This window comes from Ruegeria sp. YTSB088 (assembly GCF_059609825.1).
The window spans coordinates 109,619-166,724 of the sequence record NZ_JBXWMM010000006.1; the positions used below are offsets into that span (position 1 = coordinate 109,619).

General features: G+C 58.3%; 55 protein-coding genes and 1 pseudogene (2 of these 56 cut by a window edge). 26 read left to right on the forward strand and 30 right to left on the reverse strand.

All coding sequences use genetic code 11. The features are described from left to right. Both AC2FFA_RS11350 and AC2FFA_RS11355 read left to right on the forward strand, forming a co-directional pair. Window positions 1–379, forward strand: the 3' portion of a protein-coding gene (locus tag AC2FFA_RS11350; protein ID WP_117869672.1) for a GcrA family cell cycle regulator. 197 nt of this gene lie to the left of the window's left edge; the window shows 379 of its 576 coding nt (coding positions 198–576); its start codon lies beyond the left edge, outside the window; its stop codon occupies window positions 377–379. Between the two features lie 272 nt (window positions 380–651). Beyond that, window positions 652–1,194 carry a hypothetical protein gene (locus tag AC2FFA_RS11355; RefSeq protein ID WP_496851750.1) on the forward strand — a complete coding sequence of 181 codons (543 nt, stop codon included), beginning with the start codon at window positions 652–654 and terminating at the stop codon, window positions 1,192–1,194. 89 nt (window positions 1,195–1,283) lie between these two features. Here AC2FFA_RS11355 and AC2FFA_RS11360 read toward each other — a convergent pair whose 3' ends face one another. Then, window positions 1,284–2,360, reverse strand: a complete 1,077-nt coding sequence (locus AC2FFA_RS11360; protein ID WP_496851751.1) for a T6SS phospholipase effector Tle1-like catalytic domain-containing protein — start codon at window positions 2,358–2,360, stop codon at window positions 1,284–1,286. Then, entirely contained in the window at window positions 2,338–4,629 is a 2,292-nt protein-coding gene (locus AC2FFA_RS11365; RefSeq protein ID WP_496851752.1) for a xanthine dehydrogenase family protein molybdopterin-binding subunit, read from the reverse strand. Before AC2FFA_RS11365 ends, AC2FFA_RS11360 begins: the two co-directional genes overlap by 23 nt. Window positions 4,630–4,742: 113 nt before the next feature. On the opposite strand from AC2FFA_RS11365, the gene AC2FFA_RS11370 reads away from it, so the two are divergent. From AC2FFA_RS11370 to AC2FFA_RS11385, 4 genes are all read left to right on the forward strand, one after another. After that, window positions 4,743–5,471, forward strand: a complete 729-nt coding sequence (locus AC2FFA_RS11370) for a dienelactone hydrolase family protein (RefSeq protein WP_496851753.1) — start codon at window positions 4,743–4,745, stop codon at window positions 5,469–5,471. Window positions 5,472–5,550: 79 nt separating this feature from the next. Continuing rightward, complete coding sequence (locus AC2FFA_RS11375; protein ID WP_496851754.1) at window positions 5,551–8,712, forward strand: valine--tRNA ligase; 3,162 nt, start codon at window positions 5,551–5,553, stop codon at window positions 8,710–8,712. Window positions 8,713–8,846: 134 nt separating this feature from the next. Further along, on the forward strand, window positions 8,847–10,010 hold the full coding sequence (locus AC2FFA_RS11380) for a benzoate/H(+) symporter BenE family transporter (RefSeq protein WP_496851755.1): 1,164 nt from the start codon (window positions 8,847–8,849) through the stop codon (window positions 10,008–10,010). A 39-nt stretch (window positions 10,011–10,049) separates the two neighbouring features. Continuing rightward, entirely contained in the window at window positions 10,050–10,382 is a 333-nt protein-coding gene (locus tag AC2FFA_RS11385) for a DnaJ family domain-containing protein (protein ID WP_299898651.1), read from the forward strand. Here the strand turns inward: AC2FFA_RS11385 and AC2FFA_RS11390 are convergent, their stop codons facing one another. Together AC2FFA_RS11390 and AC2FFA_RS11395 are read right to left on the reverse strand one after the other, a co-directional pair. Continuing rightward, window positions 10,383–11,165: a crotonase/enoyl-CoA hydratase family protein gene (locus tag AC2FFA_RS11390; protein WP_496851756.1), complete on the reverse strand. Its 783-nt coding sequence runs from the start codon at window positions 11,163–11,165 to the stop codon at window positions 10,383–10,385. 66 nt (window positions 11,166–11,231) lie between these two features. Next, entirely contained in the window at window positions 11,232–12,302 is a 1,071-nt protein-coding gene (locus AC2FFA_RS11395) for an SMP-30/gluconolactonase/LRE family protein (RefSeq protein ID WP_496851757.1), read from the reverse strand. Window positions 12,303–12,389: 87 nt separating this feature from the next. Between AC2FFA_RS11395 and AC2FFA_RS11400 the strand changes: the two genes are divergently transcribed. Continuing rightward, window positions 12,390–13,505 (forward strand): pyridoxal phosphate-dependent aminotransferase, encoded by a 1,116-nt coding sequence (locus AC2FFA_RS11400; protein WP_496851758.1) that lies wholly within the window; start codon window positions 12,390–12,392, stop codon window positions 13,503–13,505. A 125-nt stretch (window positions 13,506–13,630) separates the two neighbouring features. Here AC2FFA_RS11400 and AC2FFA_RS11405 read toward each other — a convergent pair whose 3' ends face one another. The 6 genes from AC2FFA_RS11405 to AC2FFA_RS11430 form a co-directional block, all read right to left on the reverse strand. Beyond that, on the reverse strand, window positions 13,631–14,821 hold the full coding sequence (locus AC2FFA_RS11405) for a pyridoxal-phosphate-dependent aminotransferase family protein (protein WP_496851759.1): 1,191 nt from the start codon (window positions 14,819–14,821) through the stop codon (window positions 13,631–13,633). Between the two features lie 51 nt (window positions 14,822–14,872). Beyond that, on the reverse strand, window positions 14,873–15,505 hold the full coding sequence (eda, locus tag AC2FFA_RS11410) for a bifunctional 4-hydroxy-2-oxoglutarate aldolase/2-dehydro-3-deoxy-phosphogluconate aldolase (protein ID WP_496673903.1): 633 nt from the start codon (window positions 15,503–15,505) through the stop codon (window positions 14,873–14,875). A gap of 3 nt (window positions 15,506–15,508) precedes the next feature. Continuing rightward, window positions 15,509–17,314, reverse strand: coding sequence for a phosphogluconate dehydratase (edd, locus tag AC2FFA_RS11415; RefSeq protein ID WP_496851760.1), 1,806 nt, complete (start codon window positions 17,312–17,314; stop codon window positions 15,509–15,511). Window positions 17,315–17,316: 2 nt separating this feature from the next. Beyond that, window positions 17,317–18,762: a glucose-6-phosphate dehydrogenase gene (gene zwf / locus AC2FFA_RS11420; protein ID WP_496851761.1), complete on the reverse strand. Its 1,446-nt coding sequence runs from the start codon at window positions 18,760–18,762 to the stop codon at window positions 17,317–17,319. 149 nt (window positions 18,763–18,911) lie between these two features. Beyond that, complete coding sequence (gene ptsP, locus AC2FFA_RS11425; RefSeq protein WP_496851762.1) at window positions 18,912–21,155, reverse strand: phosphoenolpyruvate--protein phosphotransferase; 2,244 nt, start codon at window positions 21,153–21,155, stop codon at window positions 18,912–18,914. A 46-nt stretch (window positions 21,156–21,201) separates the two neighbouring features. Next, window positions 21,202–22,440: an aspartate kinase gene (locus tag AC2FFA_RS11430; protein ID WP_117869686.1), complete on the reverse strand. Its 1,239-nt coding sequence runs from the start codon at window positions 22,438–22,440 to the stop codon at window positions 21,202–21,204. Window positions 22,441–22,605: 165 nt separating this feature from the next. Between AC2FFA_RS11430 and AC2FFA_RS11435 the strand changes: the two genes are divergently transcribed. Beyond that, on the forward strand, window positions 22,606–22,962 hold the full coding sequence (locus AC2FFA_RS11435) for a hypothetical protein (RefSeq protein WP_496851763.1): 357 nt from the start codon (window positions 22,606–22,608) through the stop codon (window positions 22,960–22,962). Here the strand turns inward: AC2FFA_RS11435 and AC2FFA_RS11440 are convergent. From AC2FFA_RS11440 to AC2FFA_RS11460, 5 genes are all read right to left on the reverse strand, one after another. After that, window positions 22,956–23,594, reverse strand: a complete 639-nt coding sequence (locus tag AC2FFA_RS11440) for an SDR family oxidoreductase (protein WP_117869687.1) — start codon at window positions 23,592–23,594, stop codon at window positions 22,956–22,958. The two genes, AC2FFA_RS11435 and AC2FFA_RS11440, sit on opposite strands and share 7 nt — an antisense overlap. A gap of 2 nt (window positions 23,595–23,596) precedes the next feature. Further along, window positions 23,597–24,052, reverse strand: coding sequence for a DUF1178 family protein (locus AC2FFA_RS11445; RefSeq protein WP_299639353.1), 456 nt, complete (start codon window positions 24,050–24,052; stop codon window positions 23,597–23,599). A 72-nt stretch (window positions 24,053–24,124) separates the two neighbouring features. After that, on the reverse strand, window positions 24,125–24,586 hold the full coding sequence (locus AC2FFA_RS11450; RefSeq protein WP_496851764.1) for an NUDIX hydrolase: 462 nt from the start codon (window positions 24,584–24,586) through the stop codon (window positions 24,125–24,127). Between the two features lie 133 nt (window positions 24,587–24,719). Beyond that, on the reverse strand, window positions 24,720–25,463 hold the full coding sequence (locus tag AC2FFA_RS11455) for an EcsC family protein (protein ID WP_496673880.1): 744 nt from the start codon (window positions 25,461–25,463) through the stop codon (window positions 24,720–24,722). A gap of 52 nt (window positions 25,464–25,515) precedes the next feature. After that, a complete protein-coding gene (locus AC2FFA_RS11460) occupies window positions 25,516–26,010 on the reverse strand; it encodes a GNAT family N-acetyltransferase (RefSeq protein ID WP_117869691.1) in 495 nt (164 codons plus the stop codon). A gap of 71 nt (window positions 26,011–26,081) precedes the next feature. Here AC2FFA_RS11460 and AC2FFA_RS11465 point away from each other — a divergent pair, with 71 nt between their 5' ends. Continuing rightward, a complete protein-coding gene (locus tag AC2FFA_RS11465) occupies window positions 26,082–26,687 on the forward strand; it encodes a flavin reductase family protein (protein WP_117869692.1) in 606 nt (201 codons plus the stop codon). Continuing rightward, window positions 26,687–27,325 (forward strand): CatB-related O-acetyltransferase, encoded by a 639-nt coding sequence (locus AC2FFA_RS11470; protein WP_117869693.1) that lies wholly within the window; start codon window positions 26,687–26,689, stop codon window positions 27,323–27,325. Before AC2FFA_RS11465 ends, AC2FFA_RS11470 begins: the two co-directional genes overlap by 1 nt. Before the next feature lie 30 nt (window positions 27,326–27,355). On the opposite strand, the gene AC2FFA_RS11475 is transcribed toward AC2FFA_RS11470, so the two are convergent. Continuing rightward, window positions 27,356–28,990 (reverse strand): SulP family inorganic anion transporter, encoded by a 1,635-nt coding sequence (locus AC2FFA_RS11475; protein WP_117869694.1) that lies wholly within the window; start codon window positions 28,988–28,990, stop codon window positions 27,356–27,358. A 91-nt stretch (window positions 28,991–29,081) separates the two neighbouring features. On the opposite strand from AC2FFA_RS11475, the gene AC2FFA_RS11480 reads away from it, so the two are divergent. Continuing rightward, window positions 29,082–29,690, forward strand: coding sequence for a hypothetical protein (locus tag AC2FFA_RS11480; protein WP_496851765.1), 609 nt, complete (start codon window positions 29,082–29,084; stop codon window positions 29,688–29,690). A gap of 93 nt (window positions 29,691–29,783) precedes the next feature. Then, a complete protein-coding gene (locus AC2FFA_RS11485) occupies window positions 29,784–30,656 on the forward strand; it encodes an S-methyl-5'-thioadenosine phosphorylase (RefSeq protein ID WP_496673863.1) in 873 nt (290 codons plus the stop codon). Between the two features lie 37 nt (window positions 30,657–30,693). Here AC2FFA_RS11485 and AC2FFA_RS11490 read toward each other — a convergent pair whose 3' ends face one another. Further along, window positions 30,694–31,359 carry a hypothetical protein gene (locus tag AC2FFA_RS11490; RefSeq protein WP_117869696.1) on the reverse strand — a complete coding sequence of 222 codons (666 nt, stop codon included), beginning with the start codon at window positions 31,357–31,359 and terminating at the stop codon, window positions 30,694–30,696. Between the two features lie 356 nt (window positions 31,360–31,715). Here AC2FFA_RS11490 and AC2FFA_RS11495 point away from each other — a divergent pair, with 356 nt between their 5' ends. Next, on the forward strand, window positions 31,716–32,345 hold the full coding sequence (locus AC2FFA_RS11495) for a LysE family translocator (protein WP_496717721.1): 630 nt from the start codon (window positions 31,716–31,718) through the stop codon (window positions 32,343–32,345). A 7-nt stretch (window positions 32,346–32,352) separates the two neighbouring features. Here AC2FFA_RS11495 and AC2FFA_RS11500 read toward each other — a convergent pair whose 3' ends face one another. Next, window positions 32,353–32,526, reverse strand: a complete 174-nt coding sequence (locus tag AC2FFA_RS11500; protein WP_205511808.1) for a hypothetical protein — start codon at window positions 32,524–32,526, stop codon at window positions 32,353–32,355. A 441-nt stretch (window positions 32,527–32,967) separates the two neighbouring features. On the opposite strand from AC2FFA_RS11500, the gene AC2FFA_RS11505 reads away from it, so the two are divergent. After that, window positions 32,968–33,507, forward strand: a complete 540-nt coding sequence (locus AC2FFA_RS11505; protein ID WP_152457268.1) for an adenine phosphoribosyltransferase — start codon at window positions 32,968–32,970, stop codon at window positions 33,505–33,507. Window positions 33,508–33,677: 170 nt separating this feature from the next. After that, entirely contained in the window at window positions 33,678–34,160 is a 483-nt protein-coding gene (locus AC2FFA_RS11510; protein ID WP_117869700.1) for a fasciclin domain-containing protein, read from the forward strand. Between the two features lie 36 nt (window positions 34,161–34,196). On the opposite strand, the gene AC2FFA_RS11515 is transcribed toward AC2FFA_RS11510, so the two are convergent. The 11 genes from AC2FFA_RS11515 to coxB all read right to left on the reverse strand — a co-directional run bounded on the left by AC2FFA_RS11515 (window position 34,197) and on the right by coxB (window position 44,159). Then, a complete protein-coding gene (locus AC2FFA_RS11515) occupies window positions 34,197–35,612 on the reverse strand; it encodes an FAD-binding oxidoreductase (RefSeq protein WP_496851766.1) in 1,416 nt (471 codons plus the stop codon). A gap of 38 nt (window positions 35,613–35,650) precedes the next feature. After that, on the reverse strand, window positions 35,651–36,469 hold the full coding sequence (locus AC2FFA_RS11520; RefSeq protein WP_496851767.1) for an MBL fold metallo-hydrolase: 819 nt from the start codon (window positions 36,467–36,469) through the stop codon (window positions 35,651–35,653). 107 nt (window positions 36,470–36,576) lie between these two features. Next, window positions 36,577–37,161, reverse strand: a complete 585-nt coding sequence (locus tag AC2FFA_RS11525; RefSeq protein ID WP_117869702.1) for a GNAT family N-acetyltransferase — start codon at window positions 37,159–37,161, stop codon at window positions 36,577–36,579. Continuing rightward, window positions 37,161–38,423, reverse strand: coding sequence for a M16 family metallopeptidase (locus AC2FFA_RS11530; protein ID WP_496851768.1), 1,263 nt, complete (start codon window positions 38,421–38,423; stop codon window positions 37,161–37,163). Before AC2FFA_RS11530 ends, AC2FFA_RS11525 begins: the two co-directional genes overlap by 1 nt. Continuing rightward, window positions 38,420–39,808, reverse strand: coding sequence for a threonine synthase (gene thrC / locus AC2FFA_RS11535; RefSeq protein WP_496851769.1), 1,389 nt, complete (start codon window positions 39,806–39,808; stop codon window positions 38,420–38,422). Before thrC ends, AC2FFA_RS11530 begins: the two co-directional genes overlap by 4 nt. Beyond that, entirely contained in the window at window positions 39,805–40,482 is a 678-nt protein-coding gene (locus AC2FFA_RS11540) for an SURF1 family protein (RefSeq protein WP_496851770.1), read from the reverse strand. The genes thrC and AC2FFA_RS11540 overlap by 4 nt, the downstream gene beginning before the upstream one ends. A gap of 156 nt (window positions 40,483–40,638) precedes the next feature. After that, window positions 40,639–41,454, reverse strand: coding sequence for a cytochrome c oxidase subunit 3 (locus AC2FFA_RS11545; protein ID WP_496851771.1), 816 nt, complete (start codon window positions 41,452–41,454; stop codon window positions 40,639–40,641). 22 nt (window positions 41,455–41,476) lie between these two features. Then, a complete protein-coding gene (locus AC2FFA_RS11550; protein ID WP_299898608.1) occupies window positions 41,477–42,052 on the reverse strand; it encodes a cytochrome c oxidase assembly protein in 576 nt (191 codons plus the stop codon). After that, window positions 42,052–42,213, reverse strand: a complete 162-nt coding sequence (locus tag AC2FFA_RS11555; RefSeq protein WP_162896804.1) for a cytochrome c oxidase system small membrane protein — start codon at window positions 42,211–42,213, stop codon at window positions 42,052–42,054. Before AC2FFA_RS11555 ends, AC2FFA_RS11550 begins: the two co-directional genes overlap by 1 nt. Continuing rightward, window positions 42,210–43,160, reverse strand: a complete 951-nt coding sequence (gene cyoE / locus AC2FFA_RS11560) for a heme o synthase (protein ID WP_299898605.1) — start codon at window positions 43,158–43,160, stop codon at window positions 42,210–42,212. Before cyoE ends, AC2FFA_RS11555 begins: the two co-directional genes overlap by 4 nt. 87 nt (window positions 43,161–43,247) lie before the next feature. Then, window positions 43,248–44,159, reverse strand: coding sequence for a cytochrome c oxidase subunit II (gene coxB / locus AC2FFA_RS11565; RefSeq protein WP_299898603.1), 912 nt, complete (start codon window positions 44,157–44,159; stop codon window positions 43,248–43,250). Between the two features lie 176 nt (window positions 44,160–44,335). On the opposite strand from coxB, the gene tldD reads away from it, so the two are divergent. From tldD to AC2FFA_RS11590, 5 genes and pseudogenes are all read left to right on the forward strand, one after another. After that, entirely contained in the window at window positions 44,336–45,757 is a 1,422-nt protein-coding gene (gene tldD, locus AC2FFA_RS11570; protein ID WP_496851772.1) for a metalloprotease TldD, read from the forward strand. A gap of 239 nt (window positions 45,758–45,996) precedes the next feature. Then, a pseudogene (gene dprA / locus AC2FFA_RS11575) lies at window positions 45,997–47,122 on the forward strand (DNA-processing protein DprA). Window positions 47,123–47,289: 167 nt separating this feature from the next. After that, on the forward strand, window positions 47,290–49,917 hold the full coding sequence (gene topA / locus AC2FFA_RS11580; RefSeq protein WP_496851773.1) for a type I DNA topoisomerase: 2,628 nt from the start codon (window positions 47,290–47,292) through the stop codon (window positions 49,915–49,917). Window positions 49,918–50,008: 91 nt separating this feature from the next. Further along, entirely contained in the window at window positions 50,009–50,713 is a 705-nt protein-coding gene (locus AC2FFA_RS11585; protein WP_117872820.1) for a CoA transferase subunit A, read from the forward strand. Continuing rightward, a complete protein-coding gene (locus tag AC2FFA_RS11590) occupies window positions 50,713–51,339 on the forward strand; it encodes a CoA transferase subunit B (protein WP_117869711.1) in 627 nt (208 codons plus the stop codon). The genes AC2FFA_RS11585 and AC2FFA_RS11590 overlap by 1 nt, the downstream gene beginning before the upstream one ends. 38 nt (window positions 51,340–51,377) lie before the next feature. Here AC2FFA_RS11590 and AC2FFA_RS11595 read toward each other — a convergent pair whose 3' ends face one another. Beyond that, entirely contained in the window at window positions 51,378–52,244 is an 867-nt protein-coding gene (locus AC2FFA_RS11595) for a lytic transglycosylase domain-containing protein (RefSeq protein WP_496851774.1), read from the reverse strand. Window positions 52,245–52,597: 353 nt separating this feature from the next. Here AC2FFA_RS11595 and AC2FFA_RS11600 point away from each other — a divergent pair, with 353 nt between their 5' ends. From AC2FFA_RS11600 to AC2FFA_RS11625, 6 genes are all read left to right on the forward strand, one after another. Then, entirely contained in the window at window positions 52,598–52,825 is a 228-nt protein-coding gene (locus AC2FFA_RS11600) for a Flp family type IVb pilin (protein WP_209505573.1), read from the forward strand. A gap of 306 nt (window positions 52,826–53,131) precedes the next feature. Then, on the forward strand, window positions 53,132–53,359 hold the full coding sequence (locus AC2FFA_RS11605; protein ID WP_496851775.1) for a hypothetical protein: 228 nt from the start codon (window positions 53,132–53,134) through the stop codon (window positions 53,357–53,359). Window positions 53,360–53,651: 292 nt separating this feature from the next. Continuing rightward, window positions 53,652–54,530, forward strand: a complete 879-nt coding sequence (gene cpaB / locus AC2FFA_RS11610) for a Flp pilus assembly protein CpaB (RefSeq protein WP_496851776.1) — start codon at window positions 53,652–53,654, stop codon at window positions 54,528–54,530. Between the two features lie 194 nt (window positions 54,531–54,724). After that, complete coding sequence (locus AC2FFA_RS11615; RefSeq protein WP_496851777.1) at window positions 54,725–56,131, forward strand: type II and III secretion system protein family protein; 1,407 nt, start codon at window positions 54,725–54,727, stop codon at window positions 56,129–56,131. Window positions 56,132–56,148: 17 nt separating this feature from the next. Then, on the forward strand, window positions 56,149–56,781 hold the full coding sequence (locus tag AC2FFA_RS11620; protein ID WP_496851778.1) for an OmpA family protein: 633 nt from the start codon (window positions 56,149–56,151) through the stop codon (window positions 56,779–56,781). A 199-nt stretch (window positions 56,782–56,980) separates the two neighbouring features. Continuing rightward, a protein-coding gene (locus tag AC2FFA_RS11625; protein WP_496851779.1) for a CpaE/TadZ family protein crosses the window boundary here: on the forward strand, window positions 56,981–57,106 show its beginning. Its footprint extends 1,110 nt past the window's final position; only the first 126 of its 1,236 coding nucleotides appear in the window; it begins with the start codon at window positions 56,981–56,983; its stop codon lies off the right edge, out of view.

Consider the following 57,106-nt stretch of genomic DNA (forward strand, 5'->3'; position numbering starts at 1 on the left):
CCCCAAGGCCGAGGCCAAACCCAGACCTGCGCCCAAGACCGAACCGGCGCGCCCGGCGCCTGCCCCGACCTCCGAGTCAAAACCGGTCGTTCCGGCCCGCCGTCAGATCATCCCCGCCGGTCAGCCGCTGCCACCGCAACCGTCGGCCAATGAGATCAGCCCCGAAGCGCTGGCCAAGGTCAACGAGATAGAGAAAAAGGCCAAGAAGCTGACTCTGATGGAATTAACCGAGAAAACCTGCAAGTGGCCCGTGGGCGACCCCGCGACCGAGGATTTCTGGTTCTGCGGCCTTCCGGTTGAGGCAGGCAAACCCTATTGCGAGGCACATGTGGGCGTGGCGTTCCAGCCGATGAGCTCGCGCCGCGACCGACGGCGGTGATTAGGAACGCCAGAACTCAAATCTCTATTGTGGAATGTGGAAAGGGTGCAGGCGTTTCTCCAAGCCTCTTACCGGAAGCGTCACATAGTCAAGAACAACGCAAGGCGTAGGAGCTCTTACAAGGAACGCACCCTCGCTGAAAGCTGCGAGGGTGTTTTAGCTCGGAGCGTCGGCTGTGCGGACTTAGCTGTCGTTGAACAGCTTTGAGCCAGACTTTATGATTAACGTCATAAACCCAGTGAGCAAAAGTAACCTTGAATGCAGGATGGCGATTGAAACTTCTTACTCACTTGATGGCTATCGCTACAATTCTATTCGCACAGACAAGCTTTGCACAAGGCACTCGCTTTGGTCGCCTTGTCGAGTCATACCTCTTCGTCAATCTTGAAAGAGAGGAAATCTGGTCTGCCGAGTTTAATGAAGCATTTATCAAGTACACCTGCTTAGCGTGCGCTCCTCCGGTCACAGCTTTCTTGGAAGCCATCACGCCTTACACGTCTGAACACTATGGAAGTGTGAGCGAAAGATACCTTTCCGAACGTAAGATTTTTTGTGCGGAATTGGTGGTAAGTAGAACTGGTCGATGCCTGAGCACAAGGTCAGCACGTATGCGTGGAGGTGCTTTGTCAGGATTTGTTTCTGAGCAACACGTTGCAAGTCGGCGCGAAATCGAAGTCATGTTCTTTTACCATGAAAGAGAGTTTGGCCCTGAACTAATCCGAACCAAGATATTGCTCGAAGATGGAGCAATCTCACCAATTGATGCCTTAGGAATGTTTCGAGCGCATATGGCAAAACTTACGGTGTTCTGGTGAAGGAACAGTTTGAGTCGCTTGTAAGTTTGGGCTCTAACCTGACATTGAGGTGTCGGTGATCTTGGAGCCGCTGGCACATGATCAGCCTTTCACTGCGCCGGATGCGAGGGCAAGTTCGGCATTGGCACCCATCGGGGCAACTCATCCGGTGCCACCGAAACATGCAGCCGCTCAGATTGATCCCGCCCGACCTTCCGGTGCTTGCGCAGTAGGAAAATCTTGCCCCAGCCGCGCCATGTGCCAACCGACGGGGCATGCGTATCTATGGGAAAACGATCGCGCCAGCCCTCGGGCAACGGCAATCCGTGCATCTCGGCCTTGTCCAGCATCCAGATCAGGGAAATGTTGCTGAGTGGACGCGCCTCTTCATAGGTATTCAATTGCCCTCCGATGTCACCGTGTGTGCCGCGGAACCATACCTGTTCCACATGGCCTTTGAACTCGGGCGTGCATTTCCACAGGACCGGCTCGAACACCTCGCGTGTCTCATCCAATGCCATGGCGTGATAGCCGTGGCGCGTGGCCGGGCCCAATTGGTGGTTGTGAAAGGCATGACGCTCCTCGGCCCAGCGCCAGAGCAGCGGCAGGCGCAGGCCCAGCGCCTTGACCGTATCCCAGACACCGATCATCTCGATCTCGACATCCTCGTGGCAGAAGCGGCGGCGGAAATCGCGGGCGGCGGTGCCGCTTGGATTGCACTCATAATGGCGATAGGCCTGCAGAATGTTCCGCTCGGTCGCGTCTTCGGCCTTGAGCAGGCCGATCATGTCGATCACCCCAGCCAGACTGCGTACACCGTAAGCACCCCGCGAATAGCCAATGAAAAAGATCCTGTCGCCGGGTTTGTAGCGTGACGCCAGATAGCCATAAGCACGGCGGATTTGCCGGTTAATGCCCCGGCCCATCATCACATCCAAAGAGGATTTCCAGCTTTCCCATTGTACCCCTGCCTCATAGAAGACCGAAACCTTGCTACCCATCTCGCAACACAGGCGCAGGGTCTGGCCTGCATGAGTTTCGCGGCCCGGCTCGAGCGTGGACATGGTCCCGTCAAGGATGATGACATGGCTGATTGGTTCGCGGTGCCGCGTCTCGGCGGAATGCTCGGACCGCAAAGGTCGCCCGAGCCATCCCAGAACCTTTCTACTCAGCCGCGACAGTTTCATGCGTCAGCAATTCCCATACTCTGTGAGGTGTGAAAGGCATATCCGCCTGCCGCACCCCGTGATCCCAGAGCGCATCCTGAACCGCGTTTGCCACAGCAGCCAGCGCGCCCACTGTGCCGGCCTCACCACATCCTTTCATCCCCATCGGGTTGGAGGTTGACGGAACCGGCGCCGAGGTAAACTTAATCATGGGTATGTCCGCTGCACGGGGCAAGGCGTAATCCATAAACGAAGCCGTGAGCAGTTGTCCGTGATCGTCATGCACCACACGTTCATCCAAGGCTTGACCGATGCCTTGCACCACCCCGCCATGCACCTGCCCTTCGGCCAGCATCGGATTGATAAGATTTCCAAAATCGTCAACCACGGTGTAGCGGTCCACCCACGTTTGGCCGGTGTAAGAGTCGATCACGACTTCGGCAACATGCGCGCCATTCGGGTAGCTGCGCGCATCCAGGTTGGCGCGGGCCTCATGTTGCAGCAGATCCATTCGACCATCGGCACGCGCCATCTCGGCGGCTTCGGTCAGCGTCGGCGTCAGGTTGGAGCCCGGCGCTCGGAATGTCTCGTGGTCAAAACTCACATCACTTTCCTCGACCCCCATCTTATCGGCAAGATAAGGCGTGAATGCGGCGATCATCTTGTCAATCGTGACCAGAGTGGCGGTGCTTTGCACCGTGACCGAGCGAGAACCACCAGTGCCGCCGCCATGGGCAAGCCGGTCGGTATCGCCCTGTATGACGGTGATCATGTTCATGGGGATACCCGTCTGATCCGACAGGAACTGGGCGTAAACAGTCTCATGCCCCTGCCCGTTCGATTGTGTGCCGACGTAAAGGTTCACCGTGCCATCCTCGCAAAACGCGACCTTCGCGTTTTCGGAAGGGTCTCCCAAAATGCTTTCGATATAGTAACAGAGACCCTGCCCCCGGATCAGCCCGCGTTCCGCATCCGCAACCTTGCGGCCCTCGAACCCGGTGGTCTGGTCAGCCGCGCGGGTGAGGACCATGTCGAAATCACCGACATCATAAGTTTCGCCGGTGGAGGAGGTGTAAGGGAAATCACCGGGGCGGATGAAATTTCTGCGCCGCAGCTCCCACGGGTCAACGCCCAGTTCGCGCGCGGCGCGATCCATCACGCGTTCAAGCACGTAAATCGCCTCGGGCCGACCTGCACCGCGATATGCGTCGACCTGCGTCGTGTTCGTATAGAACCCTTCGACCCGCAAATAAGTGGTCTGGACGTCGTAGACACCCATCAACACCTTGCTGAACAGGCTGGTCTGGATCGCCTGACCGAAGTGGCTGTTATAGGCGCCGAGATTCACCTTGCTGTGGACGCGGTAGGCAATGATCTTGCAATCGGCGTCGAAGGCCAGCTCGGCCAGCGAGGTCAGATCGCGGCCATGATGGTCGGACAGCATCGCCTCGGACCGGTCGGACATCCAGTGCACCGGCTGACCCAACTTCATCGCCGCCACTGAAACGCAAAAATATTCAGGGTATGGCATCACTTTCATACCGAAACCACCACCGACATCCGGGGTCGTGACGCGTATGTCGTCCGCATCCAGTTTCAGCTTTTGTGCCAGTTGGGCCTTCATCGCCCAGACGCCCTGCCCACCATAGGAAAAATGCAGACGCCCGTCAGACCAATCGGCCTGGCAGCCACGCGGTTCCAGCGAACTGATGATGACCCTGTTGTCGGCGACGTTCAGCGACACGGTATGTGCGGCGGACTGAAAGGCAGCCTGGGTCGCGGTTTCGTCGCCCAATCCCCAATCAAAAGCGCGGTTATCAGGTGCTTGCGTGTGTAAAGTCTCACCACCTGCGTCAACGTCCAGTTTGGCCGGGCGTTCTTCTGTGTCCATCCAGATTAACTCGACCGCGTCCTGCGCCTGGATCAGTGTATCCGCAACGACAACCGCCACCGGCTCGCCCACAAAGCGCACACGGTCCTTGGCCAGCATGTGCCGGTCCGGCGCAGCCGCCTTGGACCCATCGCGGTTCTGCAGGACGGCCGCATTTAGCACCGTGTCGATGCCTATAGCGGCCAGATCGTCCAGCGTCATGACCAGCCGAACGCCATCGGCAGCCCCTGCGGCCTCGATATCCAGAGACGTGATGTCACCATGCGCCACCGGACTGCGGTAGAAAGCGGCAAACAAAGCGTTCCCGGGCACCGCATCATCCATGTAACGCCCCTGCCCGGTCAGGAACCGTTGATCCTCGGTCCGTTTCACCGGCTGGCTTCTGCCGAACTTTTCCATGGGTGGTCCTCCTGCGCGATCTCAGGGGCGAGCCTAGCCCGCGACTCGGCAATGTCCAGCGGGGTTCACCGAAATTCGTTTGCGCGCAAAGGATGTTCAGCTAGCCTTGGGCCATGAGCTGGACGCATGATACCGTTTTTCCCTTCTCTGCCCCGATGACCAGCGGGCAGACGACCACACATGACGTTTATGTCGGCGGTGAAGGCCCACCGATCCTGATCCTTCAGGAGTTGCCAGGGATCGGGCCCGAAACGCTGGCGTTGTCCGCAAAGCTCAATGCATCCGGCTTTCGCGTCTACCTGCCTCATTTGTTTGGAACCTATGGCAAGGTTGAAATGGCCAAGAACATGGCCCGGTTGTTCTGCGTGCGGCGCGAGTTCAACATTTTTGCCCGTGGCAGACAGAGCCCAATTGCAGGATGGATGCGCGCCCTGACCCGTGAGATCAAGCAACGCGAAAACAGCGCCGGTGTGGGCGTCATCGGCATGTGCCTGACAGGCAGCTTTGCCCTTACTCTGATGGCCGAAGACGCAGTACTGGGTGGGGTAGCCAGCCAACCTGCACTGCCAATCCTCGGGGGCCGTCATCTGCACATGAGCGCTGACGACGTCGGCGCGGCCTCTGCGGGTATGGCCGCGAAGGGCCCCGGTCTGGCGATGCGGTATTCAGAAGACAAGCTTGCACCCAAGAAACTGATGCAGGCGCTCAAACAGGCATTCGGCGATCTGCTGGAAACGGTCGAATATCCCGGCAAGGATCATTCGCTGCTGACGCTGGATTTCCATGATCCCGCCTATCAACGCGTTGACGCCTATTTCAAAGCGCGCTTTGGCATGGCTTAGGCGCACTAGGCCTTCCCCTTACCGCGCGCATTCGCTATTGCAGTCGCTGACCCGAATTTGTTGACGCAGGACGCATCCCATGGCGATGGAAAAGACATTCAACGCGGCCGAGGCCGAGGCCCGCATTTATGAGGCCTGGGAACAGGCCGGAGCCTTCAAGGCTGGCGCGAACCGTTCGCGCGATGAAAGCTTTACCATCATGATCCCGCCGCCCAACGTGACGGGTGCGCTTCACGTTGGACACGCCTTCAACAACACGCTGCAGGACATCCTGATCCGCTGGCACCGCATGCGTGGCTTTGACACGCTGTGGCAACCGGGTCAGGACCACGCCGGCATCGCCACGCAGATGCAGGTCGAAAAGATGCTGGCCGCCACCCAACAGCCCAGCCGCACTGAACTGGGCCGTGAAAAATTCCTTGAGAAAGTCTGGGAGTGGAAAGGCGAATATGGCGGCACGATCATCGAGCAGCTTAAGCGTCTGGGGTCTTCCTGTGACTGGTCGCGCAACGCATTTACTATGGCCGGTGCGGCGGGCGATCCGCGCACGGGGCATGAGAACTCGGCCAACTTCCATGATGCGGTGATCAAGGTCTTCGTCGACATGTACGAGAAGGGCCTGATCTATCGCGGCAAGCGGCTGGTCAACTGGGATCCACATTTCGAGACCGCGATCTCGGACCTCGAGGTCGAGAATATCGAGGTCGCCGGCCATATGTGGCACTTCAAATATCCGCTGGCCGGGGGTGAGAACTATACTTACGTCGAAAAAGACGAGGACGGGAATATCGTGCTGGAAGAAGAGCGCGATTACATCTCGATCGCCACGACCCGCCCCGAGACAATGCTGGGTGATGGCGCGGTTGCGGTTCATCCGTCGGATGAACGCTATGCGCCCATCGTCGGCAAACTGTGCGAAATCCCGGTTGGCCCGAAAGAGCATCGCCGCCAGATTCCGATCATCACCGATGACTACCCCGATCCCGATTTCGGCTCGGGCGCGGTGAAGATCACCGGCGCGCATGACTTCAACGATAACATGGTGGCCAAGCGCGGCGGCATTCCGATGTACCGTCTGATGGACACCAAAGGTGCAATGCGGGCAGATGGTGCGCCATACGCCGAAGCGGCAGGCAAGGCTCAGGAATACGCGCGCGGGCGCGAATTCACCGAGAACGAAATCGACGCGATCAACCTCGTGCCTGATCACCTGCGCGGGCTCGACCGCTTCGAAGCGCGGGCCAAGGTGGTGGAAGAGATCACGGCTGATGGTCTGGCCGTGATGACCCGCGCGGATGATCCGCGTCTGGGTGCGACCGCTTTGAAGCCGGATCAGGAAGGGGCCGACACGCTGGTGCCGCTGGTCGAGAGCAAACCGATCATGCAGCCCTTCGGCGACCGGTCAAAGGTGGTGATCGAGCCGATGTTCACCGACCAGTGGTTCGTCGACGCCGAAAAGGTCGTCGGCCCCGCGCTGGATGCGGTCAAGGATGGTACGGTCAAGATCATTCCTGAATCGGGCGAGAAGACCTATTACCACTGGCTGGAAAATATCGAGCCCTGGTGCATCAGCCGCCAGCTGTGGTGGGGGCATCAGATTCCGGTTTGGTATGGGCTCGACCTGTCCGCGGAAGACTTCATTGACGACGAGAATGATGGCGACCTTGATCTGGTTGAATTGGGCCGTTTGCTGAACGAAGGCGGCATGCTGCACCGTGGCAATGTCATGGAATGTGCCGCGAGCTTTGAGGCCGTTACCGAAAAGTTCCTTGACGACAATGCGGACATTCCCAGCCCTCTGAGCCACGCGACTGTGATCGAGGTCGCCGACAAGCAGGACGCGATCCACCAATTCGCCGAAAGCCTTGCGCAGTATGCAATCGAACAGGATCCGACCAAGCTGGTTTACCCGGTCTGGCGTGACCCTGACGTCCTCGACACATGGTTCTCCTCCGGCCTCTGGCCCATCGGCACGCTGGGCTGGCCCGAGCAGACCGAGGAACTGGAACGCTACTTCCCTACGGACGTTCTGATCACTGGCTTCGACATCCTGTTCTTTTGGGTCGCCCGGATGATGATGATGCAATTGGCCGTGGTCGATCAGGTCCCGTTCCACACCGTCTATCTGCACCAGCTCGTCCGCGACGAGAAGGGCAAGAAGATGTCCAAGACCACCGGCAACGTCATCGACCCGCTGGAAATCGTGGACGAATTCGGCGCCGACGCGCTGCGCTTTACCAACGCCTCGATGGCGGCGATTGGCGGTGTGCTGAAACTGTCCCGCGAACGCATCACCGGCTATCGCAACTTCGGCACCAAGCTGTGGAACGCCGTCCGCTTTGCCGAAATGAACGAAGTCTTTACCGACGCAGTGCCGCAGTTGGATGTGGCCGACCTGAAGCCCAAGGCCGCCGTGAACCGCTGGATCATCGGCGAAACCGCCCGCGTGCGCGAAGAGGTCGACGCGGCGTTGGAAAGCTATCGCTTCAACGATGCGGCGAACGGGCTTTATGCCTTTGTCTGGGGCAAGGTCTGTGATTGGTACGTGGAACTGTCCAAACCGCTGCTGCAAGGCGACGATGCCGAAGCACAGGCTGAAACCCGCGCCACAATGCGCTGGGTTCTGGACCAGTGCATGGTCCTGCTGCACCCGATCATGCCCTTCATCACCGAAGAGCTGTGGAGCCTGACCGGCAGCCGCGCCAAGATGCTGGTGCATGCCGACTGGCCAACCTATGCCGCCGCTGATCTGGTCGATGCCGACGCGGATCGCGAGATGAACTGGGTGATCTCGGTGATCGAGAACACCCGTTCGGCCCGCGCCCAGATGCGGGTTCCGGCGGGCCTGTACGTGCCGATGCTGGTGACCGAGATCGACGCGCACGGCCAGGCCGCCTGGGACCGGAACGAGGCGCTGATCAAACGTCTGGCGCGGATCGACAGCCTGACCAAAGCGGATGAATTGCCCAAGGGCACCATCTCGATTGCCGCCCCCGGAGCCTCCTTTGGCCTGCCGCTGGCGGATATCATCGACATCGGCGCGGAAAAGGAACGGTTGGAGAAAGCCAAGGGCAAACTGGCCAAGGAACTTGGTGGCCTGCGCGGTCGTTTGAACAACCCCAAATTCGTGGCCTCGGCCCCGGAAGAGGTGGTTGCGGAAGCCAAAGCCAACCTCGCCGCCCGCGAGGAAGAAGAGGCCAAGCTGAACGAAGCCCTCGCCCGGCTGGCTGAAATCGCCTGATCTTCATCTTGTCCTTAATGTTCAAACCCCGGCCCCGTCACTGATCCGGCGGGGTTTTCTTTTGCACGATGGGACCTTGCCCGACCCTGCCCCCGCTTGTTAGCAATCTGCGACCACAATATTCCGAGGCCGTCATGACGCACACAGCCCCACCGCTCCAGACAGTCTCGACCGGGCTGGTTGTGGCAATCGTCGGCTTCTTCAGCTCTTTCCCGATTGTATTGCAAGGGTTGGCGGCGATGGGCGCATCCCCGGCGCAGGCAGCGTCCGGATTGATGATGGCGGCGATCGCCATGGGCCTGACCGCCATTGTGCTAAGCCTGTGGTATAGGCAGCCGATCAGCGTGGCCTGGTCCACACCGGGTGCTGCCTTGTTGGCGGTGTCTGCCACACCGGCTCTCGGATTCGCTGAGGCGACGGGCGCGTTCCTATGTGCAGGGGCATTGACTGTGTTGGCCGGGTTGTGGCGACCTTTGGGGCGGTTGGCCGCGGCGATACCTACGACTCTGGCGCAGGCCATGTTGGGGGGCGTGTTGCTGCCGCTTTGCATACTACCCTTTCAGGCGGCGGTCGAGCTGCCATGGCAAGCCTTGCCGGTGATCCTGACTTGGTTCATCGCCGGCCGGATCAACCGCCTGTTTGCCGTTCCGGCTGCGGTTGTAGCAGCGGCAGCCGTCGTGGTTTTGAACGCCGGGGACGCGTCGCTGACACCGACGCAATGGATCGCGGCTCCGGTCTGGACCACGCCCAGCTTCTCTGTGGCTTCGGTCATCGGAATTGCCGTGCCGCTGTTCATTGTCACGATGGCGACTCAGAACATCCCCGGAATCGCGGTGATCCGCAGCTTTGGTTATGCGCCGCAGACAGGCAAGCTGTTCTCGGCCGTAGGCATTTCCAGCATCTTGTCCTCTCCGTTCGGTGCGCCCGCAACCTGTCTTGCCGCTATCACTGCGGCGATGTGTTCCAACAAAGACAGCCATCCAGACCCCGAACAACGCTACTGGTCCGCGATAATGGGTGGGGTATTCTATTGCCTGTTCGGAGTGTTCGCCGTGGCAATCACCGGGTTCGCAATTCATGCTGATCCACTGTTGATGGGCACGCTGACCGGTGTTGCGCTGATCGGAGTGATGGCCAATGCCACTTCAGCGGCGCTGGAAATTCCAGGCGAGCGCGAAGCGGCCATCCTGACCTTTGCGATCACTGCATCCGGCATTACCGCGTTTGGACTCGGCGCGGCTGTCTGGGGTCTGTTGGCGGGTGGCATTGCCTATCTGGTTACGCAACGCGTCAGATAGCCGGTTTCAACCTCCCTGCGGATCACGTATGAAGAGGCTATGTTTGGAGCGTTGGGAAAACTGGTCGAGCGCCAGATCAAGAAAGCCCAGGCCGAGGGTCAGTTGCAGGGCCTCGAGGGCGAAGGCCAACCGCTGCCTGACCGGTCATCCGAGGCATTGAGCGACCCGGCCACCGCCGCCGGCCATCGGATCATGGCCCAGGCAGGTGTTTTGCCAGAAGAATTCGACATCAAAAAGCAGCTCGATATCGCGAGACAGGACTACGCGACCCTGACGGACCCCGCCGAGCGTAAGGCCGCCATGGCTCGCATCGCCGATCTGGAGATGCGCTACAACATGGCCCGCGACGCACGGCGGTCTTTCATGCGGTGATCATTTGAATTCAGGCTTGCGGCCCTGCATCTGCGCCATCACCACTTCCATTTGATCAGGCTTGCCGATCAATTCCACCTGTTCAGCGGATTCCGCCATCAGAACGTCTGCGCGTGCCTGAGTTTCTGCGACTTCGATCAATCGCTTGGCGGCACGGATGGCCGAAGGGCTTTGGCCGGCGATGTTCTCGGCGATGGCAAGCGCCTCAGTCAACGGGTCATCGGACAGCTGCGTGACAAGGCCCCAATCGGCCGCCTGCGGCGCGCCGATTGGGCGGGCTGTGTAAGTCAGCAGGCGCAGCACGTCCGAGCGGACCAGCCGAGGCAGCAGAACCATGCCACCCATGTCGGGGATGATGCCCCATTTCATCTCCATCACGGCCAGTTTCGCCTCGGGATGCGCGATACGGATATCCGCGCCCAACGCGATTTGCAGGCCACCGCCATAGGCCACACCCTGAATTGCGCAGATCACCGGAACCGGAACGCGACGCCAGATCAGGGCAAGTTCCTGCATTTCGTTGGCGTCTTCATGACTGCGGGTCATCAGCCATTTCGTTGGGTCCATATGGGCCATCTTGGCAAAGCTTGCCATGTCGAGCCCGGCGCAAAAGCTTTTGCCTTCGCCGGACAGGACCACGGCACGGGCATCCGATGCGGTGACCTCTTGCCCGGCGGACAGAAGCGCCTTGATCATCGCATCATCCAGCGCATTCATCTTGTCGCCTCGGGTCAGAGTGACATGGGCAACGTGGTCTTGATAGGCAACGGATACGCGTGACATGGGGGACCTCCCGAAATTCAATTGCTGCAAACATGCCCGGACAGAGTGCGGAATACCACTGCGACGTCAGGGCAATTCGCTGACAGGCATTCGTCCGAACCACGGGGAATCGAGGGTCATGACATAGAACTGATCACCTACGATCTTGCCTCCGGTCGTGATGCCCAAGCGGCCTTGCGGGTCCTGTAGCGTGCGCAGGATCGTACCGTCGCCATCAAACTGCACCATCATGCCGCGATGGATTGGCGCGGGGCGTACTGCCGGACCCAACCGCCAGATCACCTTGCGCAGGAACGGGTACGCCATCAGTGCCTCGGACGGGACCCGCGGGCTGGCGAAGGCCATCCAATAGGTGCCGTCACCCTGAGCCTCGAGGTTGTCAGGATAGCCGGGCAGATTTTCCAACAGGATCTCTTGTTGCCCTGCTTTTTGTCCGGTCAGCCACAGTTTGTGCACGCGCGCGCGACCTGTTTCCGCGATCAGCAGAAAATCCTCATCAGGTGAAAGCGCGACACCGTTGGTATAGACAAAACCCTCGGCGATCTTCTGGGTGCGGCCATCGGCTGTGCGACGCGCGACGTAACCTGTATCGGACTGTTCCCAGATGGTGAGGACAGAGGTCAGTTTGGTCCCGCCCATGGTTTCCGGATCGAAGCGGTCAGATGAATTCGAGAAGTAAATCGTGCCATCCTGCGCCACATCCAACTGGTTCGCGTAGATCACTGGCGCACCGTTGATGTCACCCACCACCCTGTCCAACGTGCCCGGGCCAGTCCAACGCATTACGCCGCGAAAGCTGTCGGCGATGTAAAGCGCGCCATCCGGTCCGGCCTTAAGGCCCAGGGGACGCCCGCCAAGTTGGTCAACTGCAACCGGTTCCGCCGCGTCGATGCGATAGAGGGTGCCTGCCAGACTGGTCGTGTAGACTGATCCATCGGGCATCACGGCGATGTCTTCAGGGCCAATCTCTTCCCACGGCAGGCGGATCAGTTGCGCTGCGTCCAGTACTGTATTTTCGACGAAATCCCCAGTGAATCCGGCATCTTCCGGCATCTCGACGGCAACAGGTTCAACCGGGACGGGCCAGAATAGTAGATAGGCGAGGCCCAGGAGAATAACGGCAACGAAAATGCGCATCTGCGCTCCTTTTTCAAATATCTTATCCTGCGCGCCAAAACATGGTGCGTGCTTGCTCATTGATCGGGCTTGGGGTTATCTGCGGACATGACCGAACCTCGATACACCCCGCTAGCACAAACCCTGCCCGCCACCGTGCCCTTTGTGGGCCCCGAAACGCAAGAGCGTCAACGTGGCGCGTCATTTGTTGCGCGATTGGGAGCCAACGAGAGCATTTTCGGACCGTCCCCCCGCGCGATCGAGGCCATGGCACAAGCGGCGTCAGAGATCTGGATGTATGGCGACCCCGAAAACCATGACCTGCGCCATGCTTTGGCAGACCATCACGGCATATCGTCGGAAAATATTGTTGTCGGCGAAGGGATTGATGGGCTTTTGGGCTATCTGGTGCGGCTGATTGTCGGCCCCGGGGATACCGTTGTCACCTCGGACGGGGCCTATCCGACCTTCAACTATCATGTGGCCGGGTTCGGCGGCATTCTTCACAAGGTACCGTATTCAGGTGATCACGAAGACCCCTCAGCCCTGTTTGCCAAGGCTGCAGAGGTCGACGCCAAGCTGGTCTATCTGGCCAATCCGGACAACCCGATGGGAAGCTGGCATTCCGGCTCGGATATTGTGGCCGCTATGGACGCCTTGCCCGATGGGTGCCTGCTGGTTCTGGATGAGGCCTATGTGGAATGCGCGCCAGAGGGGACGGCTGCGCCTGTAGGTATCGACGACCCCCGCGTTATCCGGATGCGAACCTTCTCGAAGGTCTATGGCATGGCGGGTGCACGGGTTGGGTATGCCATGGGTACGCGGGATCTGATCGCGTCCTTCAACAAGGTGCGCAACCATTTCGGCATGAACCGCGCCGCGCAGACCGGGGCTTTGGCGGCTTTACAGGATGGCGCGTGGCTGGAGCATATCCAAGCGCAGATCGCAGAGGCACGTGAGCGGATCGGCGCGATTGCCCGGGAAAATGGATTGGCGGCCCTGCCTTCGGCCACCAATTTCGTGGCGATTGACTGTGGGCAGGACGGGGGTTTTGCCAAGGCCGTTCTGGATGCATTGGTCGCGCAAGGGATATTTGTCCGAATGCCGTTTGCTGCACCTCAGAACAGGTGCATTCGGATCAGCTGTGGAGCGGCGTCTGATCTGGACGCGTTTGCCGCTGCTTTGCCCAAGGCGCTTGTGGTCGCGCGCGGACGGGCTGACTGATCCTTTTCCATACGGTCGGACAGCAAAGGGGGGCTGTCTGCCCCCCATCGCGCCACTGCGCGATCCCCCCGAGGATATTTTTAGCCAGATGAAGAGGCGGATCGCGCAGGGACCCCAATAGGGTGTCAGGCGGCCAGTACGGCGGCGGCGGCTTCGAGGGCACCCGTGCCACGCGGTATATCAAGTGCGGCCATGGCTGTTTCCATTCCACCCAGAATGGCCATCACCATCTGCCCGTTGACATGACCCATATGGCCCAGGCGGAAACAGCCGTCATAGTCCTCCATTCCCAATCCGATGCCCAGTGTCAGGCCCAACTGGTTTTCGGTGAATGCGCGCAGGGCTGTGCCGCGGCTGTCCGTCAGGCGCAATGCGGTGACGGCGTGGCTGCGGTGGGCGCGGTCAGCGACGTTCAGATGCAGCGCGCCGCCTTGTGCCCAGGTTTCGCAGGCTGCCCATATGGCCTTGGCCAGTCGTTCGTGACGGGCCCAGACCTGTTCGATCCCCTCTGCATGGATCAGGTCCAGCGCGGCGCGCAAACCGTAGAGATGGTGCGTGGGCGCTGTGCCGTTGAAATATTGGTAGAACAGGTCTGGATGGGCACGCGGTTGCCAGTCCCAGTATTGCGAAACACGCGGCATGGTGGACCGCTTGGCTTGCGCCTTTTCGTTGAAGAAGACAAAGCCGACGCCTGCCGGGGTCATCAGCCCCTTCTGACAGGCAGTGACAGTGACATCGACGCCCCATTCATCCATCTCGAACCGGTCACAGCCCAGCGAAGCAATACAGTCTGCCATCAACAGCGCCGGGTGTTGCAAGTCGTCCAGAAGCCTGCGCAGCGCCGGTATGTCGTTGCGGATCGAACTGGATGTATCCACGTGCACCGCCAGAACGGCCTTGATCTGGTGGTTTTGATCCGCACGCAACGCATCTGCGATCCGGTCGAAATCCCAAGCGGACGAGCTGCCGAAATCGATCAGCTGCACTTTGGCTCCAACCCCCTCGGCCATTTCGGCCCAGCCGTGGGTAAACCGGCCCGAGGCGGGGGCCAGAACGGTTTCGCCGGGGGCGATCACGTTGGACAGCGCCGCCTCCCATATGCCGTGGCCATTGGCGATATAAATGGCGACGTTGTGTTTTGTGCCAGCAACCCGGCACAGATCGCGCGTTAGGCCCGGCATCATATCGATAAGCTCGCCATCATAGATATTGGGCGACGGGCGATGCATGGCCTGCAGGACTGTGTCCGGCATTACCGAAGGGCCGGGGATGGCCAGATATGTCCGCCCCTGGGAAAGGGCACCTGTCTGTGTCATGGGGTCAACCTGTTTGAATTGACGCCCACCTTAGCGAGGGGCCGGGCGGCGTCAATCCGCCAGCTTCGATGCCTCGCGCGCAAGTGTTTCGATCCCGGCCCAGTCGCCGTTTTCGACCATTTTCTTCGGCGCGACCCAGCTGCCGCCAGCGCAGACCACGTTGGACAAAGACAGGTAATCGCGGGCGTTGGTTGGGGACACACCACCCGTAGGGCAGAAGCTGATCTGTGGCAGCGGCGCGCCGATCGCCTTCAGTGCAGGCGCACCACCTGAAGCCTCGGCCGGGAAGAATTTCAGCATGTCATAGCCCTTTTCCAGCAACGCCATCGCTTCGCTTGCTGTGGCGGCGCCGGGCAGCAGCGGCAGACCTTCGGCCTCGCACGCCGCGATCAGGACATCTGTGGCGCCGGGGGAAACGCCAAACAGCGCGCCGGCTTGTTTGGCAGCACGGACATCATCGGGTGTGACCAGTGTACCTGCACCGACCACGCCGCCGGGCACTTCGGACATGGCCTTGATCGCATCCAGCGCCGCCGGGGTGCGCAAGGTCACTTCAAGCGCCGGCAAACCACCTGCGACCAGCGCCTCGGCCAGAGGGCGAGCCAGAGCGGCGTCATCGACGACCAGAACCGGAACAATGGGCGCAAGTGCGCAGATTTCACGGGTGCGTTGGGTTTTGGACATCTCTTATGCTCCGAATATGCTGGCGCCTGCGTCGGCAGACCCGACATTCTGCCGGAACGCATCGAAAAGGTCGCGCCCGACACCGTGTTGGTTGGCTGAAAGGTCGGCGGTTGTGGGCGCACGATCCAGAACGCCTTCGGTCAGGATTTCCAACTCACCCTTGACCGCATCAACGCGCAGAAGGTCACCGTCTTGCAGGTAGGCGATGGGCCCGCCATCCAGCGCTTCGGGGCAGACATGAATGGCAGCGGGTACTTTGCCGGAAGCACCCGACATGCGGCCATCGGTGACCAGTGCCACTTTCTGCCCGCGGCCCTGCAAAATCGACAGGATAGGTGTCAGCGAGTGCAGCTCAGGCATTCCATTGGCCTTGGGACCTTGGAAGCGAACAACCACAATGACGTCATCGGTGAACTCTCCGGCCTTGAATGCGGTTTTGACCTCATCCTGACCGTGAAACACGCGCACGGGGGCTTCGACGACCTGATGTTCTGGCGCAACCGCCGAGACTTTCATGACAGCAGTGCCCAGATTTCCAGTCAGGCGCGAGAGGCCACCGGTGGGTTGGAAAGGGTCTTTGGCCGGGCGCAGGATCTTTTCGTTCAGGCTGTGACCCGCGCCGTCCTGCCAGATCAACTCGCCATCAATCAGCTTAGGTTCCTTGGTATAGTTGTGTAGCCCCTGCCCCGCGACGGTCAGCGTGTCCGGGTGCAGCAAGCCATCTTCAAGCAGCGTTCCGATCGTGTACCCTAGGCCGCCGGCCGCATGGTAGTGGTTCACATCTGCCAGACCGTTGGGATAAACCCTTGCGACCAGCGGCACGACTGCGGAAATGTCGGAAAAATCCTGCCAGTCCAACACGATACCACCGGCGCGCGCCATGGCGATCAGGTGGATCAGAAGATTGGTTGAACCACCAGTCGCCATCAGGCCCACGATACCGTTGACGAAGGCGCGTTCATCCAGAATCTGACAGACCGGTGAATAGCTGTTGCCCAAAGCGCTGAGTGACAGGGCACGCCGCGCGCCTTCCTCGGTCAGGGCGTCACGCAGCGGGGTATTCGGATTGACGAAGCTGGAGCCCGGCAGGTGCAGGCCCATGAACTCCATCAGCATCTGGTTGGTATTAGCGGTGCCGTAGAAGGTACAGGTGCCGGGGCCGTGATAAGCCGCCATTTCAGCCGCCATCAGCTCTTCGCGGCCCACCTCTCCGGAGGCGAATTTCTGTCGGACCTTGGCTTTTTCGTCGTTCGGCAAGCCGCTGGTCATTGGTCCTGCGGGCAGGAACACGGCTGGCAGATGGCCAAAGACCTGCGCGCCGATGATCAGACCGGGGACAATCTTGTCACAAACCCCGAGGAACACGGCCGCGTCGTACGTGTTATGGCTGAGCGCCACACCGGTCGCTAGCGCAATCACATCGCGCGAGAACAAAGACAGTTCCATTCCCGCTTCGCCCTGGGTGACACCGTCACACATGGCGGGCACACCGCCTGCCACCTGTGCCGTTCCACCGGCGGCGCGGATCGCGTCGCGGATCAAGGCGGGATACCGTTCGAACGGCTGATGGGCCGAAAGCATGTCATTATAGGCGGTGACGATGCCCAGATTGCCGGCGGTGCCGGTGGCCATCGATTGCTGATCTGCGCCTGCGCCCGCATAGGCATGGGCCTGACCGCTACAGGACAGATGCGCACGGGCAGGACCTTTGGATCTGGCCTGCTCCATCCGTTCAAGATGGGGGCCGCGCAGATCGGCGCTGCGGTCGATGATCCGTCCGGTGACATCGGAAATGACTGAGTGAACCATGATTACCCTCCGATCTGACGCCAGCGACGCCCATCGCGATGCATCAGCATCAATGCTTCTTCGGGGCCTGAACTGCCCTGATCGTATCGTGCGGGTCGATCACCCCGTTGTTCCCACCCCTGAACGATGGGATCGACCCAGGCCCAGGCGGCCTCGGCCTCATCCCCGCGCATGAACAGGGTTTGATCGCCACGGATAACATCCATCACCAGACGTTCATAAGCGTCCGGCGCTTGCGCTTCGGCCCCCAGTGCATCGGCAAAGCTCATGTCAAGCGCAACGTCCGACAGGCGGAAGCCCCCCGGCCCCGGATCCTTTATCGTGGTGCGCAAGGTGATGCCTTCATCAGGTTGCAACCGGATCACCAATACGTTGCCATGCAGCGGACCGACATTGGGGAAAATCGTATGCGGAGGGTCACGAAAGAACACCGCAATTTCGGATTCGCGTGCCCGCAGGCGTTTACCGGTGCGCAGATAGAACGGCACACCTGCCCAGCGCCAGTTACCGATATGAACCTTGAGGGCAATGAAGCTTTCGGTGCGGCTGGCGGGGTTGCCGACATGATCGACATAGCCGCCCTCGCCTTTTTCGGCCCGGTACTGGCCGCGCGCGATGTCGGACTGGGCAACGGGTTCCAGCGCTTCGATAACCTTGACCTTCTCGTCTCGCACCGCGTTGGGCGAGAATTTCGACGGCGGTTCCATCGCGGTCAGGCACAACAACTGCACAAGATGGTTCTGGATCATGTCCCGCATCGCGCCGGACTGATCGTAATAGGCCCCGCGCCCTTCGACGCTTACGGTCTCGGCCACTGTGATCTGCACGTGATCAACATGGGTCGAATTCCAGAGTGGTTCGAACAGCGAGTTCGCAAAGCGCAGCGCCATCAGGTTCTGCACGGTCTCTTTGCCCAGATAATGGTCGATCCGGTAAATCTGATGTTCTTCGAAACAGGCACGCAAGCCTTCGTTCAGCGCCTTCGCTGAGGCCAGGTCGTGCCCAAATGGTTTTTCGACGACAATGCGGCTGTCCGGTGTCGCAAGGCCAGCGTCATGCAGCCGCTGCGCGATACCCGAAAAAAGGCTTGGACCAACGGACAAATAAAAGGCCCGCACGACGTCATCGCGCATCAGCTCTTTCAGATCAGACCACCCGGCCTCACCCAGAGCGTCCACGGGCACGTATTCGACATGGGCAAGGAACCGATCCAATGTCTGTTGGGAAAAACCCGGCGCGAACTGTTGCATCGATTTGCGGACCTGATCGCGAAACCCGTCGCTGTCGATATCAGAGCGTGCCGTACCGATGATCCGCGCGCCGTCGGGCATTTGCCCGACCTCGAAGCGATGGTACAGGCCCGGCAGGATCTTACGCTGCGCCAGATCGCCGGTCGCGCCGAAAAGCACCAGATCGAATGGCTCTACCGGAATTACGCGTGAAACCATCACGGGCTCCTTTTGAGTTTGCCGATATCAGCTTAGCACGGCTTGAAAACCCGCAAAACCTGATATGTTATCGCTAACATTGCTTGTCTATTAGAAAGTCGCCCATAAAAAATCAAGCATAGTTTGACAAAACCGGCTCGTTTTGCGCATTAAGTCTGATTGCGCAGCCAATCCATCACCGCAGGACGCACGGATTGGTCGCCGCGATGGCGTGCATCAGCGATGATTTTGCGAACCTCCGTCAGGTTACACCGCAAAAGAAGGCTTTTGACCGGACCGATTGAGGCAGGGCGCATCGACAGCGTCCGTATCCCCATTGCCGCAAGGCACAACGCCTCAACCGGGCGACCCGCATCTTCGCCACAGAAGCTGAGCGGGGTATCCGAGATATCGCAGCGTTCCACAATGCGTTCCATCAGGCTCAGGAAGCTGACATTCAGTGTGTCATAGCGACGGCGGACCAGTTCGTTTTCACGGTCAGCGGCAAAGAAGAACTGCTTGAGATCGTTGCCGCCGATTGAAATGAAGTCCACCTCATCAAAGAACTTCTGCGGTGCAAAGGCCAGCGACGGGGTTTCCAGCATCGCGCCAACCTCAAGCGTTTCGGGCAGGACGTGGCCAAGTCGTTTTTCCCGCTCGATGGTTTTGTTCACCTCCCAGCGGGCTTCGCGATATTCCTCGGCCTGGGCGACAAAGGGGAACATGATGGTCAAAGGCCGACCATTCGCAGCCCGCAACAAGGCCTGCAACTGCATCCGCATGACACCACGCTTGTCCAGACCAACGCGAATGGCGCGCCAGCCCAGCGCCGGGTTTGGTTCGGCCACGTGTTTCATATAGGGCAGAACCTTGTCCGACCCGATATCGAGTGTGCGGAACACCACCCTTTTGTCCCCCGCCGCGTCCAGAACGCGCTGATACTGGCCCACCAGTTCGGACCGTTTCGGCATCTGGTTGCGGATCAGGAATTGCAGCTCGGTTCGGAACAGACCTACGCCTTCGGCCCCTGAAGTGCCAAGCGATGGCAGGTCGGCCATCAGACCTGCGTTCATCACCAGATTGATACGCGATCCATCGCGCGTGACGCATGGGGTTTCACGGATCGAGGCATAGCGTTCCTGCGCCTTGGCCTGCATCGCGATCTTGTCACGGAAGGCACTGACCACGCTGTCTTCGGGGCGCAGATGCACAACACCCTGATCGCCATCGACCAAAACGTGGTCACCATTCAGCGCCTCGGTGGTGATCCGGCCCACGTGAACGACCAAAGGAATCGCCAGCGCCCGTGCCACGATCGTGGCGTGGCTGCCAACCGAGCCTTCTTCGAGGATAATCCCCTTCAGCGCCCGCCCGTATTCCAGCAGATCGCCGGGGCCGATATTGCGCGCGATCAGGATCGGGTCAGTGGGCAGATCGGCACTGTCTGTCTTGCCCTGCCCTGTCAGAATGCGCAGCAGCCGGTTGCTGAGATCGTCCAGATCCGCCAGCCGTTCACGCAGATAGGGATCGGTGACCTGCCCCATGCGCGCACGGGCCTGGGATTGTTCTTTCTCCACCGCGGCCTCGGCGCTGAGACCCAGGGCAATGTCTTCCTCCATCCGCCGCATCCAGCCTTTGGAATTGGCGAACATACGATAAGCTTCCAGCACCTTCAGCTGTTCCTTATCGCCGCCCTGGGAAATCTCGAGCATCTTGTCGACACCGACGCGCAGTTCTTCTACTGCGCCGACCAGACGTTCGCGTTCCCGGTGCGGGTCTTCGGCAATTGGATTGGTTACAACCACGCGCGGTTCGTGCAGCCAGACATGCCCTTCGGCGGAACCTTCCTGCGCCGGGCCACCGCGCAACAGAACGGATTGCTGGTGCAGTGGCGACAAGGCCGCGCCCTCGCCGACAAAGGCACCCAATTCGGCCATTTCGGCCAACACCATGGCCACCACTTCAAGCGCATAAATCTCGTCAGCGGTAAACTCGCGCGCCTCGCGGGACTGGACAACCAGAACACCCAGCTTTTCCCCAAGGCGCTGAACCGGCACGCCCAGGAAGGAGGAATATCGTTCCTCGCCGGTTTCCGGCATATAGCGGAAGCCCTTGGCCGACGGCGCATTGGCGGTGTTGACAACCTTGCCGAACTTGGCAACCCGCCCGACAAGACCTTCGCCCATGCGCATCCGGGTTTTGTGGACCGCTTCGGGCGACAGGCCTTCGGTCGCGCAAAGCTCGAGCGTGTCTTCATCGCGGAACAGGTAGATCGAGCACACCTCGGCCCTGATACTATCAGCAATCAGGTGCGTGATCCGGTCAAGACGTTCCTGACCGGCGGCTTCGCTTGCCATTTCTTCGCGTAGCCGACGCAGCAGCTTGCGGGATTCTGTTTCCGTGCCGTCTGACATGGCCCAACCGATTTAATGTGTCAGGCGAAACCTTTGGCCGATCAGCTCAGGCCGCCTTGTCCAGTTCAAAGGCATCATGCAGCGCCTGAACGGCAAGTTCCATGTATTTCCGATCCACAAGTACGGAAATTTTGATCTCGGAGGTTGTAATGACCTTGATGTTGATCCCCTCATCCGAGAGCACCTTGAACATCTTGGCCGCAACACCCGATTGCGAGCGCATCCCGATTCCCACAACCGAGACTTTGCAGACATCGGTGTCTGCCACCAGCTCTGCATAGTTCAACTCGCCCTTTTCCTTGATCGCCAGCAGCGCTTTTTCGGCACGGGCCACCTGATCGGTGGGGCACGAGAACGTCATGTCCGTGCGGCCCTCGTCCGAAATGTTCTGGACGATCATATCGACATTCACGCCCTCTTCGCTGAGGGCCGAGAAGATGGTCGTGGCGATGCCCGGCCGGTCGGCCACGGAAACAACGGTCATCTTGGCTTCGTCGCGGGAATAGGCCACACCGGCCACAACATTGGATTCCATGATATCCTCCTCGTCGCAGACCAGCGTGCCGGCCTCATCGGATTGTTCTTCAAAGCTTGACAGAACGCGCAGTTTCACCTTGTACCGCATCGCCAGTTCAACCGAGCGGGTCTGCAGCACCTTGGCACCAAGCGACGCCAGTTCAAGCATTTCCTCAAATGAGATGCGGTCCAGCTTGCGTGCTTTTTCACAGATGCGCGGGTCGGTGGTATAGACGCCATCAACGTCTGTGTAGATGTCACAGCGCTCAGCACCGAAGGCTGCCGCAAAGGCAACGGCTGTGGTGTCCGACCCACCCCTGCCCAGCGTGGTAATCCGGCCTTCCGGGCTGATGCCCTGGAACCCGGCAACCACGGCCACGCGCATACCTTCGCCGAATTTCTGGTTCAGGTTCTCGGTCGGGATTTCCTCGATCCGCGCCTGACTGTGCGCACTGGTGGTCAGCAGAGGCACCTGCCAGCCCTGCCAGCTGCGCGCAGGGATGTCCATTTCCTGCAAGGTCAGGGCCATCAGGCCGGCGGTCACGTTCTCACCCGAGGACACGACGGCATCGTATTCGCGCGCATCGAACAGAGGCGATGTCTCGTTCACCCAGCCCACAAGCTCGTTGGTTTTGCCCGACATGGCCGAGACGATGACGATCACGTCATAGCCCTTGGCAACTTCAACGCCGATACGCTTAGCAGCGCGGCGGATACGGTCCAGATTGGCGACTGATGTGCCGCCGAATTTCATTACGAGTACGGGCATGGGGGCAAAAGTCTCCGCGCCTTGGATTATAAGTTCCGTGCCTCATAAGCGAGGGGCACCGCAAGGGCAAGGGCGCAAAGGGGTCACCCCTTCGGCGCAGGGCCGCTTTACATTACACCAGCACGGTGTCAGCCTATGAAGAACAACCAATTCAAGAGGTTCTTCATGTTTCGCCTAGCCCTTGCCTTTGCCTTACTTTCATCGCCTGCACTGGCCCAGGTCGCGAGTGTCGCCGGGACGGACGGCAAGAACGCGCTGGGTAAAATTCCCTGCGCCGCAAATGCCGGTGATCCCATGCAAAGCTGCAACGCCGAGCTGCGCCGCCATGACGACGGCAGCATAACCGTTGCGGTGGCCCTGGCTGGCGGACATGTGCGTAATATCTACTTCAAGGATGGTGTGCCGGACTCCAGCAACTCGACCTCGAAAATCTCACATGAAACGCGCGGCGATTTGATGGTGGTCTACATTGAACCTGGTGAGGTCTTTGAAATCCCCAAAGCCGCTTTGACCTCTCAATAAGCGTGCGGTTGACCGTCATAGGTTTCAAAACACCCCGTGGTGCCTAGCGACAAGACATCAAATCGTTCAATCAGGCCGGATACGGCCTGATCCACATCGATATCAGCCGCAGCACCGCCCATATCTGTCTGAACCCAGCCCGGGTGATAGATACCAACGGCAACCCCGTCATCTTTGAGATCCATTGCCAGATTCCGCCCAAGGTTCAGAACCGCCGCTTTGGACGCGCGGTATATATAACTGCCACCCGGCGCGAGGGTGTGCGACGCCATTTTCGACGAAAGTATCGCGACCTTGCCCCCCGCCGCGCGCAGGTTGGGCAACAGGGCCTGTATCGTCAGAAAGACACCCGTGACATTTACCGCAAAGCTTTGCGCCCACATGTCAGCCGGATAATCATTGATCGAGTGCCCTTTGTCCAAATACACTCCGGCGTTGCAGATCAGCAGGTCGATAGGCTGACCTTTCAACTGTTCCGCCATGGCCGATTGTTGCACGGGATCGGACACATCAAGACGAACCTGCATGCCGCCGTCGCGCGCCGTTCCGGTGACTTTCTCCCCCCGACTGACGTAACGCTGTGCCAGCGCTTGCCCGATGCCGCGATTGGCGCCGGTAATCACGATGTGCATGATCAATTGGTCTTTCTGCTGGGGACAAACGGCAGCGGGGCCACCGGCACGCCATCTTCGATCAGCGATTTCGCCTCATCCAGCTTGGCTTCTCCGTAAATGGCGCGGTCCGGAGCTTCGCCAAGGTGGATCTTGCGCGCCTCTCTGGCGAAGTCTTTCCCCACATAATCCGAGTTCTCTTCGACATGGCGGCGCATCTCGGCCAAAACCTTCTCGATCTCAGGCGATGGGGTGGCCACGTCGATCTTTTCTTCTGTGGCAGGCCGGATTTCGTTTTTTTTCAGAGCTTTCCGCGCTGGGCGGACGCGAGGCGTCATGATCGCCTTCTCGACCTGCGTGCACCCGCAAACCGCGCAGGTGACCATATCCACAGAGGCCAGCTTGTCATAGGCTTCGGCGGATTGGAACCAACTGTCGAAAGTGTGGCCTTCGCTGCATTTCAACGCGTATTGAATCATGTTCAGTCCAAAAAATCGATTGGCGAATAGATACCGATCAAGGTGACAATATCAAGCCTACCAGATGCTACTTTAATGTGTGTACGGCTTAAAGTCGCGCAACAATTCAGCAAGTTCACGGGAATCAACCTTTTGCGCCGCTTTTTTCGGCGAAAACCATTTGCGCTTGCGCTCGCTCTTTTCCGGGTAGTCTGGCGACAAAACCCGCACATGCACTGAAAAAACATCCACAAGACACAAGGTTGGAGACCGGTTCGAATGGTGCTTGAGATGCAGGAACTGCCCCAATCGCGTCCCGTTGCACCGGCCACATACGCCCGCCTCTTCCCACGCCTCTTGCAAGGCGGTTTCCTGTGGGCTCAGGCCGGATATTAGCCACCCTTTGGGAACGATCCATCGCCGTGACTTGCGTGTCGTGACCAACAGGACCTTGGGACGACCGCGCTTGATCCGGAAACACAAAGCCGAAGATTGCCGCAAAACAGGCTGCTTTGCAGCTTTGGGAAAGTCATGAAGCAGCAATCGTGCTTTCATTGAGCGACGCACCCTTTTGGTCAAACGTCAGCCAACCGAAAAATCTTACGCTTACCTATCTAGCGGCTGACATCTGCAAACATACCACATGATGTGTCGTTCGCCAAGGCAGTCAGGTCGACCAAGGGATCGCCTACATTCTGGCAGAGAGCCGCCGCGCCAAAGCGTCATGGGGAATATCAGCGTCAATTGCCAGCCGGCGCAAACCGAAATGCACGCGCGCGATCTGTTGGTAATAGCGCGTGTAGACGTAGTTCGTACCCCCACCGGCCAATGCGCCCAGCACAGGAACGGACTGGGCTGCCAGTTTTTGCCCCAGCACAATCGAAAAGCGCGGCGCAACGGCGGCAATAAGACGTTGCATGGCCGGCCCGGTCAGGGTTAGCCGAACCGAGAAAAAACCCAGATCTGCCCCATCATCATGCGACAATGGTCCTGCCGCCGACAATACGCGAACACAATCGAACTTTACGTTTTCAGCAGAAGGATCGAACCCCTCGCGTGCCGCAGCCCCCTGAATGGCGCGCAGAAGCATCGCGGTTGTTGCAGGCAGTTCCATCAGGGCTGTGGAAACACCGCCCAGCCCCCCGGCCGCACCCATGGCCGTGGTGACGGCGGTATTCACCCAAGGCTGCTGATCGGGAACAGCGCGCCGTGACCCCTGAGCCGCATGCATCGCCAGCCACAACGCCTGCTCGGTTGCGCCGGTCAGGCCATTTCGCACAGGTTCCGGCAACTGTTCCAGCAATGACTCGGCCGAGCCGCCCAGTTTGTTCAACAACTTGACACCAACGCCTCCGGCAGATCGGTAGTGATCCGCCAAACGATCCAGTTCGGCCTCGGTATCCACGTTTTCGACTAGAACTACGTTCTGCATTCCCGCCCTCCTGTCTATAAACATCGGCGTTACGCAGCATGGTTTCAATAGGTCACAGGCTCCAACGTGTCACTGCCCCCTCAATGCCGGACCAGGCACCGGGCAACAATTCCAGCCCCAAAACCCGGTCAGGATTTGTGGGCGGAGGCATCTCGACCCCTTGTAATCGGGTGAACCCGAACCGACTGTAATAGGGCTCATCCCCTACCAGCATGACCCGTTGCCACCCGCGGGTCCGCCCCGCTTCGACCCCTTCATGTATCAGGAATCCGCCCAGTCCCTCACCTTGGTGGGTGGGATGCACGGCAACCGGCCCCAACAGCAGTGCGTCGTGATCGCCGACATGAACCGGCCAGAACCGGATCGCACCGGCCAGAATCCCCTGACCGTCACGCGCGACCAGAGACAGGTCCGCAACCGGCGGCACGTCATCGCGCAACCGGTACGACGACAAGGCCTCACGACCCGGTGCAAAACACAGGTCATAAAGGGCTTCGACCTCCCACCAGTCGTCCGGCTCTTCTGGCCTGATCCCGAATTGCTGCACCCTGCCCTCTTTTACTTGCTGGAAATCGCCCTAGCACTTCGCTACGCCTTGGGCAAACGCTTGGAGTTCAGATGTTCTATCGCCCCGAAGACGGCCACGGCCTTCCGCACAACCCGTTCAATGCCATTATCACGCCGCGCCCGATTGGCTGGATCTCGACCCGGGATGCGGATGGGATCAACAATCTGGCACCCTATTCCTTCTTCAACGGCGTTGCCTATACGCCCCCGCAGGTCATGTTTGCCTCGACCGGCACCAAACAGGATCAAAGCGTGGGCAAGGACAGCATCGCCAATATCGAGGCCACGGGTGTGTTTTGCGTGAATGTCGTGGCCCATGCGCACCGGGACGCGATGAATGCAAGTTCCGCCGGATTGCCGAAAGAAGTTGATGAGTTTTTACATGCCGGGCTTTCACCCATCGAATGCGAGACCATCCCCTGCGCACGGATTGAAGGGGTACCAGCCGCCCTGGAATGCAAGCTGACCCAAATCGTCACCCTACCCGGTGAAGCCAACCGGGTGGTGTTTGGGGAAGTGACAGGTGTACACCTGCACGACGATCATATTCGGGATGGCATGTTCGACGTGACCTCGTTCCAACCTTTGGCGCGGCTTGGGTATCGCGATTACTCTGTCGTTTCCGAGTTGTTCAGCCTTTCTAGACCGGATGACTGATGCCCCTGCCTGACGCTTCGCGCCGATATCCTGTCACTCTGCCTGACGGCACGGAACACAAAGGAACGGCCTTTCTGTCACGAGTGATCGACCACCCCAGAATTCAGGTGGGAGATTACACTTACGCATCAGATTTTGACGAACCCGAGGATTGGGCCAATCGGCTGGCCCCTTATCTGTTCGAGTTTTCGCGCGAAAAGCTGATTTTGGGGAAGTTTTGCCAAATTGCCCACGGCGTCCGCTTTGTGACAACCTCGGCAAATCATGCGATGGATGGGATAACCTGCTTTCCCTTTCCAGTTTTCGATCCGGAACAGATGTTGGAATTCCAGCCGGACTTCCGGGACACCGTGATAGGCAATGATGTCTGGATCGGCTATGGCGCGTTGATCCTGCCCGGAGCCAATATCGGTGACGGAGCGATAATCGGCGCGGGTTCAGTCGTGCGTGGAACCATCCCGCCTTATGCGATCGTCTCTGGCAATCCTGCCGAGGCACGGCGATACCGGTTTGACGCCGACACAATCGAGCGGCTGCTTTCTTTGAAGTGGTGGGACTGGCCAGTCGAACTGATCGCCGAAGCCGAAAGCGCTCTGCTGACGGGAGATATCGATAAGCTGGAGCGCTTGGACCCTTGAAAAGGCGGCCTGATTGGCCGCCTTTCGAAGTCAGTGCCCGCCCAGAATACCGGTGCGGACAGAGTAATCTACCGCCAACTCGTAGTCCGGGTCATCATCACTGTCGACCATAAGGTGTCCGGCTTTGTTCAGCAGTTTGTGACAATCGCGGCTCAGGTGGCGAAGCATGACTCGTTTGCCTGCTGCCTCGTATTTTCCTGCGATATTCTCGATGGCTTGCAGGGCGGACTGATCCACCACGCGGCTTTCGGCAAAATCGATGATAACGGTTTCAGGATCGTTCTGTACTTCGAACAGTTCGATAAAGCCCTCAGAGGACCCAAAGAACAGTGGTCCCTGAATTTCATACACTTTCGCGCCTTGTTCGGTCTCGGATTCACGGGTGACCGCATGAATGCGCTTGGCATTGTTCCATGCATAGGCCAGGGCCGAGACAATGACGCCAACCACGACAGCAACGGCCAAGTCCTCCATCACCGTTACGACGGTGACCAGAACGATGACGAAGGCATCGGTCATTGGCACTTTGCGCAGGATCTTGAATGAGTTCCACGCAAAGGTGCCGATCACCACCATGAACATCACACCGACCAGCGCGGCCAGCGGAATTTGCTCGATCAGGGGTGATGCGAAAAGGATGAAGGTCAGCAGGAATAGCGCTGCCGCGATACCGGCTATACGTGTACGCCCGCCGGATTTCACGTTGATCATCGACTGGCCAATCATCGCGCAACCGCCCATGCCGCCGAAAAACCCGGTCACGATATTCGACGCGCCCTGCGCGATACATTCCTGAGATGCCCCACCGCGCTTGCCTGTGATCTCACCCACAAGGTTCAGAGTCAGCAGGGATTCGATCAGGCCAATGGCGGCCAGAATGACCGCATAAGGCAGAATGATCTCAAAGGTTTCCCAGTTCAAAGGAACCATTGGAACATGGAACGCAGGCAGACCGCCTTCGATCGATGCCAGATCGCCGACGCGCGGCACATCAAGGCCAAACCCGATCACGATTGCCGCGACAACCAGAATACCGGCCAGAGGCGCTGGGATGATGCGCGTGATACGCGGCATGATCCAGATCACTGCCATGGTCAGCCCGACAAGACCCAGCATGGTGTAAAGCTGTATCCCGGACAACCATTCGCCGCCGCTCAATCCATGACCGGTGTTTTCCATGGTTCCGGGCACTTTGAACTGTCCCATCTGGGCCAGAAAGATCACGATGGCCAGACCGTTCACAAAGCCCAGCATGACCGGATGCGGCACCAATCGAATGAAACGCCCCCAGTGCATGGCCCCGGCAATGACCTGAAGGATTCCCATAAGAACAACGGTCGCGAACAGGTATTCGACCCCATGTTCGGCCACCAGTGCCACCATGACAACCGCAAGCGCGCCGGTCGCGCCCGAGATCATGCCCGGTCGCCCACCGATCAGTGCCGTAATCAGCCCCACCAAAAACGCGGCGTAGAGTCCGACCAACGGGTGCACGCCCGCCACAAAGGCAAAGGCCACCGCCTCGGGCACCAGTGCAAGGGCAACCGTCAGACCGGACAGCAGCTCAATCCGCAGGCGTGAGAAGGTCAGTCCCTCATCTGGCACCCAGCGCAGATCGGGAATAGCGAGGCGATTGGCAAAGCTTGCCAGCAAGGCTCGGGGCATCAGACAGTCCTATGGGGTTATATGTTCGCGCGAAGGCGTTGTTGTAGCTGGCGCGCTGGCATTGAGCTACTGCACTACGCGGGATGCAGCCATGCGTATAATGCATATCTTGGGCTCGCGGCAAGTTGATTTGCGGGACCACGAAGAAGCCACCACATGTCAGATCATGCGTTGGATCATCCTCTTTCTCTTCTCAGCCCTTCCCGCCCTCGCGCAGGATTTGAATGGCAATGACACGGCAGGAAACTGGCGGGTGACGCATCACGAGATTTTCGGCATCTGGAATTCGATCTGTGACGAGCGCGAAGAAAACGGTGCGTTGCGGCAGCGGTGCTACATCCGACGGGCAGAAGTGTTTTCCCTTCGGCCAAAATTCGCGGCACAGTTCGTTTTCGTTACGCCGGAACCGGAAGGTTTCAAAGTTGAATTCGGGATAGAGCCGGGTACTTTCTTCACCCCATCCGGATTTCGCATCGACCAAGGCGAAGAAACCATATGGCGCACCCGGCGCCCCGGATGCTTGACCGGGCTTGGCTGTACCTTCGAAGACCAACGCGCCAAGGACGTGCTGGACGCCATGTTGACCGGAGATGCGTTCCGCTTCGTGTTCCGAGACCGACACGGGCAGTCACAGGATCTGACCTGGTCTCTGGGCGCGTTTGGCATTGCTTGGGCCGATTTCACCGGGCAATCACAATAGCGCAACCTGTTGGCGATACAGGAATAGGCCTCTTGTCAAATCCGGGCTGAACCCGCACAAATTCAACATCAGGCATTCAGGCGGAGCAGAACAGTGACCCAAACCAGGATAGCCGTCATCGGCGGATCAGGCATCTATGACATCGATGGGCTGGAGAACCCGGAGTGGGTAGAGGTTGAGACCCCATGGGGAACGCCGTCAGACCAGATCCTGACCGGATCGCTGGACGGTATCGAAATGGCCTTTCTGCCGCGTCATGGGCGCGGCCATGTGCACTCGCCGACAGATGTACCCTATCGCGCCAATATCGACGCGCTGAAACGATTGGGCGTGACGGATGTGATCTCGGTTTCGGCCTGCGGATCGTTCCGCGAACATATGGCACCGGGTGACTTCGTGATTGTCGATCAGTTCATCGATCGCACTTTTGCGCGGGAAAAGAGCTTCTTCGGAACTGGGTGCGTTGCCCATGTCAGCGTTGCCCATCCTACCTGCCCACGCCTGTCGGACGCATGCGAGACAGCGGGTAAGGCCGCCGGCATCACAATCCACCGGGGCGGCACCTATCTGGCGATGGAGGGCCCTCAGTTTTCCAGCCTTGCAGAATCCAGGATGTATCGCGAGCAATGGGGCTGTGACGTGATCGGAATGACCAACATGCCCGAGGCGAAACTCGCCCGAGAGGCCGAGCTGTGTTATGCGTCGATCGCGATGGTCACCGACTATGACAGCTGGCACCCGGACCATGGCGAGGTGGACGTGTCCACGATCATCGCCACCCTGACCGGCAATGCCGAAAAAGGCCGCGCACTGGTCAAGGGATTGCCCGCCCTACTGGGTTCCGAGCGCGCACCCTGCCCGCATGGCTGCGATCGGGCGCTGGAGTATGCGATCCTTACGGCCCCCGATAGTCGCGATGCGGCGCTGCTGGCCAAGCTGGACGCTGTGGCCGGGCGAATTCTGTAAGACCGACTTGAGATAATCGGCCAGGGTCTCAATGACCTCAATGGATGCGAACGATGCCCCAGTCGCCCTTTGAGCGAGCAAGCCAGCCGACTTTCAGCACGGATTGAAGCGAGACAGGTTTTGGACATGCATCTTCGCAACCATCAAATACTACCGAAGTCTGAGACATTTGAACCATAACCTGTTTTTCGTCGGAAACCGGATCAAAGAAGATGGTTTCTACAAGAAAAACAGAGTAGTTGGGGTTCGCAGCGGTTTCCTCAACAAGAGACCTGCAGGTGCTTCTGAATGACATACCCTCGTGGGCACTCCAGAACCTTTTTTGGAATTCCCACTTGGCGCTCTCATCCGAGAACTTCATGGATTTTACGATTTTGTCACCGACGTAGTCGGTTACGGCATCCATGGCACCGTTCCAGCCGATTGCCACAAGGCTAAGGCTGGTGAAGGAAACATCTTCCGGGCCAGATTCGTTCCCCCCAACAAACAAATTACAGATCTTTGTGGGTCTAAATTTTCCGGTCGAATGGTCCAAGGCATAAGCCGCACCAAGCACAGGCGCATGTAGTGAACCCTTCGGAACAACAAGTTTCTGGTATTGTAAATCCAGTTCATTCGCATTCAAAACAAGCGTTTTACCAGCGCCCATGATTGCCAGTGCGCCAGCAACAATGACAGCGTTGCGTAAACTGATAACAGACATCCCAAGCTCTCCGAACTAGTTTTGAGGTTTAGGGCAGCATAGCGACCCGCCGCAGTTGAAATACCCGTCCGGGCAGGCAGCGGTGGCAGTCGGCATCAGCAATACGCTCAACAAAAAAATAAAAACGACAAGTTTCATGACGAACCTCCTTATTAAATGACAATAAAAAAAACGGCGTAATTATAGCACAAATTGAATATTTTGTCCCGAAACCCCCATAACACGAATAAGCGATTGACTAAATTTGTGATTCACGGGAAATGGGAGCTGGCTTACAGAACAATCTCCCGGCTCAAGCAGCTTGACCCCCGGGACTGATTCTCTCGTTCTCGGGCGATCTGATCAGGAATTTGACGATGCAACTCGATCTCTGGCTGGCCTTTGTTGCCGCATCCACCGCCCTGCTGCTTATTCCGGGGCCTACCGTGCTGTTGGTACTGAGTTACGCCTTATCCAAAGGGCGCAGTGTCGCCGTTGCCTCGGCCACGGGGGTTGCAGTGGGCGATCTTGTGGCCATGACCGCATCCTTGTTGGGACTGGGCGCACTTGTTCTGGCTTCGGCCACGCTGTTTTCTGTTCTCAAATGGGTGGGCGCGGCCTATCTGGTCTGGCTTGGGGTCAAACTGTTGCGCAGCGCACCAGCCGGTGGATTGAGCACGGTCGACACCGGGCGGGATGTCACCGCACGCAGCGTGTTCGGCCACGCAGCGGCCGTCACTGCCCTGAACCCGAAATCCATCGCCTTCTTCATTGCCTTTGTGCCGCAGTTCATACGCCCTGCTGAACCGCTTGGACCTCAGTTCGTCATCCTGATTGCCACATTCGTCGGGCTGGCCTGGTTGAACGCGTTGGCCTACGCCCTTTTGGCAGACAGGTTGCGGCGGCTGATCGGGCGCGCCAGCGTCATTACGGCAATGACACGGTTTGGCGGTTTGACCTTGATCGGGATGGGTATGGCCACGGCGGTCCTGCGCCGGCCGGCCTGACACCGCATCAGTCTTCGGCGTGTTCTTTCATGAATCCACGAATAAATCTGCGGATTTCGCGCGCGGCCGACGTGTCCAGTTCTTTGCAAAGCTCGACAAACGAGTCACGTTCGTCCCTGTCGAGGCGTAAGACCAACTGACTGTTTTTCTTGGTCGATCCTTTGCCATCATTCCCGGCCACGCGCATTTTCCTAACGAAGCTTTGCTGCAATAGGCGATACTTTGTGTATACATAGCATAGTTGTTGTCGTTATCAGGCACATAACAATAATGATTGGAAATTGGCAATGAAGCTTCATGCCGTACAGGCAGTTTTTTCGCCGGATCAACGCAATTGAATCAAACCGCACCCGGAGCCAAGGCCCATCGGATTGCAACCCAAACAGATTGCTCACTGTACCCCCGACAATCCGGGCGCTGGGGATATTTGGTCGAGCCGGCAGCAACAATATAAATGGGTCAGGCACCTATCTTGGTTACGGCCCAGGTTACGCCGGTTTTTTTGGCCTGCTCAAAGCTGCAACCTCACATTGACGCCAATCCTGCCAAGGAATTGTTCCTTGCATGGTCAATCCTCTTGGGCCAAACACAAAATTGCTGTTTGACGCTAAAAGGTTGGTCCATGTCCAGAAACAAATCTGTCAAAGATTATATCCGAACCATCGTCGATTTTCCTCACGAAGGGATCATGTTTCGCGATGTGACAACCCTGTTTGCCGACCCCCGCGGGTTTCGGATGGCGATTGACCAGATGCTGCACCCCTATGCAGGTGAGCGGATCGACAAAGTGGTCGGGCTTGAAGCACGCGGCTTTATTCTGGGCGGTGCGATCGCACATCAGTTGAGCGTCGGTTTTGTCCCGATCCGCAAGAAGGGCAAACTGCCCGGCACAACAATCAGCCAAGATTACAAGTTGGAATACGGAGAGGCGATCGTCGAGATCCATGACGATGCCATCCAACCCGGTGAAAAAATTCTGGTGGTCGACGATCTGCTGGCCACGGGCGGAACCGCAGCGGCAGGTATCAAGCTGATCGAACGGCTTGGGGGCGAAATCGTCTCGTGCGCCTTCATCATAGACCTGCCCGAGCTTGGCGGCAGTAAAGTGCTGGAGGAGATGGGCATGGACGTGCATGTCCTGTGCGAATTCGAAGGACTCTGACCAGGAGTTTTTCACAAAAACGTGACTGGAAACTGAAAACCGGGCAGGCTTAGCGCGGTTTTTGCACCGATCAAGGCGCAAAACGGATCAATACAAGTGATCTTGTGGTCAGGTTGCCCCGTACCTTGATTGATGCTGCTTGAAGCATTTCAACCTAGGGAGTTTAGCTCATGTTCCGCAAATTCGCCGCCGCCGGTGTCGCCTCGATCCTGTTTAGCACGGCTGCATTCGCCGATGGTCACGGCAAGGACATTGTTGACACAGCCGTCGCCGCTGGCAGCTTTGAAACACTCGTCGCGGCAGTTCAGGCCGCCGAACTGGTGGACACACTTAAAGGCGAAGGCCCGTTCACCGTGTTTGCCCCCACCGATGACGCATTCGCGGCTTTGCCCGAAGGCACCGTCGAAAACTTGCTGAAGCCCGAAAACAAGGATCAGCTGGTAGCCATTCTGACCTACCATGTCGTGCCGGGCAAAGTGATGTCAGGTGATCTGAGCGATGACATGACGGCTGCAACCGTACAAGGCGGCGATATCACAATCGATCTGGATTCGGGTGTGATGGTAAATGACGCCAACGTGGTTCAGGCCGACATCGAAACCAAGAACGGCGTGATCCATGTGATCGACAAGGTGATCCTGCCTGCCTCGTAAGAAACAACCGGGCACGGTCCGACGCTCGGGCCGTGTTCACCCTTTCAGGACCGCGCCAGGGTTCATGATGCCCTGCGGATCCAATGCCGTTTTGATGGCCCGCATCGCGCCCAGCTTGGCCGGATCGCCATAGCGTTCCAGATCGCCGGTCTTGAGGCGCCCCACCCCATGTTCAGCACTGACCGAGCCGTCGAAGGCGTCAACCAGATCATGTACGGCCCGCTTGATCGCGCCTCTTTGGCCCTCAAAACCCGATCGGCTCTGCCCTTTGGGCGGGAACACATTGTAATGCAGATTGCCGTCACCAAGATGGCCAAAGCAATTGATCCGGAAAGGCCCTAGACCCGCAATCAATTCTCTGCCTTCGCAAATGAAGTCGGGAATTCTGGAAATCGGGATGGAAATATCATGGCTCGACACCGACCCGATCAGACGATTGGCTTCGGGGATGCGTTCGCGCACCGCCCACAAATCGGCCCGCTGCGCTTCACTTTGGGCGATTACTCCGTCCTGAGCCTGACCGAGTTCTTCAGCGCGAACGAAGAGTTCCTCCAGCGCGTCAAATGGTGACTGCCTGTCAGCCAGACCCAGCTCAATCAATACGCTCCACTCTGGCGGCGAGCGGAACGGTTGACGGACATCCGGCAGAACCTCGGCCAGAAAATCAAGCCCTTGCCGGTGGATCAACTCAAACGTGCTGACCGCCTCACCCACCTTGTCCCGGGCCAAAGCCAGCAGGTCGATCGCCGCTTCGGGAGAAGCCACCTGAAACACCGCTGTCCCAACGGCGGCCGGGCGGGGGAACAGCTTGAGCGATGCGGCAGTAATGATCCCCAGCGTCCCCTCGGCCCCGATCAGCAGATTGCGCAGGTCATAGCCGGTATTGTCCTTTCGCAGCCGGCTGAGGCCGTGCCAGATCTCGCCACTGGGCAACACCGCCTCAAGCCCCAGGCACAGGTCGCGCGCGTTGCCATACCGCAAAACGTTGACGCCCCCTGCATTGGTCGACAGGTTGCCCCCGATCCGGCAGGATCCCTGTGCCGCCAACGACAGAGGAAACAACCGGTTTAACGCCTCGGCTGCGGCCTGAACGTCTTGAAGAATGGCTCCGGCTTCGGCGACCAGAATGTTCTCGGTCGGGAAGACAGACCGGATGGCGGTCATCCGTTCCAACGAGATCAGCAATGGCGCCGGACCCTCTGACATCACTTGCCCGCCAACCAGACCGGTGCCGCCGCCATAAGGAACGATCGGGACCCGCGCTTGCGCAGCCAACTCCACCAGCACCGCCACCTCTTCGGTGTTGCGGGGCAAGGCCAGCAGACCGATCTGTCCGGCAAACCGCCCGCGCGGTTCTTCCAGGTACCGTTCTTCCACGGGGCGCATCACCCTATCGCCCAGTTTCGAACGGATCAATGCAGCAAAACGGTCATCAGCGGGGTTCAAATTCATACGCCTTCAATGCCCAAGCGATGCGGTTGCCGCAAGCCTTATTCAAGATCAATCAGATAGCGCGGCTCAAGCACCACAACCGTGGGGCGGTCCGGAAGGTCCCGCAGCGAGACGGTAATTTCCGACACCCCGTCGCGCTCAACCGGAAATGTATCCCTGATATCCACCAGGAAGCGATCCAGCGAGAACTGCGAGAACCAGTGCATCGGAATGATGACTGAGCTTTTCAGCCGTTTCAGAACCGCAATCATCTCGGGCAGAGGCATGGTGGTTCCGCCATCAACAGCAGCCATGACCACATCCAACCGGCCCAGCGCAGCGTACTGTTCATCCGACGGCACGTGATGCAAATGCCCCAGATGACCTATGCACAACCCCTCAACCTCGAACACAAAAATCGAATTGCCGCGTTCTTCGACTCCACCATAAACAGACCGGATGTCGGTCGAGACATTGCGTACCAGCATCTCGTCCAGATCCAGATGATGCTCTATACCTTTCCCGAACTCTCCCCACCCCGGAAGAACATGCGGAATGGCCGGATCGGGATGTGCCGTCCAATGCGTGCCGTGGGCATGGTTCATCGTCACTACGTCTGGGATCAAATCTGCGCTGCCGATAAACCCGGTAAAGTCAGTCACCGCATTCAGCCCGCCGCGGGTCTGGATCATGAAAGAGGCATGCGCGATATAGCTGATCCGCACCGAGAACTCCGGCACAGGATCCTGCCACGCTGTCTTGTGCAGATACTCAAGTCCGGGTGCCGCATCAGCAATGGCAATACAGTGGCTTGGCCGACGCTCCTGCGCAACGGCCCCGCCCGAAAACACCATAAATGCCGCAATCAACCAGCGCATGCTCCGAAGTGTAGCGCAGAACGCCCACAAGTCATGCCCCTTGTTCATCTGGCCCCAAATATCCCGGGGGAGGCGCGGCTTGCCGCGAAGGGGGCAGCGCCCCCACCCTATCCCGCGTCGGTTTTTCCGCGCCGGTCAGACCGCAGGCTGGCATACAGAACATGCGTCCGCCAACGGCCGTTGATTTGCAAATACGACTGCGCCACGCCCTCGTACTTGAAGGCCGAGCTTTCCAGCAATCCGCGCGACGCCCGGTTTTCCGGCAGGCAGGCGGCTTCAATCCGGCTCAGGTCCAATCGGGTAAAGGCATGGTGAACCATCGCGCCAATTGCTTCACGCATATACCCCTGTCGGGCAAAGGCCTGACCGGTCCAGTACCCCAATGTGCCCGCCTGCGCGGGACCGCGCCGAATGTTGTCCAGCGTGATGGCCCCAACCAACACGTCATCCTCGCGGCGAAACAAAAAAAGCGGAATAGCCGTCCCGGCCGCTACCGAACGTTGTGCCCAGTACACACGGTTGGTGAAGGACTTGCGGCTCAGGTGATCCTTGGCCCAGATCGGCTCCCATGGTGTCAGATAGTCTTTCGAGGCCCGCCGCAACGCGGCCCAATCGTTGAAGTCGGAATGTACAGGCGGGCGCAAGCTGAGCCGCGCGGTCTCGAGTTTCAGCTTGCGTCTGCCCAACAGCATCACGCCGCCCGCCTCTCCTGCAATTCAGCCAGTGTCGGCGCGGCTGACACCGGACCGTACAGCGCCAGCGCCGCCGGTGCTTGCAGGGCCATTGTCTCAGCGAACGCGCGCACATCCTCGATTCCTACGGCGTCGATCCTGCCAACGGTATCTTCCAATGGAGGCACCCGCCCCCAGATCTGCACAAGCCGCGCCAATCGTTCGGCCCGGTTCGACGGGCTTTCAAGCCCCATCAACATCCCGGCCTTCATCTGCGCCCGGGCACGTGCCACTTCCTCGGCACTCATATCGTCGGCGGCGCGCTTCATCTCGTCGATGGTTATCGTGGCCAGTTCTGCAACCTGATCGGCAGAAGTACCTGCATAGATCGTGGTCGTCCCTGTGTCTGCATAAGCACCGGTTTGAGCAAATATCGTATAGCACAACCCGCGGGTCTCGCGCACTTCCTGGAACAAGCGCGAAGACATGCCCCCACCCAGAGCCGTCGAGTATACCTGTGCCGTATAGATCGCATCGTCACGATAGCCCGGGCTTTCCAGTGCAAGTGCGAAATGGGCCTGCTCCAGCTCTTTCTCCTGCCGTGCCTCACCACCGGTAAAGCGCGCAAGCTCGGCGATAAGCCCGGTTCGTGGTTGCAGATGACCAAACATCTCTTCAGCTATTTTCATAAGCTGATCGTGATCCACCGCGCCTGCCGCGGACAGGATCATCTGATCGGGACCATAATGCTCGGCTACGAAGCCAGAGAGGTCTTCTCGTGAAAACGCACTGACCCGCTCGGTCGGGCCGAGAATGGTGCGGCCCAAGGGTTGGTCGTGATAGCTCTGCTCCTGCAACCAGTCAAAGATCACATCGTCGGGCGTGTCGTAGGCCTGACCAATTTCCTGCAGGATCACACCACGCTCGACCTCGATCTCGCGCGGGTCAAACACCGGGTTCAGAACGATGTCGCCGATCACGTCCATTGCCAGCGCCACGTCGTCCTTCAGGACACGCGCGTAATAGGCCGTGACCTCGCGCGAGGTATAGGCGTTGATGTAACCGCCCACATCCTCGATCGCTTCGGCGATTTGCAGCGCCGATCGCCGCTCGGTTCCCTTGAACGCCATGTGCTCAAGGAAATGCGCGATGCCGTTCTGTTCGATCCGCTCATGCCGCCCACCGGCGGTCACCCAGATGCCGATGGCCGCAGATTGCAGCCCCGGCATGTGTTCACTGACGATACGAAAGCCGTTCTTCAGTTGGTCTTGTCTGACAGTCACTCGGCGATGTGCCCTTTAATATGATCCTCGATGGCACCCAGATCGTTGGCGATGCGGGTCACCCGTTCCGGACGTTCATACAGATCAGACATGCGGGATGGAAGAGGCGGATGCGCGCCGCTTGCCTTCTCGACCGCTGCCGGGAATTTTGCAGGGTGCGCGGTGGCCAGTGTGATCATCGGGATGCCGGTGGCACGGTGGTCTTCACCGACCTTGATCCCGACCGCAGTGTGCGGGCAGACCAGTTCCGCGCTATCGGCAAGTGTATGCTTGATCGTCGCCAGCGTTTCGTCCTCGGACACCCGGCCCGAGTCGAAATTCTCGCGCAGCGCCTCCATCGCGCCCTGACTGACGTTGAAGCCGCCGGACTTGAGCTCATCCATCAACTGCGCCACGGCTCCACCGTCCTCGCCATAAGCGTAATACAACGCGCGCTCGAAATTCGAGCTGACCTGAATGTCCATCGACGGGCTAATCGAGGGGATCGTGTCGCCCTTGAAATACCCCTCGCCCGACAGACACCGATGCAGAATATCGTTCTGGTTGGTCGCCACAATCAGACGGTCGATGGGCAGCCCCATGCGCTTGGCCAGATAGCCCGCGAAGATGTCGCCGAAATTGCCGGTGGGCACAGTGAAGCTGACCTTGCGGTGCGGCGCACCGAGGCTGACGGCGGATGAGAAGTAATAAACGATCTGCGCCAGCACCCGCGCGAAGTTGATCGAGTTCACACCGGCCAATTTGACACCGTCGCGGAAGTCGAAATCGTTGAACATGTCCTTCAGCGCGGCCTGACAATCGTCGAAGTCGCCGTCCACGGCAAGAGCATGAACATTGCTGTCCGCAGGCGTCGTCATCTGGCGACGCTGCACCTCGGACACGCGGCCATGCGGGAACAGGATGAACACATCCACAGAATCCAGCCCCCGGAATGCCTCGATCGCGGCCGAGCCGGTGTCACCGCTGGTCGCGCCGACGATGGTCACGCGGTCCGCGCGCCGTTTCAGTGCCACCTGAAACAGCTGGCCGATCAACTGCATCGCAAAGTCCTTGAACGCCAGCGTGGGCCCATGGAACAGTTCCAGCAGAAAATGGTTCTCGTTCAATTGCTTCAACGGCGCGCGGGCATCGTGGCCGAAGCCTTCATAGGCGCGGGCGATGATCTGCTTGAACTCATCCTCGGCAAAGGACCCGCTGACATAAGGCCACATCACCCGGAATGCGATTTCTTCATAGGGCAGACCAGCAAGCGCCGCGATCTCGTCATGGCTCATCACGGGGATCTCGGCGGGCAGATACAAACCACCATCGCGGGCCAATCCGGTCAGCATCGCCTCTTCAAAGGTCAGTTCTGGCGCTTGGCCACGGGTCGAGATGTATTTCATTGCTCTTCTCTCTCAGAAGGGGCGCGATTGCGCCACAGGAAATAACCGGTCATCACAGCCCAGACCAGAGCCAAGCCAAACCAGGTGATTGCATATTGCAGGTGATCGTTTGGAATTCCCGCCGTATCTATCGGCAAAGGCGTCACGTTCGGGTCGGTCTCAGACCGCGCGATCAGCAGCACCGGTTCGGTCCCCAGGGCGGCGGCCAGATTTGGCACGTCGCGGGCAAACCAGATATTTTCATCGATATCGGGTTCAGGCGTGTAACTGTCGACCTCATTCGGCCAGTGCAGGTTGCCGGTGATCTCCATCGGGCCTGTCAGACGCGGCGCCTGCTTGGCCGTTGTCGGTACAAAACCCCGATCCACCAGAATAGTTCGGTCCTCGGTGCTGAACGACTGGATGATCCGATACCCTGCCCCGACCTGTTTGACCGAAACAAGAACATGGATTTCGCCCGGTTCCATCTCACCCGCAACCGTTATCGGACGGTATTTGTCAGTGTCCTCTGAAACCTGCCAAGGCAAGTCGATGGGTGCGGCTGAGATTCGGCTTTCGATCTCGGCCAGCACCTCCTGCTTCCAGGCCAGACGCTGAAGCTGCCAGATGCCCAGCGACAGCAGCGCGCCCAAACCGGCAAGGCCGAAGATCAGCAGGAACAGAATGCGACGCATGTCAGGGTCAAACCTCGTTTCAGGAACCGGCGTCTTGTTAAGGGGCGTGTGGGCCAAATTGCAACCACGCAATTGTATGGGGCGCAATCTTGTGCCCGGAATAGAGAAAAAGCCGCCCCAAGGGGCGGCTTTTGCAATTGAATCAGCTGACCGGGCTTACATCAGCGGGGCCTGTCCCCAGATGTAGACCGCGAAAAACAGGAACAGCCAGACAACGTCGACGAAGTGCCAGTACCAGGCTGCTGCCTCAAAACCCACGTGCTTTTCCGGGGTGAAATCACCCTTCAGCGCCCGGATCAAACAGACCGACAGGAAGATTGTCCCGATGAGCACGTGGAAGCCGTGGAAACCGGTCGCCATGAAGAAGTTGGAATAGAACTGATCGTTACCAAATTGCCAGCCTTCATGAGCCAGAAGCTCATAATACTCAAACGCTTGCAGTGCGGTGAATGCGATGCCCAGAACGATACCGATGGCCAAACCGTTGATCAGCGCCTTGCGATCGTTGTCGTGGACCAAAGCATGGTGCGCCCAGGTGATCGCGCAACCCGACAGCAGCAGAACCAGCGTATTGATCAGCGGCAGGTGGAACGGGTCAACCGCATGGATATCCGGCTGGATGTATTCGGTGCCGGCATAGTCGTACATCGGGTACATGCGATGTTTGAAGAACGACCAGAACCAGGCGAAGAAGAACATCACCTCGGACATGACGAACAGGATGAAACCGTAACGCAGACCGATGCGAACGACAGGAGTGTGATCCCCCTGGCGGCTCTCGACAACAACTTCGGACCACCATGCGAACATGGTGTAGAGAACTGCGACCAGACCGGCCCAGAACATCCACGGCGTCACGCCGTGCATCCAAAGGACTGCTCCGAACAACATCACAAAGCCGCCGACAGCTCCGATCAGAGGCCAGATCGACGGGGCCAGAATGTGATAATCATGGTTTTTAGCGTGTGCCATCAGCGTCCCTCACCTACAGGCGTTAGTTCGTGTTTGTTTCTGCCTGCGCTTCAAGGGCGGCATAGCCCTCTGGCAGGTCAATTTCGTAGAATGTATACGACAGCGTGATCGTATGAACATACTTTGCTTCAAGATCTTCGACCATTTCAGGATCGACAAAGAAGGTTACCGGCATCTCTACACGTTCGCCGGGTTGCAGTACCTGCTCTTCAAAGCAGAAGCAGGCAATCTTCTGAAAGTACCCGCCTGCCGAATAGGGCGCCACATTGTATGAGGCCTGCCCTGCAATCGGACGATCCGTTGGATTGTAGGCCTCATAGAAGGCCAGCCCGGTCTCGCCGATGCGTACTTCCATCTCGCGGACGACGGGCTTGAATTCCCAGGCCATGTCTTTGGCCTTGGATGCGTCAAACCGTATGGTGACAGTGCGGTCCAGAACTTCTTCGGGGGCGGCTTCGGCAACACCCGTGGTGCCGCCAAATCCGGTAACGCGGCAGAACCAGTCGTAGAACGGTACCGATGCCCAGGCCAGACTGCCCATCAGGACAACCACACCCACGGTTTGGGCAACAGTTTTCTGAGGACCAGACAGCGCCATCAGTTCTGAACCTCTTGCGTGGCCATGTTGAAATCAGTACCCGACACCTTCACGATGGTCAGGCCAAAGATGATCACGATAAAGGCAGCCAGCGTCAGTCCAACGCCCAGATTGCGGCTGAACCGTCGCTGATGCAGTTCATGGCTTTTGCGCAGGCTCATGACCATCCTCCCAAACCATAGGGCTTCAGCAAGGCTTCGGCCAGAATAGCGCCGAAATGCAGGAAGAGGTAGAGCAGCGAAAGTTTGAAAAAGCTGCGTTCGACCTTGAAGTTGTCGGCCTCCGAGTCATCCTCGGTCCGACGCGAAATTTGCCAGGCGCCGCGCAGGAACAACGCGTTCAACACCAGAGCCACGGTCAGGTAGATGGGACCGCCGATGCCAGAAAACGCGGTTCCTACCGCCAGAATCGCCAGCAAGCCCGTATAGACCAGAATATGTACACGCGTCGCACGGCGGCCGTGTGTCACGGTCAGCATGGGCACGCCCGCATCGTCATAGTCCGAGCGCATGAACAGGGCCAGTGCCCAGAAATGCGGCGGCGTCCACATGAAGGTCAGGGCAAACATCAGCCAGGGCTCAACCGCCATGGATCCGGTCGCAGCCACCCAGCCGATCACCGGAGGGAAAGCGCCAGCCGCACCACCGATCACGATGTTCTGCGGCGTCGAGCGCTTCAGCCACATCGTGTAGACAGCGACATAGAAAAAGATTGTGAAGCCCAGGAACGCTCCCGCAAACCAGTTGGTCGCAAGGCCCAGCATGATCACCGACAGGCCCGACAGGGTCAGGCCAATGGCCATCGCCTCACCCTCTTCCACCTTGCCGGAGGGGATCGGGCGACCTTTGGTGCGTTTCATGACCTTGTCGATATCCGCATCCCACCACATGTTCAGCGCACCGGATGCGCCGCCACCTATGGCGATGAACAGAATGGCGCAGAATCCGACAAAGGGATGGACCGGAACCGGGGCCGCCAGCAGACCGACCAGCGCCGTAAACACGACCAGAGACATCACGCGCGGCTTGAGCAGGGCGAAGTAATCGCCAAAGCTGGCCTCGTCCGCGTGGGCGGTCGCTGTGCTGGCATTGATGCTTGCGTCGGTCATCTCGGGTCCTTTTGGGGCGAAAGCTGTGCGGTCAGCCCGCACAGCCTGCATTTCGTGTCAGGCAGGTTTAACCCGCCCTCAGCGTGCTCAGTTCGAAGCAACCTGATAGTTTTGCGGCAGACCTGCATATTCTTCGATCGCGCCTTGCAGCCACTGGTCATAAGCTTCCTGGCTGACGACTTTGACGGTGATCGGCATATAAGCGTGGTCTTTGCCGCAGAGTTCCGAGCACTGACCAAAGTAGATGCCTTCTTTCTCGGCCTCGAACCACAGTTCTGCCAGACGTCCGGGCACGCCATCCTGCTTCACGCCGAAGGACGGGATGGTCCAGGAGTGGATCACGTCAGACGCGGTAACCTGCATCACGACAACCTTGCCAACCGGAACGACCACGGCGGTATCGGTGGCCAACAGCCATTCGTCATCGCTGTAACCAGCATCTGCCAGCTTCGCGCGCATAGCGTCATCCAGAACAAACGGGGTCACGTCCGCGTCAGCGGGGCGCGCGCCCTCATCCAGAGTGGCGGGATGACCCAGCAGGTAGCTGTCGAACGCGAAATCGTGATCGACATATTCATAGGTCCAGTACCACTGGTTGCCGACGACTTTGATGGTGATATCGCCTTCAGGTATTTCCTGCTGTTTGAACAGAACCGGCAGCGAAAACGCACCGATGAAGACCAGAATCAGGATGGGGCCAAGGGTCCACGCAATCTCAACCGGGGTGTAGTGCGAAAACCGTGCCGGCTTGGGGTTAACACGTTCGTTGTAGCGCACGATGCAGTAAACCAGCAGACCGGCTACCAACAGGCAGATTACGGTGATAATCACCAGAATCATGCCGTCCAGACGCTGAATTCCTGTGGCAAGGCTGGTGGCCGCGGGTTGAAAACCCATACCGCCGTCAACCGGCTTGCCAATAATCTCAAGCTCCTGAGCCATGGCTGGAAGGCTGGAGAGGGCTGTCATAAACCCTGAAAGCATCAAAGCATTCTTCATGTTCTGTCCTGATCGTTTGATCTTTGCGTCCCTGGCGAAAAGGTGTGAATCGGTCGCACCTCTCCCGTTGTCTTTGGCCGCGTTAAAAACCATATTCCGTCGGGTAGATAAAGCAAAATGCTTGCGTCAAACAGACGCTATTTTTGATCTGGATCAAACCCGAAAGGTCCCAACCCATGTCCGACGCCCAGTTTCGCCCCTTTGAAAGCGCTCTTCCGCACGATGAAGCGCTTGCCATATTGCGCTCGGCAACGGATGGCGCCGAGGATGGAGAGCTGTTTGTCGAGCGACGAAAATCCGAGTCCCTCGTGTTCGATGACGGACGTCTGCGCACCGCGTCTTACGATGCGTCGGAAGGGTTCGGACTGCGCGCCGTACAAGGTGAAGTGGCTGGATATGCGCATTCAACTGACGTTTCCATTCCTGCCCTGAAACGGGCGGCGGAAACCGCAAGACTGGCTGTAGGGGATGGCGGCGGGGTCTTGGCGGATGCTCCGCGCTCCACCAATACGCGTCTCTATACGGACGAAGACCCAATTGAATCTGCCGCGTTCCCGGTCAAGATCGAGACACTGCGTGAGATAGACGCCTTCGCGCGCGATCTGGACCCGCGTGTTGTTCAGGTCAGCGCCACGATCGCGGCGGCTGTGCAAGAGGTCGAGATTCTGCGCCCGGATGGTGTGATGGTCCGCGATGTGCGCCCCATGACCCGTGTGAATGTCTCGGTGATTGTCGAGCAGAACGGCCGCCGCGAAAACGGATCCGCCGGTGGCGGCGGTCGGGTTGGCCTGAGCGGGTTGATTGATCCCACCGACTGGCAGGCCAAGGCACGCGAAGCGCTGCGCATTGCGCTGGTCAACCTGGACGCCGTTCCCGCGCCAGCCGGCGTCATGGAAGTTGCGCTTGGCCCCGGCTGGCCTGGCATCCTGTTGCACGAGGCAATAGGCCATGGTCTGGAAGGTGATTTCAACCGCAAGGGCAGCTCGGCCTTTGCCGGATTGATGGGGCAGCAGATTGCCTCGAAAGGTGTGACCGTGGTGGATGACGGTACGATGGCTGATCGTCGTGGCTCGATCAGCGTGGATGATGAGGGCACGCCCAGCGCACGCACGGTGCTGATCGAAGACGGCATCCTGACCGGCTACATGCAGGACCGACAGAACGCTCGCTTGATGGGTGTTGCGCCCACTGGCAACGGGCGGCGACAAAGCTATGCGCACAAACCCATGCCGCGCATGACCAATACGATCATGCTGGGGGGCGAGGCCGACCCGCAGGCTCTGGTAGCTGACATCAAGGACGGTATCTGGGCGGTTGGTTTCGGCGGAGGTCAGGTGGACATTACCAACGGCAAGTTCGTTTTCTCATGCACCGAGGCGTACCGCGTCGAAAACGGCAAAATCGGTGCACCGGTCAAAGGGGCCACGCTGATTGGTGATGGCCCTTCGGCCTTGAAACGGATCCGCGGCCTCGGCAACGATATGGCGCTGGACCCCGGCATGGGAACCTGCGGCAAGGATGGGCAATGGGTGCCGGTAGGCGTTGGCCAGCCAACCGTCCTGATGGACGGGCTGACCGTCGGCGGCTCTGCAGCCTGAGTCGAACCCAGGATGCAGAAAGAGGCGCAGGGTTAACCTTGCGCCTCTTTCATCATTAAACTTGCGTTTGGTGACAAAAAGCACCTCTTCCTGTGGTATTTCTTTTATATTGTTTAATATCAAGATTTTATAGTCGCATCGCCTGACGAGATTAAAATAAATATGTCTAATTTTCGACGATTCACAAGCTGTTAACCGCCTTTCCCGTAAACCAGTTCTGTAACAAGGCGGAGCAACGGATGACCGAAGAGCAGCTTTCTTCCAATCACCCCCCACTCCCACCCACCACGGAAGAGGACCGGTTCTCGTGGCTTCGCCTGTTGCGTTCTCGCAAGGTCGGTCCGGCGACATTTCGTCGACTGCTGCGCGAACATGGCTCAGCGCAGAACGCGCTGGCCGCGCTGCCTGAAATGGCACGCGCCGCCGGTATAACAGGGTATGAAACCTGCCCTCCCGGCGTGATCGAGGCGGAACTCAAGGCCGCAAGGGCCGCCAAAGCGCGGCTTTTGTGCCTTGGGTCCGCTGATTTTCCAACGACCCTGAATGATTTGAACGATGCCCCCCCCGTTGCTTTGGGCAGTCGGGGATGTTTCGCTTCTGCAAAAACCATCGATTGCGATGGTCGGCGCGCGAAACTGTTCCTCGCTTGGCGCGCGGACGGCGCGTGGCTTGGCCTCGGAGTTGGGCAGCAAGGGGTACGTGGTTGTGTCTGGTCTGGCGCGGGGTATCGACACGGCCGCACATATGGCCGCACTGGAGACAGGTACGGTGGCAGTCATGGCAGGCGGTGTCGATGTGATCTATCCCGCCGAAAACACGGAGCTGGCCCGCGACATCGCCTCCAGAGGCTTGCGGCTTTCTGAGCAGCCGATGGGTGTAACACCCCAGGCTCGTCACTTTCCGCGCCGAAATCGGATCATTTCGGGGCTTGCACAGGCCGTTGTCGTCGTCGAGGCCGCTGCCAAATCCGGGAGTCTGATAACAGCACGTGACGCGTTGGATCAGGGACGCGAGGTTCTGGCCGTTCCCGGCCATCCGTTCGACGCGCGGGCCGCCGGTTGCAATCTGTTGATTCGTGATGGCGCAACGCTGGTTCGATCCGCTGATGATGTTATTGAAGCGTTGCCCCGAAAAAACGATTTGGTTTCACAACCGCCCGAACCTCCCTCTGCACCGATCGCGCGCCCCGCAAGGGACCTGCATGTGCAGATCCTCGAGCGACTCGGTCCCTCACCTATCGCTGAAGATCAATTGCTGCGGGATATCACGGTCTCAGCCGGTGAGCTTGGTCCGGCGCTGATCGACCTTGAACTTGATGGGCGAATCCAGCGTCAGCCTGGAGGTCTGCTGTCGCTGGCAAGTTGATCGAACCCTTGATCTGGCTGGTCCGGTTCCTGAATATCTGTGGTAGCGCACTGAAATCACGGCGCTTTTCCACCTGCAAAAGGAACGCATTGACAATTCCTGCTTGCCCCACACATTTTGCTCCACCATAGAAGGCGTCAAATTCGTCGAGCGAGGTTTTCCCTTAAATGCCCGTAGTTGTTGTAGAATCTCCGGCCAAAGCAAAAACAATCAATAAATATCTGGGGCCCGACTACACAGTTCTGGCCTCTTACGGCCATGTGCGGGACCTGCCGCCAAAGGACGGATCCGTCGATCCCGAACACGATTTCTCGATGAAATGGGAAGTGGGGAACGACAGCCGCAAGCATGTCAAAGCCATTGCTGACGCGCTGAAAGAAGACAACGCACTGATCCTCGCCACTGACCCTGACCGGGAGGGCGAAGCAATCAGCTGGCACCTGCAGGAAGCGTTGACCAAACGCCGGTCGATCAAGAAAGACACGCCTGTCAGCCGCGTGACCTTCAACGCCATCACGAAAGAGGCTGTCACACAGGCAATGCAAAACCCGCGCCAGGTCGACATGCCGCTGGTTGAGGCCTATCTGGCCCGCCGTGCGCTGGACTATCTTGTGGGCTTCAACCTGTCTCCGGTTTTGTGGCGCAAATTGCCCGGCGCGAAGTCCGCTGGGCGCGTGCAGTCCGTCTGTTTGCGCCTGATCGTCGAACGCGAGATGGAAATCGAAGCGTTCAAACCGGTCGAATACTGGTCGGTCAGAGCACTGCTCGAGACGCCTCGTGGTCAGACCTATGAGGCGCGGCTGGTCACGCTGGCGGGCAAAAAGCTGGACAAGCATGATCTGGCCAACGCCACGCAGGCGGAACTGGCCGTTCAGGCCGTTACCAGCCGGGCTCTGACCATAACCTCGGTCGAGGCCAAGCCTGCCGCCCGCAACCCCAGCGCACCATTTATGACCTCGACCTTGCAGCAGGAAGCAAGCCGCAAGTTCGGAATGGGTGCGCGCCACGCGATGCAAGTGGCGCAGCGGCTCTATGAGGCCGGATACATAACTTATATGCGGACCGACGGCATAGACATGGCGCCCGAGGCCGTTGCGGCAGCACGGGATGCCATCGCCGACCGCTTTGGCGCGGAATATGTTCCAGACAGCCCGCGCATCTACAAGAACAAGGCCAAGAACGCTCAGGAAGCGCACGAGTGTATCCGCCCGACAGATATGTCGCGCGACGCCAAGGCCTTGAAAGTCACGGACGAGGATCAGCGCAAGCTTTATGATCTGATCTGGAAACGTACCATTGCCTGTCAGATGGCAGCCGCCCGCCTGGAGCGCACGACCGTGGAGATTGGCAGCGATGACGGTCAGGTCGGCCTTCGCGCCACTGGCCAGGTCGTGATGTTCGATGGTTTCATGCGGGTGTACGAAGAAGGCCGGGATGACGTTGCCGACGAGGACGAAAAGCGTCTGCCACAGATCACGCAGGGTGATCCAGCCCGTTTTGCCAAAACCTCTCTGAAGGATCAGTTCGCCAAGGCGACCAGCGACAGCGGGGACAAGATTGCGAAAGAGGCGATCCTGTCCGAGAACGAATCTGTTCTGGCGCTGCAGCATCACACTCAACCACCCCCGCGTTATACCGAAGCGACGCTGGTCAAACGGATGGAAGAGCTGGGGATCGGGCGACCATCAACCTATGCCTCGATCGTCACGACGATTCAGGACCGGGAATATGTACGCAAGGACAAAAACCGGCTGATCCCCGAGGAAAAGGGGCGGATCGTTACGATCTTCTTGCTGAATTTCTTCCGGCAGTACGTAGGCTATGAGTTCACCGCCAATCTGGAGGAAGAGCTGGATGATGTCAGCGCCGGGGAACGCGACTACAAGGACCTGTTGGGCAAGTTCTGGCGTGATTTTTCAGCCGCGATTGGCGAGACGTCCGAGCTGCGGATTTCTGAAGTGTTGGACAGGCTCGACGAAACTCTGGCTCCGCAGCTCTACCCGCCGCGCGAGGATGGGTCCGATCCGCGTATCTGCCCGAAATGCGGTACCGGTCAGTTGCACCTGAAGACCTCGCGGACCGGCGGGTTCGTTGGCTGCGGAAACTATCCGGAATGTACCTATACGCGTCCGATTGCAGGTGAAGGTGCGGAAGGCGACGAAAAACTGCTGGGCGAAGATGGTGGCGATGAGATCTGGTTGAAATCCGGCCGGTTCGGTCCTTACGTTCAGCGCGGCGAACCCACGCCCGAGAACAAAAAGCCGCCCCGCGCGTCGTTGCCGCGAGGGTGGAGCAAGGATGACATGGATCTGGAAAAGGCGCTGACGCTGCTGTCCCTGCCCCGTCAGATCGGCGAACACCCCGAGGGAGGCATGATCAGCGCTAATTTCGGACGGTTCGGCCCGTATTTGATGCATCAGTTGCCGGAAGAGGCGAAACCGGTTTACGCCAACCTCAAAGACCCCAATGACGTGTTCGAGATCGGCATGAACCGTGCCGTTGAATTGCTGGCCGAAAAACGCGCCAATCCCGGACGTGGACGACGAGCCGCAGCGAAACCCCTGAAGGAACTGGGCGAGCATCCCAATGGCGGAGCAATGCAGGTTCTCGACGGGCGCTATGGGCCATATGTGAAATGGGAGAAGGTCAACGCAACCATCCCCAAGGACATAAAACCCGAGGACGTGACGCAAGAAATGGCCATCGAACTGGTCAATGAACGCGCGACCAAGAAGGGCACCAAGAAAAAGGCGGCCCCCAAGAAAAAGGCCACAACCAAGAAGGCGGCGGGATAGGTAGAAATACCTCCCTCCTCCGGGTTTCATTGACTTCCCAATGACGTGGCGGCACAACCTGCCCATCACCATGTCATTGGGGGAGTTTTCCATGAAGAAAGTCTATGCCAATGCCACCGAGGCGCTCGATGGGGTGCTGTCGGATGGTATGCTGATCGCCGCAGGCGGGTTTGGCCTGTGCGGCATTCCGGAATTGTTGCTTGAGGCCATCAGGGAATCGGGCGTCAAAGACCTGACCTTTGCGTCAAACAACGCAGGCGTGGACGATTTCGGCATCGGCATCCTGCTGCAAACCAAGCAGGTCAAGAAAATGATCAGCTCGTATGTCGGTGAAAACGCGGAGTTCATGCGTCAATATCTGAGCGGCGAGTTGGAGCTGGAATTCAACCCGCAAGGCACTCTGGCGGAACGGATGCGCGCAGGTGGCGCGGGTATCCCCGGCTTCTACACAAAAACCGGCGTTGGCACCGTGATTGCTGACGGTAAGGAGCACAAGGACTTCAACGGCGAGACTTACATTCTTGAAGAGGGCATCTTCGCCGACCTGGCCATCGTCAAGGCGTGGAAAGCCGACGACACCGGCAACCTGGTGTTCCGCAAGACCGCCCGCAACTTCAATGTGCCGGCAGCGACATGCGGCAAGATCTGCGTGGCTGAAGTGGAAGAGATTGTTCCGCGTGGCGCGCTGGACCCCGACTGCATCCACCTGCCCGGTATCTATGTGCATCGCATCGTTCAGGGCAAACACGAAAAGCGCATTGAACAGCGCACCACCCGGAAGAAGGAGGAAGCATAATGCCCTGGGACCGCAATCAGATGGCCGCACGCGCGGCAGAGGAACTGGAAGACGGCATGTATGTAAACCTCGGCATCGGCATCCCGACGCTGGTGGCAAACTATGTGGGTGACAAGGACATCACTCTGCAATCGGAAAACGGCATGCTGGGCATGGGCCCCTTTCCTTTTGAGGGCGAAGAAGACCCAGACCTGATCAATGCGGGCAAGCAGACGATCACTGAATTGTCCCGCACGGCCTATTTCGACAGTGCCACATCCTTCGCCATGATCCGCGGCGGCAAGATCGCTGCGGCGATTCTGGGTGCAATGGAAGTGGATGAGAAAGGTGATCTGGCCAACTGGATGATTCCCGGAAAGCTGGTGAAAGGCATGGGCGGTGCAATGGATCTGGTCGCAGGCGTAGGCCGTGTGATTGTCGTGATGGACCACACCAACAAACATGGTGACAGTAAGGTCCTGAAGGAATGTACCCTGCCATTGACCGGAAAGGGCGTCGTAGATCGTATCATCACCAATCTGGGTGTGCTGGATGTGGTCGAAGGCGGTCTGAAAATCGTGGAACTGGCGGATGGTGTCAGCGAAGACGAGCTACGCGCAGCAACAGAAGCGACAATCGTTTCCTGATCAATTGGAAAGGCCCGCCAGATCACGGCGGGCCTTTTTCAGTTTGACGTCTGAAAAACACAGCCATCGGAAATCAGGTCCGGCGGCGTCGTGCACAAGGCCCGCGCGATCTGGAACGCGGCAAGGACCTTTGGCACATAGTCTCGGGTTTCAGCATAGGGCGGCACGCCGCTGTGTTTGCGTACGGCCCCCTCACCCGCGTTGTATCCAGCCAATACTAGTATTGGATCATTCCCGAACTCTTCCATCAGCCAGTTGAGGTATTTCACACCGCCTGCGATATTGTCAGAGGGCTGAAGACTGTCTTTCACCCCGAATCTGGCCGCCGTGGCGGGCATCAACTGCATGAGCCCTTGTGCGCCAGCAGAGCTGACAGCATCTGCACGTCCGGCTGATTCCACCGAAATCACCGCTAACACCAGCGCAGGTGAAACATTGGTTCCCACAGTGGAACGGAGGATATCGATCCCGCGTTCCTTTGCGATATCTTGCAGCGATTGCAGTCGCGGTGATCTCACGTTGGTTGCGGCCAGGGCGTTGATGGCCGCATCAAGCCGCCCGCCCCCGCCTTCATCAATGTGCGGCGAAATCCGGTTCCAGAAAGCCTTGTACGACCCCTTGGGATCTCGTTTGGCTTCGACACCAGGCACCGCTGCCGGAGTGACCTTAGTGCGCGCGATGAATTCAGGGACCACCAGTTCAGTGCCCGTACTGGGCGCTGAAGGGTTGGCTGCGTGTTCTTCCGGTGTGATTTGCACGGATACACGCGGGCGTTCGCCGGGTTTGGGGGCTTTGACTCGCTTGTATACGCCGCGCGGCTCTATCTCGGTCGCATTCACTGATGCGGTACCCGATATCAGAAACGCCAGCACACCGGCGCATTGGAGTGCGTTCCGGAGATTCATTTGCCTGCCTCGTGTTTTCTTTTTAGGCGATTTGAACCCTGAATCTTCTCGCAAGGCCAGAAAAACAAAGCGAATTGGGGCAGTTTCGCCTCATTTGGCGCAATTTTGCATCGCTATAGGGCCTTCACTTCAATCGATGATATTTTTTTATCCATTATTTTCAATAAGTTAATAAAATTATCACCAAAAAGTTAAGCTGCGCGAAAAAAAATCTGTGTTTGGCCCAATTCCTGCCACGCCCAACAGTCAAACATAGTCCCATACCGAGACGGACATGAGCGGACTGAGAGAGAAAGCTCTGAAAGACGCCGAGGTTTGTTAAACTCTTTTTGATCCTTTAGGAGGGACGTAACATGATCAAGTTCATCAAGAACTTCCGCAAAGACGAAGACGGCGCAGTAACAGTTGACTGGGTTGTTCTGACCGCAGCAGTCATCGGCCTGGCAGCCGTTGCATACCAGCAGATCTCGGCTGGCGCGACCGGCCTGGCAACAGACGTGAACACTGCGCTGAACGCATCGACAATCAGCACCGGCAGCAACACCGCAACAGGTGGTATCACAACTGCAGGTTCCAACTAAGCCACTGGCTTAGAGAAATTTCGAGACCGCGCCTTTCCGGTGCGGTCTTTTTTTGTTTCAGGAGCACTGACATATTCCGAGACTTAAATATAGGCTAGCAAACATAGCCTGCGCGCCGCGCTGGGAGCACCGCCGAATTAATCGCGCCCCTTGTGCAGGTCTCTCCGCAACAAGAACACGTGAAAAAGTGTGGAATCTTAGATATTTCCACCGAAATCAATTTTTGGCCTGATTTCCGCCATCCGAACGAACCACTTTTAGGCAACGTTAAGGAAAACACCGAATTGTCGTATTGGAGATAAGTAGATGCTAAAGTTCCTTAATCGGTTCAAATCGGACGAAACGGGAGCGGTGACCGTTGACTGGGTGGTTTTGACCGCAGTGCTCATCGGTCTGTCAGGAGCGACCTACCTCGTCATCAGCTCAAGTGTTGATGGTATCGGCGGTAATGTCAACCAAGCCATGAGTTCCTCTGTTGTCAGCACCGGCTCAAACACCGCCCCCGGCGGCCTCGTCACAGCGGGAACCAACTGAACCGCAGCGAGTTTTCACATTCACCCGCTTTCCCTGAGCGTATTGGTGAACGTGTAGGGCAAATAAACGCGGCGACCCTTTTGGGCGCGGCGTTTGTTTTGTTGTTCCTGGTCCAGCCTGCCGCAAGGAAATGTCGGCAGCTTTTTGTGGAATTGTGCGAAAGCTGACGCAGAATCTAACAAGCAGACATTTTTGTCCCACATTTCGACACAATTTACATTTAACACTTGGGCTGTTTCAAAGCGGCCCTTTGGCCGCTTAGTATTCGACTAAATAAGAAAGAGGTGCATGTATGCGAGCGGTATTCGGACTTGTCCTGATTGTCGGCGTTGCTCTGGCTGGGGGCGCCGTTTACATGGCGCGCAACTATATTGCGGCTTACCAAAGCGAACTGGCGCGACAGAAACAAGCGGCAGAAGAAGCGCTGGCCAATGCCAAAGTTGATGTCGTTCCGACTGTCACTGTCTTTGTGTCGAGTCGCGCTCTGAAATACGGCGAGCCGTTGACAGAGGAAGATATCCGCGCTGTTGACTGGCCGGAAAACGCGATCCCCGAAGGTACATTCACCGAGCTCACAGCCCTGTTCCCCGAAAGCGGCGCAAATGAACGTTTCGTTTTGAGGGCAATGGAAAAAGACGAAGCGATCATGGAGGTCAAGATCACTCGTCCGGGCGAAAAAGCCGGGCTGACGTCACGCCTGGAAAAAGGTATGCGCGCCTTCGCAATCAGCGTTGACGTGGCTTCGGGTGTTTCCGGATTCCTGCGGCCCGGCGACAGTGTCGACATCTATTGGACCGGTTCCAGTGGAACCATCGAAGGGAACAGCGGCGGAATTACCCGCCTGATCGAAACCAACGTGCAGCTCATTGCCGTCGACCAGACCGCCGGTTCAGACGTCGCCAACACAACCATTGCACGTACAGTCACGGTCGCAGCCACGCCTGAACAGGTCGCGGCACTGGCACAGGCTCAGAACACGGGGCGTCTTTCCCTGGCTTTGGTTGGGGTACAGGATGAGTCCGTTGCCTCTACGATTGAAGTGGATCAGCGCAAGCTGTTGGGAATTCAAGAAGCAGCGCCAGAGCCAGAGGCAAAAGCCGAAAGGGTATGCACAACACGTATTCGCCGCGGTGGCGAAATCGTAAATGTGCCTATCCCCTGCACAAATTGACGCCAATTCAGAACGTTACAGGTTCAGAGCCGTGCCCTTGGTGCGGCTCATTTTTTTGCGGATGTTGCCAATTCCCCACATAAGGAAACTTACGGAAACCATTGATTATTGCAATAAATTCGGATTTCGCGCAGTCTCTCCTCCCATAGGGCATAAGACCCAAAAAACGAGGCGTGATCGGAGAGGCAGGTCACATGACAATACGTACCTGGATCAGCGCAACCCTGCTGGGGTTGTCGCTTGTTATGGGCCCCATTGGCGACACCGCCTGGGCTGAAACTTTGCGCGTGGTGAAAAAAGGGACTGTGGAAACACTGGACGTCCCGATGAACCGCGCAATCGTCGTAGAAAGCGAACAACCTTTCGCAGAGCTCAGCATTGCCAATGCCGGCATTGCAGACATCTCATCGTTGTCCGAGCGCACAATCTATGTTCTGGGCAAGGCCCCGGGCCTGACCACGCTGACACTGTTTGACGGCGCGGGCAATCTTTTGGCCAATGTCCGCGTCCGGGTCGCACCGGATGTTACGGAATTCAAGGAACGTCTGCGTCAGATCCTGCCAAACGAGCAGGTGGAAGTGCGTACCGCCAATGATGGGATTGTGCTATCCGGCACGGTTTCAAGTGCAGCCAAACTGGCCCGCGCACTTGAATTGGCTGAACGGTACGCGCCGGAACGTGTTTCGAACCTGATGTCCGTTAGTGGCGTGCAGCAAGTTATGCTGAAGGTACGCTTCGCCGAGATGAATCGCACCGTCGCCAAAAACCTGACAGCGTCGCTTGGCTTCGGTGGCGGTGACATTACTGGTGGTTTCAACACGCTCAACAACCAGCTTTCGCTGAACAACGCTATCGCGAACAACATCCCTAACGTTCAAACAAACACTGGTGCGATCTTGTTTGGGTTTGGCGCGGGTTCAACGCAGGTCCGCCTGTTGCTGGAAGCGCTTGAAAGCAAGGGGTTGGCCCGCAGCCTAGCCGAACCGAATCTATCTGCTCTGTCTGGGCAAGAAGCAACGTTCCTGGCAGGCGGCGAAGTTCCGATTCCAGTACCACAGGATGATGGCGTCGTAGCTATTGAATATAAGGCTTTCGGTGTCGAGATGGACTTCATCCCACGTGTTGTGGATGGTAACCTGATCAACCTTGAAATGGGAACTGCCGTTTCCAGCATCGATCAAAGCTCGGACTTTACGATCAACGGCGATTCTGTTCCCAGCTTCATCACTCGTCGTGCCACGACTACAATTGAACTGCGCGATGGGGAAAGCTTTGCCATAGCAGGACTGATTCAGGATGATTTCACCGATCTCAGCAATCAGGTTCCGTGGCTAGGAGATGTTCCGGTGTTAGGCGCATTGTTTCGCAGTGCGAACTATCAACGCGCTCAAAGCGAACTTGTGATTATCATCACTGCGCATCTGGTGACCCCAACACGTGGCGAGGCACTTGCCCTACCCACTGATCGTGTCAAACCGCCCAGTGAATTTGACCTGTTCGTGAATGGTCGGGTCGCACGCACTCAGCGTCCCGGGGCCGGTGGAGCGTCCGAAGTTGCCAAACAGGATTTCGGCAGCTCGTACGGCTACGTCCTAGATTGATCAGGAGGATAGGACCAATGCAGAAGTGGATCATCACACTGGGTCTTACGGTCGCCGTTACCGCATGTACGCGCGAGGCCGGATACGAGATCGATGCCGGAACCTTCGGAAACGCGACATTGAACAATATGCAGGTTCAAAACGGCGAGTTGACATATGCTCAGATTCTCGGTCGCAGATTTGCCGCAGATGTGCCGAGTCAAGTGAACTTTGCCTTCAACAGTTCGCAACTGGACGCATCAGCTCAACGCATTCTGCTGCAGCAGGCTGACTGGATCAAACAGTTCCCCGAGGCACGGTTTCGCGTTTATGGACATACGGATGCCGTAGGCTCAACAAGCTACAACAAGAGTCTTGGGATGCGCCGCGCACAAGCGGTGGTCGCATTCCTTGAACGGCAAGGAATCTCGCGTTCACGTCTTGAAGCCGTTGTATCCTTTGGAAAAACGCAGCCGTTGATTGCAACACCGAATCGGGATCGCCGCAACCGCCGCACTGTAACGGAAGTTTCCGGCTTTGTTGACCGTCACCCGCAACTGCTTGATGGCAAATACGCCAACGTCATTTACCGCGAATACGTTGAAAGCGCGACGTGGAAGAGCACGATTGAACAGGTGACCGCGACAGACGCCTCTGATGCGGGTGAATAATATATGCGAAATGGGCGACATCGTCGCCCATTTCCCTACAATTGGTTCTTTTGCGCCCAATTCTTGCCCAACTTCAGAGCAACTTTGTGAACAATAGGGTGACCTGCGGCCAAAATTGACCGTATTGGGGCGACAGCACATCAATCTGGCGGAATTCGTTCATATGACATGCTGAGCCCTCACGACGAGGATAGTGTTTATGACCAGCGCGACGCCGCAAGACGACAATACTGCAATCTTGGCCTGCACCATCAGTCGGGATGTTCAGAATTTCGACCTTCTGATCGAAGACATGGAAGCCATCTTGGGTGAGCGCTGGGGAGAT

Excerpts from the sequence above, each read along its gene's own strand:
- AC2FFA_RS11360 (WP_496851751.1), bottom strand. The coding sequence starts at position 2,360 with ATGAAACTGTCGCGGCTGAGTAGAAAGGTTCTGGGATGGCTCGGGCGA.
- AC2FFA_RS11365 (WP_496851752.1), bottom strand. The coding sequence starts at position 4,629 with ATGGAAAAGTTCGGCAGAAGCCAGCCGGTGAAACGGACCGAGGATCAA.
- AC2FFA_RS11370 (WP_496851753.1), top strand. The coding sequence starts at position 4,743 with ATGAGCTGGACGCATGATACCGTTTTTCCCTTCTCTGCCCCGATGACC.
- AC2FFA_RS11375 (WP_496851754.1), top strand. The coding sequence starts at position 5,551 with ATGGCGATGGAAAAGACATTCAACGCGGCCGAGGCCGAGGCCCGCATT.
- AC2FFA_RS11380 (WP_496851755.1), top strand. The coding sequence starts at position 8,847 with ATGACGCACACAGCCCCACCGCTCCAGACAGTCTCGACCGGGCTGGTT.
- AC2FFA_RS11385 (WP_299898651.1), top strand. The coding sequence starts at position 10,050 with ATGTTTGGAGCGTTGGGAAAACTGGTCGAGCGCCAGATCAAGAAAGCC.
- AC2FFA_RS11390 (WP_496851756.1), bottom strand. The coding sequence starts at position 11,165 with ATGTCACGCGTATCCGTTGCCTATCAAGACCACGTTGCCCATGTCACT.
- AC2FFA_RS11395 (WP_496851757.1), bottom strand. The coding sequence starts at position 12,302 with ATGCGCATTTTCGTTGCCGTTATTCTCCTGGGCCTCGCCTATCTACTA.
- AC2FFA_RS11400 (WP_496851758.1), top strand. The coding sequence starts at position 12,390 with ATGACCGAACCTCGATACACCCCGCTAGCACAAACCCTGCCCGCCACC.
- AC2FFA_RS11405 (WP_496851759.1), bottom strand. The coding sequence starts at position 14,821 with ATGACACAGACAGGTGCCCTTTCCCAGGGGCGGACATATCTGGCCATC.
- eda (WP_496673903.1), bottom strand. The coding sequence starts at position 15,505 with ATGTCCAAAACCCAACGCACCCGTGAAATCTGCGCACTTGCGCCCATT.
- edd (WP_496851760.1), bottom strand. The coding sequence starts at position 17,314 with ATGGTTCACTCAGTCATTTCCGATGTCACCGGACGGATCATCGACCGC.
- zwf (WP_496851761.1), bottom strand. The coding sequence starts at position 18,762 with ATGGTTTCACGCGTAATTCCGGTAGAGCCATTCGATCTGGTGCTTTTC.
- ptsP (WP_496851762.1), bottom strand. The coding sequence starts at position 21,155 with ATGTCAGACGGCACGGAAACAGAATCCCGCAAGCTGCTGCGTCGGCTA.
- AC2FFA_RS11430 (WP_117869686.1), bottom strand. The coding sequence starts at position 22,440 with ATGCCCGTACTCGTAATGAAATTCGGCGGCACATCAGTCGCCAATCTG.
- AC2FFA_RS11435 (WP_496851763.1), top strand. The coding sequence starts at position 22,606 with ATGTTTCGCCTAGCCCTTGCCTTTGCCTTACTTTCATCGCCTGCACTG.
- AC2FFA_RS11440 (WP_117869687.1), bottom strand. The coding sequence starts at position 23,594 with ATGCACATCGTGATTACCGGCGCCAATCGCGGCATCGGGCAAGCGCTG.
- AC2FFA_RS11445 (WP_299639353.1), bottom strand. The coding sequence starts at position 24,052 with ATGATTCAATACGCGTTGAAATGCAGCGAAGGCCACACTTTCGACAGT.
- AC2FFA_RS11450 (WP_496851764.1), bottom strand. The coding sequence starts at position 24,586 with ATGAAAGCACGATTGCTGCTTCATGACTTTCCCAAAGCTGCAAAGCAG.
- AC2FFA_RS11455 (WP_496673880.1), bottom strand. The coding sequence starts at position 25,463 with ATGCAGAACGTAGTTCTAGTCGAAAACGTGGATACCGAGGCCGAACTG.
- AC2FFA_RS11465 (WP_117869692.1), top strand. The coding sequence starts at position 26,082 with ATGTTCTATCGCCCCGAAGACGGCCACGGCCTTCCGCACAACCCGTTC.
- AC2FFA_RS11470 (WP_117869693.1), top strand. The coding sequence starts at position 26,687 with ATGCCCCTGCCTGACGCTTCGCGCCGATATCCTGTCACTCTGCCTGAC.
- AC2FFA_RS11475 (WP_117869694.1), bottom strand. The coding sequence starts at position 28,990 with ATGCCCCGAGCCTTGCTGGCAAGCTTTGCCAATCGCCTCGCTATTCCC.
- AC2FFA_RS11480 (WP_496851765.1), top strand. The coding sequence starts at position 29,082 with ATGCGTATAATGCATATCTTGGGCTCGCGGCAAGTTGATTTGCGGGAC.
- AC2FFA_RS11490 (WP_117869696.1), bottom strand. The coding sequence starts at position 31,359 with ATGTCTGTTATCAGTTTACGCAACGCTGTCATTGTTGCTGGCGCACTG.
- AC2FFA_RS11495 (WP_496717721.1), top strand. The coding sequence starts at position 31,716 with ATGCAACTCGATCTCTGGCTGGCCTTTGTTGCCGCATCCACCGCCCTG.
- AC2FFA_RS11505 (WP_152457268.1), top strand. The coding sequence starts at position 32,968 with ATGTCCAGAAACAAATCTGTCAAAGATTATATCCGAACCATCGTCGAT.
- AC2FFA_RS11510 (WP_117869700.1), top strand. The coding sequence starts at position 33,678 with ATGTTCCGCAAATTCGCCGCCGCCGGTGTCGCCTCGATCCTGTTTAGC.
- AC2FFA_RS11515 (WP_496851766.1), bottom strand. The coding sequence starts at position 35,612 with ATGAATTTGAACCCCGCTGATGACCGTTTTGCTGCATTGATCCGTTCG.
- AC2FFA_RS11520 (WP_496851767.1), bottom strand. The coding sequence starts at position 36,469 with ATGCGCTGGTTGATTGCGGCATTTATGGTGTTTTCGGGCGGGGCCGTT.
- AC2FFA_RS11525 (WP_117869702.1), bottom strand. The coding sequence starts at position 37,161 with ATGCTGTTGGGCAGACGCAAGCTGAAACTCGAGACCGCGCGGCTCAGC.
- thrC (WP_496851769.1), bottom strand. The coding sequence starts at position 39,808 with ATGAAATACATCTCGACCCGTGGCCAAGCGCCAGAACTGACCTTTGAA.
- AC2FFA_RS11540 (WP_496851770.1), bottom strand. The coding sequence starts at position 40,482 with ATGCGTCGCATTCTGTTCCTGCTGATCTTCGGCCTTGCCGGTTTGGGC.
- AC2FFA_RS11545 (WP_496851771.1), bottom strand. The coding sequence starts at position 41,454 with ATGGCACACGCTAAAAACCATGATTATCACATTCTGGCCCCGTCGATC.
- AC2FFA_RS11550 (WP_299898608.1), bottom strand. The coding sequence starts at position 42,052 with ATGGCGCTGTCTGGTCCTCAGAAAACTGTTGCCCAAACCGTGGGTGTG.
- AC2FFA_RS11555 (WP_162896804.1), bottom strand. The coding sequence starts at position 42,213 with ATGAGCCTGCGCAAAAGCCATGAACTGCATCAGCGACGGTTCAGCCGC.
- cyoE (WP_299898605.1), bottom strand. The coding sequence starts at position 43,160 with ATGACCGACGCAAGCATCAATGCCAGCACAGCGACCGCCCACGCGGAC.
- coxB (WP_299898603.1), bottom strand. The coding sequence starts at position 44,159 with ATGAAGAATGCTTTGATGCTTTCAGGGTTTATGACAGCCCTCTCCAGC.
- tldD (WP_496851772.1), top strand. The coding sequence starts at position 44,336 with ATGTCCGACGCCCAGTTTCGCCCCTTTGAAAGCGCTCTTCCGCACGAT.
- topA (WP_496851773.1), top strand. The coding sequence starts at position 47,290 with ATGCCCGTAGTTGTTGTAGAATCTCCGGCCAAAGCAAAAACAATCAAT.
- AC2FFA_RS11585 (WP_117872820.1), top strand. The coding sequence starts at position 50,009 with ATGAAGAAAGTCTATGCCAATGCCACCGAGGCGCTCGATGGGGTGCTG.
- AC2FFA_RS11590 (WP_117869711.1), top strand. The coding sequence starts at position 50,713 with ATGCCCTGGGACCGCAATCAGATGGCCGCACGCGCGGCAGAGGAACTG.
- AC2FFA_RS11595 (WP_496851774.1), bottom strand. The coding sequence starts at position 52,244 with ATGAATCTCCGGAACGCACTCCAATGCGCCGGTGTGCTGGCGTTTCTG.
- AC2FFA_RS11600 (WP_209505573.1), top strand. The coding sequence starts at position 52,598 with ATGATCAAGTTCATCAAGAACTTCCGCAAAGACGAAGACGGCGCAGTA.
- AC2FFA_RS11605 (WP_496851775.1), top strand. The coding sequence starts at position 53,132 with ATGCTAAAGTTCCTTAATCGGTTCAAATCGGACGAAACGGGAGCGGTG.
- cpaB (WP_496851776.1), top strand. The coding sequence starts at position 53,652 with ATGCGAGCGGTATTCGGACTTGTCCTGATTGTCGGCGTTGCTCTGGCT.
- AC2FFA_RS11615 (WP_496851777.1), top strand. The coding sequence starts at position 54,725 with ATGACAATACGTACCTGGATCAGCGCAACCCTGCTGGGGTTGTCGCTT.
- AC2FFA_RS11620 (WP_496851778.1), top strand. The coding sequence starts at position 56,149 with ATGCAGAAGTGGATCATCACACTGGGTCTTACGGTCGCCGTTACCGCA.